Raw genomic sequence first — 40,470 nt, forward strand, 5'->3', positions numbered from 1 at the left:
GTAATCTCCGATATCCCGACCGCCATCCACATAAACCAGTAGGACCAGGCGGTGAGATAGCCGAAAAATGGGCTCATATAGCGGTGTGCGTAAACGGCGAACGATCCGGTTACCGGTTCGAGGAACAGCATTTCGCCCATCGAACGCATGATGAAGAAGACAAAGAGCCCGGCGATAATATACGCCAGCAGAACCGAAGGTCCGGCCCACTTCAGCGTACTGGCCGCGCCCATAAATAACCCGACGCCAATTGTCCCACCAAGAGCGATTAGCTCAATGTGCCGCGCCTCCAGTCCCCGCTGAAGTTCCGCTTTTTTCTCAGTCATATAGCCTCTTGTGTTTGCCCTGCTCCGGGTTTAAGCGCATCCCAACAGGGATGTGTCTATGCCGGTTATTTTTATTGAATAAATAGCCCTGCCTGCGCGACGGTAAACTGACCGTCGCGTTTTAAGCATGCGAATGGTTAATGAATTTGAGGGAAATGGCAAATAAAGTATCAGGCGAGTGAAGACATTACACAGAATACCCAGGTAAACCCGCCCGCTTGCAGTGGAATGTCACAGCTTATCGGTGTAATGCCAGCGTAAATAGCGCAGCAGGCGCGCCTGCCTTTTTATGCGGCTCGGCTGCGAAACCAGGCGATAGAACCACTCCAGACCCAGGTCCTGCCAGAACTTCGGCGCCCGCTGAACGTGGCCGGTAAAAACATCGTAGGTGCCGCCCACGCCCATATACAGCGCCTGCGGATAAACGTCCCGACAGTCGCGCATCAGGATCTCCTGACGCGGCGAGCCCATCGCCACCGTGACGATCTTCGCCCCGCTATCGCGGATACGCTCAAATAGCGCCTGACGCTGGTCAGCGGCAAAATAGCCATCCTGGCTTCCAACGATATTCACGTTCCAGCGCTGGCGAAGCTGCTGCTCCGTCTGCGCCAGCACCTCGGGCTTGCCGCCGATCAGAAATACCGGCGTTCCCTGAGCGCCTGCGCGCGCCATCAGGGCTTCCCATAAATCGGCTCCGGCGACGCGCGAGACCTGAGCCTGAGGGTATTTTTTACGTAATGAACGTACTACGCTGATGCCATCAGCGTATTTGAATTCTGCCGCTTCAATCAGCGCCCGGACCTCGGGGCTGTCTTCTACCGCCAGCATCTTCTCTGCATTAATCGCCACCAGCGTTCCCGTGCGGATCTCACCATCGGCGTACAAATAATCCAGAGCGTGTTGCATATCGCGCCAACCAATGAGTTGTAGCCCTCTCAGCAGGTACAACGGCGCGGATGTGGTCTCAGTCATGTACACCCTTATCAGACTTGAGGTTGCGTCAGCGGTTTGGCCCGCCGGTGAATCAGCCCCACGCTATCCAGGAACCAGTACAGCAGTTTTGCCGCCAGCAGGCAGATCCCAAAGATAACGAGGAAAAAAACCACGCGAGAGCCAAATGAATCCAGCCCTTCACGCGCCAGCACGATCATGTTGAAGATAGCGCCAAAACAGAAACTGTGCAGAATCGCCGCTTTATAGCGGTTCGTTTCCCGGTTGCCAAGCTCGTACAGCCAGTCAAACCATTTAATAATCAGCCCAACCGCCACCGCGCCCAGCGGGATGAACCAGACGCCGCCCATCACCACCAGCGAGCCAATCAGGGTCGGCGAAATCGCCAGACCAGAATGATTATTCAATACTTCCCAGGTGAAATAGTTCGCGGTATTGAGCACCATTGTCGGACGACCGTGCCACAACCAGCTGGGGATAAAGACGTAAAAATCCCGGATGATTGGCGCCAGCCCCTGGAACTCAATCTTGTCGTAATTTTGCAGCAGCAGGGCCAGATTCTCCCACGGCGAGAAGGTGTCGCGGGTCAGATAGAGGAAAGTATAAAACGCCTCATCGCCGCTGACGTTCATGCCATAGCGCTTCAGGGCCAGCCAGAACATACCGACGATGCCCAGCACGCCCGCCGCCGCCAGCATCCACAGGCTAATCCAGCCGCGAATGATGCCGATAAACAGGAAGATGGCAAACGCGATAATGATATTCGCCCGGGTGCCGCCAACGATGGCGTAGGTCAGCAGGCCAAAGGCGACGGTGCTGACAAGGAAGAATATCCACGCTTTATAATCCTGACGCAGAAAATAGACCACCAGCATTGCCGGGATGAAAAAGTAGAAGAAGCGCTTTAGCGCCACGCCGGAGACTTCGCTGGAGAAGATCTGGCTGTAGGAGTTGAGCTTGAATAACAGGAAGCCGTTATGCGCAAAGAAGATGCCGACGCAAAGCAGCGCCAGCCCCAGCAAAATGCCCCAGGTGAGGTGGGTCTCCACGCGATTCATCGTAAACAGCGGACGATGCGGATGACCGTGCGTCGCCGACCGTAGCCGCGTTTTATAAGTCACGTAATAAACCGCATAAAAGCAGACGGAAACCAGCAGGGTTTGCAGCAGAATTTCCGGCGGGGCGACCGCGACGTCAAAGCGGAACACCAGAATACTGGTCAGCGGGAAGCCAAAGAAAAACGTCAGCAGATACAGCAGCGAGAAAAAGACGTTGAAGTTGAAGCGTACGCGACGAAATTCAAAGTACGTGGCGGTGGCGATAAATAGCGTCGACAGCAGCCAGACCAGCAGCAGCCCGCTAAATTGCATTAATGTCATGCGTCCACCCCCGCAGCAATTCGCAACGCTCGTCGCCAGCCCGTCAGGTAATTCGGCCGGAAGAAGGCGATTTGATTTTTATCCACGCCAGCCAGCTGGCGCTGCGCTTCACGCACAACGCTCACGTCCAGCGTATCGCTGGTAAAGAGTACCGGAATATGCTGCTCCGACATATCCTGCCAGAAGGGATTCTCCCGGTTCAGTACGCAGGGGATCCCCGCCTGAATCAGCAGGCACAGCGTGCCGATACCCTGCTGGCGGGCAAACAGGAAGTAGCCAAGATCGCAGCGGCGCAGCAGGGCAAGGTAGTCATCAAACGCCAGCTTGTCGCTCAATACCTGGAAATGCTGCGGGCTGAACAGCGCCGCGCCGGCCGCGCGGACTTCGTTGATGTAGTCGCCATTATTTGCCGGATAACCCATCGGCACGACAACGTTAACCGTATCGCCAAACTGCTGGCGAATCGCACGCAGCGCCGCAATATGCTCGTTGCTACGGTCGCCGGAATTACCCACCAGGATAGTCAGCGTGTCGCCGCGCGGCGCGCTATCGGCGAGCGAATTCAGCGCCGGATCCATGCGGGTCGGAAAGTAGAGCAGCTCTCCCGCTACGCCAGAATGGCGGGCGGCGAACCAGCTCAGATCGCCCCGGGTCGCAAACACACGACCTACCCGGCCCTGCGCCAGGCGCCGCAGGGGATAAAACAGGCGAAACTTCAGGCTGGCGGAGTTCTCGTACAGATCCGCTCCCCAGATATGCCAGTTAAACTGCGCCGGGCGGATCCCGCCGCTGAGCAACGCCAGCCACAGGCCGGTATTAAACTGGCCGTGAAAGAAAAAGCGCTGCTGCCGGTTCGCCTTTGCCAGCGCGATAACCGCCTTTGCCAGCGACTTTTTCCCCGGATAGCAGCGAATGGAGAGTGCGGGATAAGCGGCGCAAATTTCTGTCGCATCACCGACGACCATAAACAGGCGAGCCTGTTCGTCATCCACGGCCAGCTCATCATTAAAGAACCGCAGCACGGTCTGGTTGTGGTGCGGGATATCCGATCCCAGTACATGTATCAGTGCTGTCATGCCCGTTTACGCCAAAGTAAAAACACGCCGCTGCAGAGGGCGAAATAAACAATATAGGTAGCCATATACGCCTGCGCCGCGCCGATTGCGCCGTGCGCCGGGATAAGCCAGTGCGAGAATGCGGTCAACAGCGTGAACTGGCTGATTTCCGTCAGAATATAAAAACGCAGCGAGGCTTTGGCGATCACCAGATAGCCATAAACATAAGCCCCGACCTTTAACACATCGCCCACCAGCTGCCAGGCAAACAGATCGCGCATCGCCGTAAAGCGGTCGGAAAAAAGTAGCCAGATAGCGAAATCACGCAGCAGCCACACCGTTAAGCTCGCTGCCGCCACCGCCGGGAGGACAAATTTTAACGATTTGCCAATCTCGCGGGTGATATCCGCTTTCGCCGTCAGACGGGACAGCGTCGGTAAAAGATAAACGCTAAATGACGCGGTAATAAACTGCAAATAGGCGTCGGAGATGCTGCTCACCCCTTGCCAGATCCCCACCGCGTCCCAGCCATAGTGGGCCGCCAGCAGGTTACGCATCATCACGTAGGCGACCGGCAGCGTCACCGAGGTAATCAGCGCCATCAGGGTAAATTTCGACAGCTGCCCCGCCAGGCCGTTGTCCCAGCGCGGGCGCAGCGCGCTTAGCGGAATATTGCCGCGACGCCACAGTACGATAGCAGCCGGCACCACCACCAGCGCCGGCACCAGCGCCAGCCCCAGCAATGCGCCCTGATAGCCGCCAAAACGGTAGCAGGCATAGTACGCCGCCACGCCAATCAGGCTCCCGGCGATAAGCGACAGCGCATTACCCGCCGCATCGCGAAAGCCTTTCATCAGCGCTAACAGGAAATTCGCCCAGGCAATCCCCATCTGCACCAGCGCCACCAGCCGTACCAGATTCTGGTAATGTTGATGACCGAATAGCCCCTGGCTTATTGGCGCGGCCGCCAGCAGGAAGATCAGCGCCAGCAGGGTGGAGAAACCGAGTACCATCGCTGAAGCGGTGCCAACGACGTTGTTCAACTGCCGGCGATCGTCATGATGCTGCGCCACCAGCTTCGTGACGCCGTTGAATATCCCGGCCCCCGCCAGCACGCCAAGCACGGTCACCAGCTGGCGGAAGTTACCCGCCTGCCCCACGCCAGCCGGGCCGAACGACACGGCCAGCAGTTTTACCACCAGCAGACCGGCGCCGATTTTGACCAGCGTGGACGCCGCGGTCCACAGAGACGCTTTTGCCAGCGACATATCAGGAGAAATAGCTCAGCAGCGAGTTAATCACCGTGCGCTGGTTAACGTTCGACAAATTGTAGAATAACGGCAGGCGCAGCAGGCGTTCGCTCTCCTGGGTCGTGTAGCGATCCGTCCCGTGGAACTCGCCGAAGTTCTCCCCGGCCGGGCAGCTGTGCAGCGGGATATAGTGGAATACCGCCAGAATTTCCGCCTCTTTCAGCCAGGCGATCAGCTTGCTGCGATCGTCAATATCGCGCAGCTTGATATAGAACATATGCGCATTTTGCCCGCAGTCGGCAGGCACGATGGGCAGATCGATACGCCCGGCGCGCGCCAGCGGCAGCAGGGCGTCGTAGTAGTTCTGCCACAGCGCCAGACGCTGCTGGTTAATCCGCTCCGCCGCTTCCAGCTGCGCCCACAGATAGGCCGCCTGTAAATCGGACATCAGGTAGCTGGAGCCGATATCGCGCCAGGTATATTTATCCACCAGGCCACGGAAAAATTGGCTGCGGTTGGTGCCTTTTTCACGAATGATCTCCGCGCGCTCTATCAGCGTGCGATCGTTAATCAGCGTTGCGCCGCCTTCACCGCCCGCGGTGTAGTTTTTGGTTTCATGGAAGCTGAAGCAGCCAATATGGCCGATAGTGCCGAGCGCCCGGCCTTTATAGGTCGACATCACGCCCTGAGCGGCATCCTCCACCACAAACAGATTATGCTTGCTGGCGATAGCCATAATGGTGTCCATCTCGCAGGCCACGCCGGCGTAGTGGACCGGTACAATCGCGCGGGTTTTCTCGGTGATGGCCGCTTCAATCAGCGTTTCATCGATATTCATGGTATCGCGACGAATATCAACGAAGACGATTTTCGCGCCGCGCAGCACAAAGGCGTTGGCGGTGGAGACGAAGGTATAGCTCGGCATAATCACTTCATCGCCCGGCTGAATATCCAGCAGCAGCGCCGCCATTTCCAGCGAAGCGGTGCAGGATGGCGTCAGCAGCGCTTTCGCGGTGCCGAAACGCTGCTCCATCCACTGCTGGCAGCGGCGGGTAAAACCGCCATCGCCGCACAGCTTGCCGCTCCCCATCGCGGACTGCATATAATCAAGCTCGGTACCCACCACCGGCGGCGCGTTAAATGGCATCATCATGTCACCTGTATAACCAGTACGCGGTGCTTTCGACATTGGCACCGCTAAGAATGTAACGTTTAAGCGCGGCGGTGTTGCCCATCTGGGTCGCCACCCGCAGCGTCGTCAGCTCGCGCAGCGCGGCCCAGCGCTGCGCCGCCTGCATTAATTCCGCTCCGGCGCCGCGTCCGGCCAGCAGGCCAATCCTCGCCTCGCGCTCGCTGAGCTGGCGCAGGGAGACAAACGCGCGAATATCGCCGTCAGGGGCGCGAAGCACCAGACACTGGTGATCGAAGGTTCCGCGCACCGCATTTTCAATCCACTGGGCATAGAAACGACCGCTGGCATCGTCGGAATACCACGGGGCGCGAAAACGGCTCTGCGCAAAGGCCAGCGCCGCCAGTTCGCGCAGCCGGGGGATATCCACCTCAGTCGCCGGCTCGGCGCCGATATCATCAGAAGCCGCGGGCGAAAGCGCAAGATCGACCTCGCCCTCCACCAGCCGGAAGCCTAATGCCTGCAGCGCATCCAGGCGCGCGGCATCATCCGCCGCGACTTTCGCCTGCACCCGCGACCATCCCGCCAGCGCTTGCACCGTCAGCGGCGGCGCATCGTCGCCAAAGCGGAGAATGGCGCTATTGACGCCGAAGAAGCGGTTTTCCCACTCAAGGGGCTCAATACTGGCGCGGGCGAACATAAAATAGATCTGTTAAGTTTTGGTCACGATGAAAGCGCGCGAAGCTGCGAACACTTTCATCTTTTACCAGACGCCCTCTCACCGCCACACCCCTTTGGTATCGACGATAAACTGCTGGCTAACGCTATCCCCGCCAACCGCTTTAAATTCTTTATGATCGACCAGCATCACCAGCACATCGGCGCTCGCCAGCGCCTCGTCCAACGACGCCAGAGCGCACAGTCCGTCGAGCTTTTTCGGCAGCTGATGAATATTTGGCTCAACGACCAGGGTTTCGCCGCCGTGCCAGCGGGCGATCTGCGCGGCAATGGCCATGGCCGGGCTTTCGCGCAGGTCATCAATATTCGGCTTAAACGCGAGGCCAAAACAGGCGATTTTTAGCTCACTGGCGCGTTTGTTGCTGGCGGCGAGGCAGTCGGCGACCCGCGCTTTGACCTGATCGATCACCCATTCTGGTTTGTGGTCGTTGACTTCACGCGCGGTCCGGATAAGCCGCGCCTGCTGCGGGTTTTGCGCCACGATAAACCACGGGTCGACCGCGATGCAGTGGCCGCCAACGCCCGGCCCCGGCTGGAGGATATTGACGCGCGGATGACGATTCGCCAGACGAATCAGTTCCCAGACGTTGATCCCCTGATCGGCGCAAATTAGCGAAAGTTCATTGGCAAAAGCGATATTAACGTCGCGAAAGCTGTTTTCAGTCAGCTTGCACATCTCGGCGGTGCGCGAGTTGGTCACCACGCATTCGCCTTCGAGGAAAATTTTATACAGCTCGCTGGCGCGGGCTGAGCAAACCGGCGACATACCGCCAATCACGCGATCGTTTTTAATCAGCTCAACCATCACCTGCCCCGGCAACACGCGCTCCGGACAGTAGGCGATATTGACGTCCGCCGCTTCGCCAACCTGCTGCGGGAAGCTCAGATCGGGGCGCATTTCCGCCAGCCAGCCCGCCATCTGCTCGGTTGAACCCACCGGCGAGGTGGACTCAAGGATAACCAGCGACCCTTTCTTCAGCGTCGGTGCGATAGATTTCGCCGCCGACTCGACGAAAACCATATCCGGTTCATGCAGGTCTTTAAACGGCGTCGGCACCGCAATCAGGTAAGCGTCGGCTTCTACCGGCGCGATAGTGGCGCTCAGGTAGCCCTGCTCGACCGCCGTTTTGACGACGCTCGCCAGATCCGGCTCCACGATATGAATTTCACCACGGTTAATGGTCTCCACGGCGTGTTGATTGATATCAACGCCGACCACCCGCTTTTGCCGGGAGGCGAACGCGGCAGCGGTTGGCAGGCCAATATATCCAAGGCCAATCACTGAAATGGTAGAAAAATTCATAGCGTTACCTGATTATTTTTAAGTGCAGACAAAATACGATGACACGCATGTCCATCGCCATACGGGTTATGCGCCCGGCTCATGGCCTGATACGCGGACTCATCTTGCAGCAGGCGCGTGACCTCATTGACGATGCGCTGGCTATCGGTACCCACCAGGCACACGGTGCCCGCGCTGACCGCCTCCGGGCGCTCGGTCATTTCACGCATCACCAGCACCGGTTTCCCGAGCGAGGGCGCCTCTTCCTGGATACCGCCGGAATCGGTCAGGATCAACCACGCGCGGTTCATCAGCCAGACAAACGGCAAATAATCCTGCGGCTCAATAAGTATGACGTTCTCAACGTGGCCGAGAATGCGCTTCACCGGTTCGCTGACGTTCGGATTCAAATGCACCGGATAGACGATCTGTACGTCCGGATTGTTCGCGGCGATCTCCGCCAGCGCATGGCAGATTTGCTCGAAACCGCGGCCAAAGCTTTCCCGACGGTGTCCGGTGACCAGAATCATCTTCTTGCCGTTGGCGAGGAAGGGATAACGCTGAGTCAGCTCGTTGTGCAGGGCTTCATCGCTCAACACCCGGTCGCGCACCCAGAATAGCGCGTCAATAACCGTATTACCGGTTACCGTGATCCGATTGTCGGCGATGTTTTCCCGCAGCAGGTTCTGCCTTGAGGTTTCCGTCGGCGCAAAGTGGTACGTCGCCAGATGCCCGGTCAACGTACGGTTCCCCTCTTCCGGCCACGGCGAGCTCAGATCGCCCGTGCGCAGCCCGGCTTCCACGTGTCCTACCGGGATCCGCTGATAGAAAGCGGCCAGACTTGCCGCCATCGTCGTGGTGGTATCGCCATGCACCAGCACCACGTCTGGTTTAAACGACTCGAGCACCGGCTTTAAACCTTCAAGGATGCGACAGGTAATCTCCGTCAATCCCTGACCCGGCTGCATAATGTTAAGGTCGTATTCCGGAACAATAGAAAAAAGTTTCAACACCTGATCGAGCATCTCCCGATGCTGCGCGGTCACGCAAACTTTCGCCTCAAAATGAGGATCCTTTGCCAGCGCATGAACCAGAGGCGCCATCTTGATAGCTTCTGGTCTCGTGCCAAATACCGTTAGTACTTTCACATCGATTCTCTTCGATTAGGTGATAAAGGCTGAATGTCCTTCACCACAGGCCGCATTCACTGGACACGGCGACGCGATAACGCAACGCCTGCGCCGATGAGCGCGCCCACAATCCCCCACATCACCATCAGAAACACGCGGCGCGGGCTATCGCGTTTTACCGGTTCTTCAGGCGTTCGCAAATACCTGTAAGTCTGAAAACGCGGGTCCAGGGTCGGCCCCACGTTCAACGTCGTTAACATGGCGCGGCTTTGGTCATAATCAAGATCGTACTGCGGCCCCACCGCCTGCAGATTTTCCAGCCGGGCCTGCAGCATTGGACGCCCCAGTAAAAACAGCTCGGAATCCGGCAGCTGGTCTGGTGGAATATCGGTTTCGCTGCGGGAGATGTTGTGCTGCTGCGCGACTTTCAGCGCCTGTTCCACGCTGTGCATGCGGCGATTGAAAATCTCTCGCGCCACCTCTTCCTGGCGCTTCACCTGCGCTTTCATCTGTACGGTACGCGCGGCCCAGGCGCCTTTGAGCTCATCATTCAGATGCCCTGCCGCACGCTGGCTGGCGAAAGCCACATACTGGCGCAGCAGATTGTTGGCATCAGGCGCGGTTTCTGCCGTCAGCTTCACGCTATCGTTGATGCTTTTTAGCGCATCGCCGGGCATGAACTGGATATCGTTAATCAGGTCATCCAACAGCGCGGCATCGGCGCGAGCGTTACCCGACTGGCGCTGCTTGTAGTAGTCCGTTTGCAACCAGAAGTCGCGGCGGGTATCCCACGACGCCTGCTGCATGATGAACTCTTTATATGCTTCGTCCATGACCGAAGGCTGATCGACAGAGACGAGATTGGCCTTGATATCGAGATTGCGTAAGAACTGCTGTTGTGAATAGTATCCCCCCAGCATGTTCACCGTCGGTCGGTCGGTAATCGCCGTCGCGCTCCACTCCTGACGAGCAAAAAAGGTATAAACCAGAACAATCAGTGCAAAGAGCACTGCGATACCTGCTATCCAGCTTTTTCCGGCCCATAAGGCGCGAAACAGCCCGCGAATATCCAGCTCGTTCTCAACGTTCACTGTTTGTGCTCCCGGTAATGGTTGAGTCATCACGTCCCCAGATTGACTTGGTTAATTTGGATTATTGCCGCTGTGTCGCCGTATTCTGCGTCTAATGCGCTTAACCATGCGCGCCACTTTCCAGGCGCGTTTAATGCAGTAGCCATAAAGAAAGAAGGCTAACAAAAAGAGTATTAACATCACCCATTCAGGAACAATGCGGGTGTATTCCGCCACCACGCCAACCAGGGCCAGCAGCGCGGCGGCCAGGGTGATCAGCACAAACGCCTGACGGGAAGTAAACCCGGCGCGCATGATTAAATGATGAATATGCTGACGGTCCGGGGAGAATGGGCTCATCCCTTTGCGCAGGCGACGGTACATAATCGCCACCATATCCATCAACGGAATAGCGATAATCCACAGCGCCGTGACCGGGCTGATAGGATGCGTTTTTCCCTGCGTGGTCTCCAGCAGGATCCAGATGATAGTGAAGCCAATCATGGTGCTGCCGGCATCACCCATAAAGACCTTATAGCGACGACCAAGCGCACCGAGGTTAAGTAAAATATAGGGCAAAATGGCGGCGATCATCGCAAAACACCACATCGCCAGGCTGTACTGGCCATCAAACCACAGGATAATGCCCGTTGCCGCGAAAGAGACTGACGACAGACCGCCAAGCAGCCCATCGATACCATCAACCATATTGAAGGCATTGATCGCCGCCCAGACGGCGAATAGCGTGAGGAAGAAGCCAAAAGGGCCGAGCACCAGCTCCCATGAGCCGAATATAAAACCGAGGCTACTAAGATGAAGATTACCCACCATCATCATAATGACGGCGATAGCGGCTTGAATAACCGCGCGAATTTTTACGCTGATATCAAAGCGGTCGTCCAGCGCACCGACCAGCACGAGCACCCCGGCACATCCCAGGTATAACCGAGCGTGGGGAATGTAATAATCGGCGATAGCAAACGTAAAACAAATACCTGCGAAAACTGAAATACCACCGACTAACGGAATCAAACCCTGATGCCGTTTGCGATAGTTAGGTTTATCCACCAGCCCAACTCTTTTTGCCGCCTTGCGAGCGATAAATATAAACAGGGTGGTGAATAAGAAAATACTGATTAATTCAGTAATAGCAGTGAGTAAATTCACAACGCATGTGCTCTCAGCATAGTTAATCCGGGAAGTATAACGATGATGCCTCAACTCCAGAAGGGGCAAAGCAGAACATTACAAATTTATTGTAGAAATTTTAGACTGTTAAAGCCGTCTCTGCCTGCCATCATCCTGCGCATATCATACGTTAAGACCCATTTTGTTTTCCCTTCCTGGATCATACAAACCCGGAAAACAAAACGCCACGCAATAGCGTGGCGTTCTCTGGCGTTTTTAGCTTACGAGCGCTTCATCATGTCGAAGAAGTCATCGTTAGTTTTAGTCATCGCCAGTTTATTGATGAGGAATTCCATCGCGTCGATCTCACCCATCGGGTGAATGATTTTACGCAGGATCCACATCTTCTGCAGCTCTTCCTGAGTGGTGAGCAGCTCTTCTTTACGGGTACCGGAACGGTTGTAGTCAATAGCCGGGAAGACGCGTTTTTCTGCGATCTTACGAGAGAGGTGAAGCTCCATGTTACCGGTGCCTTTAAACTCTTCGTAGATAACTTCGTCCATTTTAGAACCAGTATCGATCAGCGCCGTAGCGATAATCGTCAGGCTGCCGCCCTCTTCCACGTTACGCGCGGCACCGAAGAAACGCTTCGGACGATGCAGGGCGTTGGCGTCCACACCACCGGTCAACACTTTACCGGAAGCCGGGACGACGGTGTTGTAGGCACGCGCCAGACGGGTAATGGAGTCGAGCAGGATGATAACGTCTTTCTTATGCTCAACCAGACGCTTCGCTTTCTCGATAACCATCTCGGCAACCTGAACGTGGCGAGATGCCGGCTCGTCAAAGGTAGAAGCGACAACTTCACCTTTAACCAGACGCTGCATCTCGGTCACTTCTTCCGGACGTTCGTCGATCAGCAGTACCATCAGAACGCAATCAGGATGGTTGTACGCAATGCTCTGCGCGATGTTCTGCAGCAGCATGGTTTTACCGGCCTTCGGCGGCGCAACAATCAGACCACGCTGGCCGCGGCCGATCGGCGATGCCAGATCCAGGACGCGAGCGGTTAAGTCTTCCGTTGAGCCGTTACCACGCTCCATACGCAGACGTGAATTTGCGTGCAGAGGGGTTAAGTTCTCGAACAGAATCTTGTTACGCGCGTTTTCCGGCTTATCGTAGTTAACTTCGTTAACTTTCAACAACGCAAAGTAACGCTCACCCTCTTTAGGAGGACGAATCTTACCGGAAATGGTGTCACCAGTGCGGAGGTTGAAGCGGCGGATTTGGCTGGGGGATACGTAGATGTCGTCGGGACCGGCGAGGTAGGAGCTGTCTGCTGAACGGAGGAAACCAAATCCATCCTGCAGTATCTCCAGTACGCCATCGCCAAAGATATCCTCGCCACTCTTCGAATGCTGCTTGAGGATGGCAAAAATAATATCCTGCTTACGCATACGGGCCAGGTTTTCCAGCCCCATATTTTCGCCGAGAGTAATCAGCTCAGAAACCGGCGTATTCTTTAATTCGGTAAGATTCATAATGGTGTGGGTTCTTAAACTCGGGGTAATTCTCGAACTTAATGTTGTGAATGGTATGGCAGGAACATCCATGCCTGTTAACGGCCTTCATCTCGTGTCTGTACGTTGCCTGGTCACAGGAAAGAACGCAGAACTGAAACGACTAAACGGAATGAGTGATAAGCCCGGATTATAAGCCTCACGCGCATTTTTGCGGGACGCTTTGGGTAAAACAAGATTCAAACAAAGGTATGTTTAAAACGAAGTCTGAGATTAACTTAGCACGACTCTCGCCGGGCGTCCAGAGATCCGCAAAAAATTGGACGCTGGACGCCGGGAGAACAAGCCGCTTACGCCAGGTTGGCGTCGAGGAACTCTTTCAGCTGTCCTTTGGACAGCGCGCCAACTTTGGTCGCTGCCACTTCGCCATTTTTGAACAGCAGCAGGGTCGGGATGCCGCGAATGCCGTATTTCGGCGCAGTACCCGGGTTCTGATCGATGTTCAGTTTCGCAATGGTCAGTTTGCCCTGATACTCTTCAGCGATCTCATCCAGAATCGGGGCGATCATTTTGCACGGACCACACCACTCTGCCCAGAAATCGACGAGGGTTAGCCCGTCAGCCTTGAGTACGTCCGTGTCAAAACTGTCGTCAGTCAGGTGAATAATTTTATCGCTCATATTTAACTCCACAGGAATAAGCCTGGTGTGTTGGTGTCGCGGCCATCAACGACGTGTCGATGCTACGTTATGCACGCTGTTCTTCAGAATGCCTCTTTTATCTCTCTGCATCACAATGCCCATCATGAACTTTGCCCCGCAAAAGATAAAGCAACCAGCGTTCAAACCGGCTTATCGCAGATTTGTCACCCTCGCCTCGCTTAGTAGTCTAAGCTTTCGAAGATTCGTTCAGTTGCCGCAGACGCACCTTGAATAATTTCATACATAGCCAACGAAAGGTTGACGTTATTTCACCGGATACGCTTTCTTAATGCAATAGTTAGCTGATATTCTACCACACTATGAGCAAAACACATTTAACAGAACAGAAGTTTTCCGACTTCGCCCTGCACCCGGCAATGATTGAAGCCCTTGAAAAGAAAGGGTTTCATAATTGTACACCCATTCAGGCACTCGCCCTCCCGCTTACGCTGGAAGGTCGCGATGTCGCCGGGCAGGCGCAAACCGGTACCGGTAAAACGATGGCGTTTCTGACGTCAACGTTTCATTATCTTCTCACTCACCCGGCGATCGCTGACCGCCAGGTCAACCAGCCGCGCGCGCTGATCATGGCGCCGACGCGTGAACTGGCGGTTCAGATCCACGCTGACGCCGAACCGCTGGCGCAGGCTACCGGTCTGAAACTCGGCCTGGCTTACGGCGGCGACGGCTACGATAAGCAGCTGAAAGTGCTGGAAAGCGGCGTGGATATTCTGATCGGTACCACCGGTCGCCTTATCGACTACGCCAAACAGAACCATATTAACCTCGGCGCCATTCAGGTTGTCGTGCTTGACGAAGCCGATCGCATGTACGATCTCGGCTTTATTAAAGATATCCGTTGGCTGTTCCGCCGTATGCCGCCAGCGAATCAGCGCCTGAACATGCTGTTCTCTGCCACCCTTTCTTATCGCGTCCGTGAACTGGCGTTCGAACAAATGAACAACGCCGAGTACGTCGAAGTTGAGCCTGAGCAGAAAACGGGCCACCGTATTAAAGAAGAGCTGTTCTATCCTTCCAACGAAGAAAAAATGCGCCTGCTGCAGACGCTGCTGGAAGAAGAGTGGCCGGATCGCGCGATTATTTTCGCCAACACCAAACATCGATGTGAAGATATCTGGGGTCACCTGGCGGCGGACGGCCATCGCGTTGGTCTGTTAACCGGCGACGTTGCGCAGAAAAAACGCCTGCGCATTCTCGATGAATTTACCCGCGGCGATATCGACATTCTGGTCGCAACCGACGTTGCCGCCCGCGGTCTGCATATTCCGGCCGTTACGCACGTCTTTAACTACGACCTGCCGGACGATTGCGAAGACTACGTTCACCGTATTGGCCGTACCGGCCGCGCTGGCGCCAGCGGTCACTCCATCAGCCTGGCCTGTGAAGAGTACGCGCTGAATCTGCCGGCAATTGAAACCTATATCGGTCATTCAATTCCGGTCAGCAAATACAATTCGGACGCGCTGATGACTGAACTGCCCAGACCTCTACGTCTTACGCGCCCGCGCCCAGGCAACGGCCCGCGTCGTAACGGTCCGCCACGTAATCGTCGTCGTTCAGGTTAAAGCACTATGCCATACACAAAATCATTCAAGTTGCATCAAGGCCGCAGGAAAGCGAATCGCGGCGAGCTAACGCTGGTAAGTGATTCGGGTAAGAGAACGCAGCCAACACAGAGGCAACTTGAAGGATGAAGTGTATGAGCTCCACCTCGCTCTATGCCGCTATCGATCTTGGCTCCAATAGCTTTCATATGTTGGTTGTACGCGAGGTTGCCGGAAGCATCCAGACCCTGAGTCGTATCAAACGCAAAGTCCGTCTGGCCGCTGGACTCAGCGGCGACAATACGCTCTCGGCGGAAGCCATGGAGCGCGGCTGGCAATGTTTACGCCTGTTTGCCGAGCGTTTGCAGGATATCCCCCCGACGCAAATCCGCGTGGTCGCCACAGCGACGCTGCGCCTGGCGGTTAACGCCGGTGAGTTTCTGGAGAAAGCGCGGGAAATCCTCGGCTGCGCGGTTCAGGTTATCAGCGGTGAAGAGGAAGCGCGCCTGATTTATCAGGGCGTTGCGCATACAACAGGCGGCGCAGATCAGCGTCTGGTCGTGGATATTGGCGGCGCCAGCACCGAACTGGTTACCGGTACCGGTGCGCAAACCACCTCGCTTTTCAGCCTGTCCATGGGCTGCGTGACCTGGCTGGAACGCTACTTTGCCGATCGCAGCCTGACCAAAGAGAACTTTGACCAGGCCGAAACCGCCGCGCGTGAAGTTTTGCGTCCCGTCGCCGATGTGCTGCGCTATCACGGCTGGAAAGTGTGCGTCGGGGCGTCCGGTACGGTTCAGGCGTTACAGGAAATCATGATGGCGCAGGGGATGGATGAACGCATCACCTTAGCCAAGCTACAGCAGCTCAAACAGCGCGCCATTCAGTGCGGTCGTCTGGAAGAGCTGGAGATCGAAGGCCTGACGCTTGAACGGGCGCTCGTCTTTCCCAGCGGGCTGGCGATTCTTATGGCCATCTTCAGCGAGCTGAATATTCAGTGTATGACGCTCGCCGGCGGCGCGCTGCGTGAAGGTCTGGTCTACGGCATGCTGCACCTGTCGATCGATCAGGATATTCGCAGTCGTACCTTACGCAATATTCAGCGCCGGTTTCTGGTTGATACTGAACAGGCACAGCGCGTTGCCCAACTGGCCGCCCATTTCGTTCATCAGGTGGAAAACAGCTGGGAAATTGAGCCGCTATGCTTCGATTTGCTGCAAAGTGCCTGCCAGCTGCATGAAATTGGTCTGAGCGTGGAGTACAAGCAGGCCCCCCTGCACGCCGCCTGGCTGGTGCGCAATCTTGACCTGCCCGGCTTTACCCCCGCACAAAAGAAGCTGCTGGCGACGCTGCTGTTAAACCAAACCAACGCCGTCGACCTTTCATCCATTCATCAACAAAACGCGGTGCCTCCGAGAGTCGCGGAGCATATGTGCCGTCTGCTGCGTCTGGCGATTCTGTTTGCCAGCCGCCGACGCGACGATCTGCTGCCGATGCTTACGCTGGCTGCCGAAGATGAAAATTTGACGTTAACGCTGCCGCAGGGCTGGCTGGAGAATCATCCGCTGGGCCGGGAAATGGTCGAACAGGAGTGCCAGTGGCAGAGCTACGTTCACTGGCCGCTGCGGCTTAACGAGCAGTAGTCGGCTACGATCCGCTCTCGCATAAAGCGATGGCGGGTTTTATACACCGGCCATGCCAAAGCGCTTATTGCAGCTTCACTCTGAAATCAAAATTAAAGTAATTGCTCAGGCAGAATGCGGTTCCGTACTCAAGCACCTCTCCCTGAGCATTGCGGCTTTTCAGCGTAATTTTCATCAATGGCACGCCTTGCGGCAGGTCGAGCAAATTCAGCTCTTCCGCCGAAGGAATATGCACCGTCAGTGAGTAATCCTGAAGATCGGGATAAATATCATTTTCCGCCCAGTGCGCGTACAGCGAACCTTCAAGTAGATCCGGGCGGGGTAAGAAACGCTCGGGGATAAACATGGTTTCGAGAGACACCGGGAGGGCATCGACCAGACGGACGCGTTTGATTTTCGCCACCCGATCGCCGACCGCGATCTCCAGCTCACGGGCCAGAAAATCATCCGCCGCCAGCTTTTCCCTCACCAGCCATCGGTTGGACACCGTGCCTGAATTTTGTAGCTGGGCAGAAAATCCGCCGCTGGCAAGGTTATAGCTTACCGGCAGATTCACCTCGGTCCCTTTTCCGTGGCGTTTAATAACCAGCCCGGCCTCCAGCAGCGCATCAAGCGCCTTCACGACCGTCACGCGCGATAGCTCAAGCGTCTGCGACATTTTGCGTTCGGAAGGCAGGATGCTGCCGTGCGTCAGCAACCGCTCGGTCATTGCCGCTTCAATAGCTTGTTTAAGTTGAATATAAAGCGGCGCGGGAGCCTCTGCATTCAGACGCCCTTTTATATACTCAAGCAGCGATTGCGGCATAATGTCGTAGTCTTCCGGAATTCAGTGGCAGTGGATTTATCATAGTGGATCCATACTGGAATCAATAGCCCCCTCATAACGTCTCCCCACCCTTTTTTAGCTTCTCACTTTTCTTTCAGAATGCGTCTTCGATCACAGCATGGCCACAAAGGACTTTAACTGGACTTAATCTGGATCTACTTTTAGTATAACTTTTATTCATTTCTTCCAGGGAGCCGATGATGTCTGCTATTCACCCTACCTATACCACCGAAAACCGCATCCTCGGCTGCCTTTATGGGCAAGCCATTGGTGATGCGATGGGTATGCCTTCCGAACTGTGGCCTAAGCGCCGAATTATCAACCATTTTGGCTGGATTGAGCGCTTCCTCCCCGGACCGAAAGAGAATATTGCGGCCTGCGAATTTCGCGCCGCTGAGTTCACCGATGATACCCATCAGTGCATCGCACTCATGGATGCCCTGAATGAAACCAACGGCGTGACCGATCCACTGGTCATCGCCAGGCATATTCTGCTGTGGGCCAGACGCTGTCAGGCCTTTGAAAAAAATATTCTTGGCCCGACCTCGAAGGCTTCCCTGATCGCGCTTGAACAGGGGCAGCCGCTGGAGGAGATCGCGGCCAACGGCGTAACCAACGGCGCGGCAATGCGCGTGGCGCCGATGGGCTGTCTACTGCCCACCGGGGACAGAACGTTTTTCATTGAGCAAGTGCGGCTATCCTGCCTGCCGACGCATAAATCAGATATCGCTATCGCCGGCGCGGTGGTCATTGCCTGGGCGATCGGCCGCGCCATTGAAGGGGCCGAATGGCCGTTAATTAAAACGGAGCTGGCGTCGCTCGCCAATGAGACGCAGCGCCATTATGAGTCCACTTTTAGTCCACTACTGGGAAACCGTATCCACCTGGCGCTGGAAACGATCGCCGGGGAGACTGACCATCTGACGGGTATTGAACGGATTTATGAGGACATCGGCGCCGGTATGGATATTATCGAGTCCGTCCCCGCAGCGATTGCTCTGGTTGAGCTGGCAAAAACGCAGCCTATGAAATGCGCTATGCTGGCAGCCAATTTAGGCGGCGACACCGACACCATTGGCGCGATGGCCACCGCCATCTGCGGCGCGCTTCATGGCATAGAGGCTTTTCCTGAAGAACATATACAACGGATTAAGCAGGCCAACAGCATCGACTTCGCGCCTTACGCACAGCGGCTTGCAGGCTACCGCTTCGCATAATTCACAGAGGGTATCACTATGGACAGCAAAGCTTCATACGATGGAAATATCCAGGCGGCAGATCCCGGAATGGCAGAATTAGGGATCGGTCTGGTCCCCCCGGTCCACCAGACCCAGAAACCGGTCCAGCTGTTTTTCGTCTGGTGCGCCGCGAATATTGGCATTCTTGGCGTCGTTTACGGCGCGGTGATAGTGTCGTTCGGCCTCTCATTCTGGCAGGCGATTCTGGCCGCCGTGGCGGGCGTCGCCTCCTTTGCGCTGGTCGGCATCACCAGCATCGCCGGGAAAATTGGTCGTACGACGACGCTAACCCTCTCCCGCGTCATTTTTGGCAAACGCGGTAATATCGCCCCCACCAGCTTCTGTTGGGTGAATTTGATGGGCTGGGAAGCGGTCAATATCATTACCGGCACGCTCACCCTTATCGCGCTGTTTGCCGCCATGGGTTTTGAAGAGAGTCTGACCACCACCGCGCTGTCGCTTTTCTTGTTTGGCGGGCTGACCGTACTGGTCAGCGTGCTCGGGCAAAACGCCGTGCTGATGATGCAAAAATGGATCACCCGGATCTTTGGCGCCATGACGCTGCTGGTGGTGATCTATTTACTCTTCACCGCGGACTGGCAGGCCATCCTCGCGCTGCCTTCAGGCAGCTGGCTGACCGGCTTTCTGCCTGCCGTGTCTATTATTGCCGCAGGCACCGGCATCAGCTGGGCTATCGCCGGCGCCGACTATAGTCGCGATCAGCGCCCTGACTCCGGGGAAAAGCCTATTTTTCTCGCCGTGGTCAGCGGCGCCGCCCTCCCGCTGCTGTTGCTGATGCTCACCGGAATACTGCTTACCGCGCAGATCCCCGATCTGGCCTCCAGCGAGAACCCCATTTCAGCGATCGGTAAACTGCTGCCTTCGTGGATGGCAATCCCCTATCTGGCCGCGGCTACCGCCGGGGTCGTGACCATCGCCGTGTTGAGCCTCTATTCCGCCAGCCTTAACCTGTTAAGCATGGGGATTAAGCTACAGCAGCGTTCCGCCGTGGCCCTCGACGCCGTGCTGGTGCTGGGGATTGCCCTCTACGTGCTGTTTGTCTCGAAAGATTTTCTCGGGCCGTTCATCGCGTTTTTGATTTTCTGCGGCGTATTTCTGGCCGCCTGGGCCGCCATCTTTATGGTCGATTTTTATCGGCTGCGCCGCCGTGCCGGATATCCTGAAGCTGATTTATTCAGGGAGAGCGGCGCAAACCGTACCGCGCTGGGCTGCTGGATTGTCGGTGCGCTGGCAGGATTGATGGTCTCTAAAACCGGTTTTATCGACGGACCTTTCGCGGTCGGTATTTTCGCGGACTCCAGCCTCGGGTTATTCGTCTCTTTTATTCTGAGCCTGGCGCTGTATCTCGCCTTCGGAACGAGAAAGGGGGCCTGCCGTGACAATCAGCGCTGACCTGCTATCGCCTCAGCGGCCGATCGTGGTTATCGGCGCCGCTTTTGGCGACATTATTCTCCATCTCGATGCGCTGCCGCAAAGCGGTAGCGATGTCTCCGCCCGCGACGGCGGACGGCAGATTGGCGGCTGTGCGTTCAACGTCGCCCGCGCGCTCTCGCGCCTCGAACTGTTTCCCATTAACGCCATACCGGTAGGCAATGGCGATTGGGGGCAGGCCGTTGCGCAAAAAATGGCGCTGGAAAACTTGCCCGTCCTCTTGCGCCATCCCACCCACGATAACGGCTGGTGTCTGGCTCTTGTCGAAGCCAGCAAAGAGCGGACGTTTATCACCATTGAGGGCTGCGAACAGCACTGGACTGATGAACTATTAGCGCAAATACCGCTGCCGAAGGAGGCGATTATTTACGTCTCGGGATACGAACTGGCCAGCGAAGCGCTGCGCCAGTGGATCCTTGCCCAGACGGAAGATAAAACGCTGTTCGTCGATTTTGGCCCGCGTCTGTGCGACCTGGATATTCACTTTATCCAGGCGCTGCTGCGCAAACGCCCCCTGCTCACCCTGAATCGCGATGAACTCAGCGTGCTGTGCGCGCTTTTATACGATTTGGATAGCGCGACCCTTGATGCCGCCTCACGGCTCGCCAGCGACTGGCATATTCGGGCGATCTGTCGGTTTGATAAGGATGGCGCATGGGTGGTTGAACCTGACGCAGCACCGCAGCATATTCCGGCCTGCCGCGTGAAGGTCCACGACACGATTGCCGCAGGAGACAGCCACTGTGCCGGTACGATCGCCGGGCTGGCCTGCGGGATGGATCTGCAGCCGGCAACGCGGCTGGGCAATGAAGTGGCGGCCATTGTCGTCAGTCAACCCGGTTCAGACGGCGCGCCCGGTCGCAAAGCGCTACGTCAGTTCCAGATTCAACAGCAAAACAGCCGCTAGCCGCTATTTACGCGCTTTCGCCAGCATCGCCCGGATGTTGGCGACGTTCGCCTGGCCTTTATGCATGCGCTCTTCCGGCGAAATCACTTTGCGCTCCTGCTCCCAAATCAGGTCGTCCTGCGGCAGTTCCAGCAGGAAACGGCTCGGCTCCGGCCGCACCAGCTCGCCGTACTGACGGCGCTCTTTGCACAGGGTAAAAGTCAGCTCTTTCTGCGCACGGGTGATACCCACGTAGGCAAGACGGCGCTCTTCATCGACGTTGTCTTCATCAATGCTGCTCTGGTGCGGCAGCAGCCCCTCTTCCATACCAACCAGGTAGACGTAGGGGAACTCCAGCCCCTTTGACGCGTGAAGCGTCATCAGCTGCACCTGATCCGTCTCCTCATCCGACTCGCCGCGCTCCATCATATCGCGCAGGGTAAAGCGGGTAACGACCTGAGTGAGCGTCATCGGTTCATCGATCTCGCTGCCTTCGAGCATTTCGGTCATCCACGTGAACAGCGTATTGACGTTTTTCATCCGCATTTCGGCGGCTTTCGGGCTGGGCGAGGTCTCATAGAGCCAGGATTCATAATCCACGCCGCGGATCAGATCGCGGACGGCGGCAATCGGTTCACGCTCTGAAAGCTGCTGGATCTCCCGCAGCCAGTGGGTAAAGCGGGTCAAAGACTCATAGCCGCGTCCGTTCAGGGTCTGGGTCAGGCCCATATCGAAGCTGGCGGTAAACATGCTTTTATTGCGCCCCATCGCCCATTCACCCAGCTTTTTCAGCGTCGCCGAACCAATTTCACGCTTTGGCGTATTGACGATGCGCATGAAAGCGCTGTCATCATCGGGATTAGTCAGCACGCGCAGATAGGCCAGCAGGTCTTTAATTTCCGGGCGGGAAAAGAACGACGTGCCGCCGGAAATTTTGTACGGGATGCGGTTCTGCATCAGCATCTTTTCAAAAACCCGCGACTGATGGTTGCCGCGATACAGAATCGCGTAGTCCTTATAGGCAGTTTTATTAATAAAGTGATGCGCGATCAGTTCACCGGCAACGCGCTCCGCCTCATGGTCTTCGTTATTGGCAGAGAGCACCTTCAGCTCTACGCCATAGCCCAGTTCGGAAAACAGACGCTTCTCGAAAACGTGTGGGTTATTGGCAATCAGGATGTTAGCCGCCTTCAGGATGCGCCCGGAAGAACGGTAGTTTTGCTCCAGCTTGATCACCTGCAGCGCCGGGAAATCCTGGCTTAGCAGGACCAGGTTCTGCGGCCGCGCGCCGCGCCAGGAGTAGATCGACTGATCGTCATCGCCGACCACGGTAAAGCGCGCCCGCTGTCCCACCAGCAGTTTCACCAGCTCGTACTGGCTGGTGTTGGTGTCCTGGTATTCATCCACCAGCAGATAGCGAATCTTATTCTGCCAGCGCTCCCGCACCTCTTCGTTGCGCTGCAGCAGCAGCGTTGGCAGCAGGATCAGATCGTCAAAGTCTAGTACGTTGCAGGCTTTCATGTGCGCGTCGTACAGCCCGTAGCAGTGAGCAAAGATCCGATCCCGCTCCCCTTTCGCCCCAGCGGCGGCCTGAGCAGGGGTTTGCAGATCGTTTTTCCAGTTGGAGATCGTCGAGATCAGCTGCTGAAGCACCACTTTATCGTCTTCGATCAGCCCTTCGGTGAGCTCTTTTAACAGCGCCACCTGGTCGGTATCGTCGAACAGCGAGAAGTTTGATTTCATCCCTAACGCGGCGTATTCGCGTTTGATGATATCCAGCCCCAGCGTGTGGAAGGTGGAAATCATCAGGCCGCGCGCCTCTTTGCGTCCCAGCGTTTGCCCGACGCGCTCTTTCATTTCGCGCGCCGCCTTGTTGGTAAAGGTGACCGCCGCGATATGACGCGCCTGATAGCCGCAGCCGCGGATCAGGTGGGCGATTTTATTGGTAATCACGCGGGTCTTACCGGAACCGGCACCCGCCAGCACCAGGCACGGTCCGGTAACGAATTCGACGGCTTGTTGTTGGCCAGGATTTAAACGCATGGGAGTCTTTTGCTCAATCTTCGAACGGGGTGGGGATTGTAGCAGAAAGAGGGGCACAGAGAGCAACAGGCTGCCCATTCAGGCAGCCTGGAAATCGGTCAATCAGGATGCGGCCGCGGCAAGCGGCGTATAGCCGTTACGCTGTGCGCTCTTGATCCAGCTGTATGAACCCATTACCGCGATCGCCGTCAGCAGGACATACTCAAGCGACATGGCGTAAACGCCCTGTACCGCGTAGATAACCACGCTAATCACGTCGATAACCACCCACAGCAGCCAGTTTTCGACGAATTTACGCGTCATCAGCACCATGGCGGCAATCGACAACACCAGCATGGTGGAATCCCAGAACGGGAAGGCGTCGGGCTGGAGGTCGGGCATCGCGACCTGCATACCGAACGTTTGCAGCAGAGCAATCATGATACGAGTGAGCGTCGCGAACACCGGATCGATAAACAGCGTCATCAGCACAATCGCCACCGCGCAGACGCCGCCCAGCGCCAGCGTTTGCTGACGGGAAAGCCAGCGTACCTTGAGCGCGGCCTCCTGCGCCTCGTTTTGCCGGCTCCACGCGTACCAGCCGTAAATATTGGCAGCGAAGAAAAAGACCTGCAGCAGCAGGCTGGCATAGAGCTGGATCTGGAAAAAGATCGCCGCAAACAGCGTGACGTTAATCAGGCCAAACAGATAGTTGATGATTTTTTCCCGGCTGGCGCACCAGATGCACAGCAGGCCGAATACGGTACCGATAGCCTCAATCCACGATAGCGCATAGCCGCCTTCGCCGAGAGGAATGTTGACCATCACATTGTTAATGCTAAAAAAGTCCATCACAAACCTCCTTGCTGGCTAGCGGAATAAATGGCGCGCAGCGCCAGGGTAATTTGCCGTTCTTCGCCCTGCTGGCACAGCGCCTCCTGCTGGACATAATCATTGATGCTGCTATCCAGGCAACCGTTGTGGGCAACAACCACGTTGAGTAATGATGCCGTACGTAGGCCGCGCAGCGCGCCGATAGTCATCAGAGCGGCGCTCTCCATATCCGCACCCAGAACGCCTCGCGCCGACCACTGCGCATCCAGTTCCGCCTCACGATCGGTATAGAAACTGTCGTGGCTGCGCACCAGCCCGCACGCGGCGGGGATGTTCATTTGCCGCGCCTGCGCCACCAGTTCCCAGGTCAGCAGCGGGTCGGCGCAGGCCGGATAGCCCGCCGGCGCATAGGTTCGGCTGGTACCATCATCCATCACCGCAGCGTGAGCGATAATCACATCGCCGAGCGCAAGATTATCCTGCAATGCGCCGCAGCTGCCGATACGAATCAGGGTTGTTACGCCAATCTGGCGCAGCTCTTCAATGGCGATCGCCGTGGAGGGTCCGCCGATGCCGGTGGAGAGCACCAAAATCTCGATGCCCTGATACCAGCCGCGCGCGGCGCGAAACTCCCGGTTCTGACCGAGCAGCTGTGGATTATCAAGAAAATTGACGATGCGGTCGACCCTCTGCGGGTCGCCCGGCAGCAGCGCGTACCGCGCGCCGGTCATCTCTTTGCTTAACTGGATATGGGGTTGCAGCGACATTCTCCCGCCTCCTTACTCTTGCGGTTATCCGATATCAGCCTCCTGCTTCAGTTTTTCAGGAGCTAACAACACAATGCGTTCACCATCGGTATCAATAATCTGTAGCGCTTTCAGGTCATGCAAAATACGGTTAATGCTGCGGGTCGTCGCCGCGAACTCCTGACTAAGATTCTGCTTATCCAGCAAGATTTCATTCGCGCCATCCTGTTGATAACGCAGCCATAGCGCCTGACACACCCGCTGATGCAGCGAGTAGAGATTGTCGCTGCTGGCCTTTTTCGATAGCTGATAATATTGCTGGCTAAAGAAGCGCAGCATCCGCTGGTTAAAGTGGTTATCCAGCGCCAGCCAGCGGCAGAAATGTTCCTGCGACAGGCTCAGGAGCTGCACATGGTCCACCGCCACCACCGAGCAGATGTAATGACGCGACTCAAAGATCTCGAGTTCGCCCACCATGTCGCCTTTACGGTAGCGGGCCTGGCGGTAGCGGCGCCCGTCTTCAGCCTCATAGAAAACGTCTACCTCACCGGCGATAATCAGCGAAAAACGCTGGCACACTTCCCCCTGTCGGCAGATAAAATCACCGCGCGGAATGTCTTCGAAGCGCCAGCGCCGCATGATCTCCAGAGGACAATATTTCAGTAATTCATAGAGCAGCGGATCGCGCACAATCTCGCTCAGCCCGGAAAGCCAGCCGACTGAAAATTCAGGTTTTTTCATTGTATCCATGTTATCTCGCTCCACGACGATAAGGACAGGACGGCTGTCCCCGGCCAGAGGGAAAACGCCGAAGAAAAGTGTTGCCCATCTCCCGCTTCCGTCTATCAGGCGAGACACCTGTCCCGCGATGGCGAAGAGTATAGGTCCGCGACCAAAGCGGATGGTAAAGTAACGGGATATCTTTGAGACATGAGAGCAAAATAATGGCAAAGAGCGCAGCAGCCCTGCATATCCTGGTAAAAGAAGAGAAGCTGGCGCAAGAGATCCTCGCCAAACTGGAACGTGGCGTGAGCTTCGATCATCTGGCAAAGCGCTATTCAAAGTGCCCATCCGGACGCAACGGCGGCGATCTCGGGGAGTTTAATCAAGGCGTTATGGTCGGGCCGTTCGATAAGGCGGTCTTCAGCTGCCCGCTGCTCAAGCCTTACGGACCGGTCAAAACCAAATTCGGCTACCACATCATTAAGGTGCTGTATCGCCGCTAGCCCATGCTACTATTGCGCCCTGATTCATCTCCTATTCCATCAAGGTACGATCATGGCAAAAACGGCAGCAGCACTGCATATCCTGGTTAAAGAAGAGCAGCTGGCACTGGATCTTCTGGAGCAAATTAAAAACGGCGCCGATTTCGGTAAACTGGCGAAGAAGCACTCGATCTGCCCGTCAGGCAAACGCGGTGGCGATTTAGGTGAATTCCGCCAGGGCCAGATGGTGCCGGCGTTTGATAAAGTCGTCTTCTCCTGCCCGGTGCTGGAGCCGACCGGCCCGCTGCACACCCAGTTTGGTTATCACATCATCAAGGTGCTGTACCGCAATTAAAAAAACCGGTGTCTTATTGAACTGACCCCATAATGTTGGACGGTTTATATCAAGCGGTGGAGTGACCACGCTCTGGTAGACAGTTTCTGTCCTCACGGCGAGGCCTTTTCGAAGGCCTCCGGGCTGACGCCACCGAGGTGGCTGTGGCGTCGGTTACGGTTGTAGAACACTTCAATGTAATCGAAAATATCCGCCCGGGCCATGTCCCGGGTTTTATATATCCGCTTCCTGATGCGCTCTTTTTTGAGTGAACTGAAGAACGACTCTGCCACTGCATTATCCCAGCAGTTGCCACGACGGCTCATGCTCGGTACCAGATTATTGGCCCGGCAGAACCGCTGCCAGTCATCACTGCCATACTGACTGCCCTGATCGCTGTGCACAATGACGTTTTCTTCAGGTTTACGTCGCCAGACCGCCATCAGCAGCGCATCCAGTGCCAGCTCGCGTGACAGTATTGGCTTCATCGACCAGCCCACCACATTACGGGCAAAAAGATCGATAACCACTGCCAGGTACAGCCAGCCCTGCCAGGTGCGGATGTAGGTGATGTCGGTGACCCACACCTGATTGGGCTTCACTACAGTAAATTCACGCCGCACGCGATTGGGCGCTATCAGTGACGGTCGTCCTCGGGTTCCGCGTGGCACTTTATAACCATGTATAGCCTGGATCCTGTTTTTCCTCATGATTTTGGCAACCCGGTTTCTGCTGCACACTTCGCCAATTTCGCGAAGGTCGCCATGAACCCTGCGATAACCGTAAACTCCACCACTCAGCGTATAGGAGTCGCGGATGAGTTCCAGCAGTCGCTGGTTATCCTTTTCTCCGGCGGATACAGGGTGATGGAGCCAGACATAAAATCCGGCACGGGCAACCTTAAGGACCCGACACATCGTAACAATCGACCAGATTTCACGGTGATCGTTGATAAAGCGATACTTCAGTCGGGCTCCCTTGCAAAGTACCGCGCTGCCTTTTTCAGAATATCCCGCTCTTCCTCAGTGCGTTTAAGCTGTGCTTTCAGCCTGAGAATTTCTGTTCTGGCATCAAGTAAATCCTGTGCCTGTTGTCCACTGTTGTCAGGCTTAACAGCCCGGAGCCATTTATAAAGGCTGTGCGCCGACACGCCGAGCCGTTCAGATACTTCAGCGATGGAATAGCCCCGCTCGGTGATCTGGCGGACAGCCTCTTCCTTAAATTCAGGGGTAAAACGTGGTGTGCCCATAGACTCCTCCTATGCTCAAACTATAGGGCAGATTTGTCTACGGGCTCGGGGGCACTCCACCTTACTTCGTTGGGAGTCCAACTTTTTGGGTGCAGTTCATCTTATTGCACCGGTTTTTTATCTCACAGCTTTCCCCTAAGGATTTCAGCTTGCAGGAAGGCGGCAAGTGAGTACAGCCCCAGGAGCATAGATAACTATGTGACTGGGGTGTACGAACGCAGCCAACGCATCTGCAAGTTGAAAGACGACGGGGAATTAGCCCGCTACCGCAATGCGTTTCATGTCGGTCATATAGCCGCGCAGTTTCTTACCAACCTGCTCGATAGCGTGGCTGCGAATGGCTTCGTTCACGTCGCGCAGCTGAGCGTTGTCTACCGCGCCTTCGGCAATCGCTTTGCCCAGGTCGCCGGTCTGCAGGGTGGTCATGAACTCTTTCAGCAGCGGTACGCAAGCGTAAGAGAACAGGTAGTTACCGTATTCAGCGGTATCGGAGATAACCACGTTCATTTCGTACAGACGCTTACGAGCGATGGTGTTGGCGATCAGCGGCAGCTCGTGCAGTGATTCGTAGTAAGCGGACTCTTCGATGATGCCGGAATCCACCATGGTTTCAAACGCCAGCTCAACGCCCGCTTTCACCATTGCGATCATCAGAACGCCTTTATCGAAGTACTCCTGCTCGCCAATTTTACCTTCAAACTGCGGTGCGGTTTCGAACGCGGTTTTGCCGGTCTCTTCACGCCAGGTCAGCAGTTTTTTATCGTCGTTGGCCCAGTCAGCCATCATGCCGGAGGAGAATTCACCGGAGATGATGTCATCCATATGCTTCTGGAACAGCGGCGCCATAATCTCTTTCAGCTGTTCGGACAGCGCGTAAGCACGCAGCTTAGCCGGGTTAGACAGACGATCCATCATCAGAGTGATACCGCCCTGCTTCAGCGCTTCGGTGATGGTTTCCCAGCCGAACTGAATCAGTTTTTCGGCGTATGCCGGGTCGGTACCCTCTTCCACCAGCTTATCGAAGCACAGCAGAGAACCGGCCTGCAGCATACCGCAGAGGATGGTCTGCTCGCCCATCAGGTCGGATTTCACTTCGGCAACGAAGGACGATTCCAGCACGCCCGCACGGTGACCGCCGGTCGCCGCAGCCCAGGCTTTAGCAATGGCCATACCTTCGCCTTTCGGATCGTTTTCCGGGTGAACCGCGATCAGGGTCGGAACGCCGAAACCGCGTTTGTACTCTTCACGTACTTCGGTACCCGGGCACTTCGGCGCCACCATCACGACGGTGATATCTTTACGGATCTGCTCGCCAACTTCCACGATGTTGAAGCCGTGAGAGTAGCCCAGCGCCGCGCCGTCTTTCATCAGCGGCTGAACGGAACGTACAACGTCAGAGTGCTGTTTGTCCGGCGTCAGGTTAACCACCAGATCGGCCTGCGGGATCAGCTCTTCGTAGGTACCCACCTTGAAGCCGTTTTCGGTTGCTTTGCGCCATGATGCGCGCTTTTCGGCAATCGCTTCTTTACGCAGCGCGTAGGAGATATCCAGACCGGAGTCGCGCATGTTCAGACCCTGGTTCAGGCCCTGAGCGCCACAGCCGACGATGACCACTTTTTTACCCTGAAGGTAGCTTGCGCCATCGGCGAATTCGTCGCGCCCCATAAAGCGACATTTGCCCAGCTGCGCCAGCTGCTGGCGCAGGTTCAGTGTATTAAAGTAGTTAGCCATGGTGATACCTCGTGATGTTGTGTGTCTTATTTTGTTCGGTTCGCCTTTCAGCGAGAATGTACCCACATTACAACAGGAAATTTATTGCGGAAATTGATATATTCACAACGTCACGTTGCAATTTCTGCAATGTAAAATCGTGGAGTGCCGCCGGTGGATTTACGCGATCTGAAAACCTTCCTGCATCTGGCTGAAAGCCGCCATTTTGGCCGCAGCGCGCGGGCGATGCACGTCAGCCCCTCCACGCTTTCCCGACAAATTCAGCGCCTGGAGGAAGACCTCGGGCAGCCGCTGTTTGTCCGTGATAACCGCACGGTAACGCTTACCGAAGCGGGAGAAGAGCTACGAACGTTTGCCCAGCAGACGCTGTTGCAGTATCAGCAGCTGCGCCACACTATCGATCAGCAAGGTCCGTCGCTGTCGGGCGAACTGCATATCTTCTGTTCGGTGACGGCCGCTTATAGCCATCTGCCGCCGATTCTCGATCGGTTCCGCGCCGAGCATCCCTCGGTGGAAATAAAGCTCACCACCGGCGATGCCGCTGATGCGATGGAAAAAGTGGTGACGGGTGAGGCCGATCTGGCGATTGCCGGGAAACCGGAAACGCTGCCCGGCGCGGTGGCTTTTTCCATGCTGGAGAATCTGGCGGTGGTGCTGATCGCCCCGGCGCTGCCTTGTCCGGTTCGTAACCAGGTCTCAGTGGAGAAGCCTGACTGGGCAACGGTACCCTTTATTATGGCCGACCAGGGCCCCGTGCGTCGCCGCATTGAGCTATGGTTTCGCCGCCATAAAATCAGTAATCCGTCAATTTACGCCACGGTGGGCGGGCATGAAGCCATGGTCTCCATGGTGGCGCTCGGCTGCGGCGTCGCGCTGCTGCCGGAGGTGGTGCTGGAAAACAGCCCTGAGCCAGTGCGCAATCGCGTGATGATTCTGGAGCGTAGCGACGAGAAAACCCCGTTTGAGCTGGGCGTCTGCGCGCCAAAAAAGCGGCTGCATGAGCCGCTGATTAATGCGTTCTGGAATTTGCTGCCTGGCCACTAATGCCGGGCCTGCTCAGGCCTACAGCCCGACCGCAGGCCTGACAAGCACAGCGCTTCTTAACCGGCGAGGAAGAACCTGAACGCTGGATTATTGCTCTCATCGTGGCAATCGTAGCCCAGCTCATGCAAGCGGGTTTCGAAGTCAGGCTCGTGATCGCCCAGTTCGAATGCCGCCAGCACGCGGCCGTAATCGGTACCGTGACTGCGATAGTGGAACAGAGAGATGTTCCAGTGGGTGCCCAGCGTATGCAGGAACTTCAGCAGCGCGCCGGGTGATTCCGGAAACTCGAAGCTGAATAAACGCTCCTGCAGCGGCTGCGACGGACGCCCGCCCACCATATAGCGCACGTGAAGCTTGGCCATTTCATCGTCAGAGAGATCCACTACGCTGTAGCCACCGTCGTGCAGCAGGTTGAGGATCTCTTTCCGCTCTTCCAGCCCCCGGCTCAGGCGCACGCCGACAAAAATGCAGGCATTTTTCGCATCCGCGAAGCGGTAGTTGAACTCGGTCACCGAACGGCCGCCCAGCAGCTGGCAGAACTTGAGGAAGCTGCCCTTCTCTTCCGGAATGGTGACCGCCAGCAGCGCTTCGCGCTGTTCCCCCAGTTCGCAGCGTTCGGAAACGTAGCGCAGGCCGTGGAAGTTGACGTTCGCGCCGGAAAGCACGTGCGCCAGGCGTTCGCCGCGAATATTATGCTGAGCGATATATTTTTTCATCCCCGCCAGCGCCAGCGCCCCGGAAGGTTCTGCTACCGCACGCACATCTTCAAACAGGTCTTTCATCGCCGCGCAGATGGCATCGCTATCGACGGTAACGATGTCGTCGAGATACTCCTGGCACAGACGGAAAGTCTCATCGCCGATGCGTTTCACCGCCACGCCTTCGGCAAAAAGCCCAACGCGGGGTAAATCGACCGGATGACCCGCATCCAGCGCGGCTTTCAGACAGGCAGAATCCTCGGCCTCAACCGCAATGACTTTGATCTGCGGCATCAGCTGTTTGATCAGCACCGCCACGCCGGCCGCGAGACCGCCGCCGCCGACCGGGACAAATACGCGATCGATATGGGCATCCTGCTGCAGCAGCTCCAGCGCCAGCGTCCCCTGCCCGGCAATCACCATCGGATGGTCGAAGGGCGGAACCCAGGTGAACCCCTGCTGCTGCGCCAGTTCGATGGCTTTGGCCTTGGCTTCATCGAAATTCGCGCCGTGCAGCAGCACTTCGCCGCCGAAGCCGCGCACCGCATCAACTTTGATATCCGCGGTGGCGGTTGGCATAACGATGAGCGCCTTCACGCCCAGGCGAGATGCCGAGAAAGCCACGCCCTGCGCATGATTACCCGCCGAAGCGGTAATCACGCCATGCGATTTTTGCTCTTCCGTCAGGCCCGCCATCATCGCGTAGGCTCCGCGCAGCTTAAAGCTGTGCACCGGCTGACGATCTTCACGCTTCACCAGCACAACGTTATCGAGGCGCGACGAGAGCTTTTCCATTTTTTGCAGCGGCGTGATCTGCGCGGCTTCGTATACCGGCGCGCGCAGTACCGCTCTGAGGTATTCCGCCCCCTCGGGGGCGGCGGAGAGGGGTTGAGACTCGGCCATCATTAACCCCCAAGTTTCGATTTATCGCGCACCGCGCCTTTGTCGGCGCTGGTTGCCAGGCTGGCATAGGCGCGAAGGGCAAAGGAAACCTGACGCTCGCGATCTTTCGGCGTCCATGCTTTATCACCGCGCGCTTCCTGAGCTTCGCGGCGCGCCGCAATCTCGGCATCGCTCAGCTGCAGCTGAATGCCGCGGTTCGGGATATCGATAGCAATCATGTCGCCATCTTCAATGATCGCGATATTGCCACCGCTGGCCGCTTCCGGAGAAACGTGACCAATAGAGAGACCCGAGGTACCGCCGGAGAAGCGTCCGTCGGTAATCAGCGCACAGGCTTTACCCAAGCCCATTGATTTCAGGAAGGTCGTCGGGTAGAGCATCTCCTGCATCCCCGGCCCGCCTTTCGGCCCTTCATAGCGGATGACGACTACGTCACCGGCGACCACCTTGCCGCCGAGGATCGCATCCACAGCCGCGTCCTGGCTTTCGTATACCTTCGCCGGGCCGGTAAACTTGAGGATACTGTCGTCAACGCCGGCGGTTTTCACGATACAGCCGTTCTCGGCAAAGTTGCCGTACAGAACCGCCAGACCACCGTCCTTGCTGTAAGCATGTTCCAGCGAGCGGATACAGCCTTCTGCGCGATCGTCATCCAGGGTGTCCCAACGGCAGTTCTGAGAGAAAGCCTGCGTTGTGCGGATACCCGCAGGGCCAGCGCGGAACATCTTCTTAACCGCTTCATCCCGCGTGACGGTGATATCGTACTGCTCCAGCGTCTGCGGCAGGGACAAACCAAGCACGTTTTTCACATCGCGGTTCAGCAGCCCGGCACGATCCAGTTCACCTAAAATACCCAATACGCCGCCCGCGCGATGCACGTCTTCCATATGATATTTCTGCGTACTTGGCGCGACCTTACACAGCTGCGGCACTTTGCGGGAAAGTTTATCGATATCGCTCATGGTGAAGTCGATTTCCGCTTCCTGCGCCGCCGCCAGCAGATGCAGTACGGTATTGGTGGAACCGCCCATGGCGATATCCAGCGTCATGGCGTTTTCAAACGCCGCCTTATTGGCGATATTACGCGGCAGCGCAGAGGCATCGTCCTGCTCGTAATAGCGTTTAGTCAGCTCAACAATACGTGAGCCCGCATTGAGGAACAGCTGTTTACGATCGGCGTGAGTCGCCAGCAGCGAGCCGTTGCCCGGCTGCGACAGGCCCAGCGCTTCGGTCAGGCAGTTCATGGAGTTCGCGGTGAACATTCCCGAACAAGAGCCGCACGTCGGGCAGGCGGAACGCTCAACCTGATTACTCTGATCGTCGGAGACTTTCGGGTCAGCGCCCTGAATCATCGCGTCAACGAGGTCGAGTTTAATGATTTGATCGGACAGTTTGGTTTTCCCGGCTTCCATCGGGCCACCGGAAACAAAAATGACCGGAATATTCAGGCGCAGAGACGCCATTAACATCCCCGGGGTGATTTTGTCGCAGTTGGAGATACAGACCATCGCATCAGCACAGTGGGCGTTAACCATATACTCAACCGAGTCGGCGATCAGTTCGCGGGATGGCAGTGAATAAAGCATACCCCCGTGGCCCATCGCGATCCCATCATCCACCGCAATGGTGTTGAATTCTTTGGCGACGCCGCCAGCGGCCTCGATTTGCTCAGCAACCAGTTTGCCGAGATCGCGCAGGTGAACGTGGCCCGGCACGAACTGGGTGAAAGAGTTCACCACGGCGATAATCGGCTTACCGAAATCATCGTCGGTCATTCCAGTGGCGCGCCACAGCGCGCGGGCACCCGCCATATTACGGCCGTGAGTGGTTGTGGCGGAACGGTACTTAGGCATGCTTTAGTTACTCCCAGTTTCGGTGAAATGGGGCGTTGCGTGTCGCCCCATTTTTTTATGCTTATTGATTAACCTGATCCAACCAGCCCCATTTATCCTCGGTTTCACCGGTGAAGAGGCCAAAGAATGCTTGCTGAATGCGCTTGGTGATCGGGCCGCAGCGGCCTTCACCCACCTGAATACCATCAACGCTGCGTACCGGCGTGATCTCTGCGGCAGTACCGGACATAAACACTTCGTCGGCCAGGTACAGGGACTCGCGGGACAATACCTGCTCGCGGACTTCCAGGCCGAGATCTTTCGCCAGCTTGATGATAGCGTCGCGGGTGATGCCAGGCAGCGCGGAAGAGGTGAACGGCGGGGTAAACAGCACGCCATCCTTCACTTCAAACAGGTTTTCACCGGCGCCTTCAGAGATGTAGCCGTTCACGTCCAGCGCGATACCTTCCTGATAGCCATGGCGACGCGCTTCGCTGCCGACCAGCAGCGAAGAGAGATAGTTACCGCCGGCTTTAGCCGCGGTCGGAATAGTGTTTGGCGCCGCGCGATTCCAGGAAGAAACCATCGCATCGATCCCCTGATCCAGCGCTTCGGCGCCCAGGTAGGCGCCCCACGGGAACGCCGCGATGATCACGTCAGTGTTATAGCCCGGAGGCGGGTTGACGCCCATGCCCACGTCGCCGACGAAGACTAACGGGCGGATATAGGCGCTGGTCAGACTGTTTTTACGAATGACTTCACGGCAGGCTTCCATCAGCTCATCAACGCTCTGAGAAACCGGGAAACGATAGATTTTTGCTGAGTCATGCAAACGCTGCATATGTTCACGGTGACGGAACACCACCGGTCCCTTGTGAGAGTCGTAGCAACGGATGCCTTCAAATACGGAAGTCCCGTAGTGCAGCGCATGGGACATCACGTGAACCTTCGCCTCGCCCCACGGAACCATCTCACCATTGAACCAAATGTAATCAGCTTTTTTCGTCGTCATTGTTCTTCCTTTGCGCTCAGGCGCGAATTTGTTGTGATGTAGGTTGCTGGATCTCGACGCAGGCGACGTCCACCAGTTTGCTTAATTGACTAAACAGTAATTCGACGGGCCGCTGGCTGGCAACGGTCAGTTCAATATTAATATTCCGGGCATCGGCGGCGGTTGCCATATTCATCGCGCAAATCTGGAACCCGCGATGGCGCACGACGCGCAGCACGCGTTCTAACGTTTCTGGATTAGAGCGAGCCTGCAAGGCGACCTGATGTTGCATCATGATAATTTCTCCAGCATTTCTGCATTACTGGCACCGGGCGGCACCAACGGCCAGACGTTCTCAAGTTCGTCGATTGAGACATGAAGCAGGTAAGGCCCCTGGCTCGAAAGCATGGTGTCGAGTGCCGCTTCAACCTGGTCTTTACGGGTGATGTGTTGACCAGGGATGCCGAAGGCGCTGGCCAGAGTAAGGAAATCGGGGTTATCGGTAAGGGTGGTTTCGCTATAACGTTCCTGAAAAAACAGCTGTTGCCATTGTCGAACCATTCCTAAACGCTGGTTGTCCAGTAAGACTATCTTCAGCGGCAGCTGCTTGCGTTTTACGGTGCCCAGCTCCTGCACGTTCATCATGAAGGAGCCGTCACCGGAGATACAGATAACCGTATCGTCTGGACGGGCCACCTGCGCGCCTACCGCTGCGGGCAAGCCGAAACCCATAGTGCCTAATCCGCTGGAAGTGATGAAATTCTCCGGGCGCGTATAGGTCATATGCTGCGCTGACCACATCTGATGCTGGCCCACATCGGTTGTCACGACGCAGTCTGCGGGTTTGCGATCGGAAAGCTGCTTCAGTAGCAGCGGGGCATAGATAGCGTCTCCCGGATGGTCGTAGCGCCAGGCATGCCCAGCGCGCAGCTGCGCATTACGTTGGCACCAGGCGTCGATAGACAGCGGCTGCTGGAGCGCGGGCAGCATCACATTCAAATCGCCGGTCAGGCCGATATGTGCCTGACGGAGCTTGTTCAGTTCAGCCGGATCGATATCCATATGGATAACTTTAGCGTGCGGGGCAAACGTATTCAGCTTGCCGGTGACGCGATCGTCAAAACGGGCGCCTACCGCGATCAGCAGGTCACATTCCTGTACTGCAAGGTTGGCCGCTTTAGTACCGTGCATCCCCAGCATGCCCAGATAGTAGGGATAATCCGCCGCTACCGCACCCAGCCCTTTCAGGGTAGACGTCACGGGCATTTGCGTAACGGCAAGAAATTCGCGCAGCGCCGGTACCGCCTGCGCCATCCCCACGCCGCCGCCAACGTATAACATCGGCTTCTGCGACTGGGTCAGCATCTGCAAAGCGTATTCGATATCCGCATATGGAAAATCAACGTCGTCGGCTACCATGGAAAAATGCGGATCGAGATCGCCCTGAGCCAGCTGGATATCCTTTGGGATATCGACCAGCACGGGACCGGGACGCCCGGAGTTTGCTACGTGGAAAGCTTCGGCAATGATGCGCGGCAGTTCTTCCAGCGACTGCACCAGGAAACTATGCTTGGTGCATGCCAGCGATAAACCGAGGACATCAACTTCCTGGAATGCGTCGGTGCCAATGAACGGGGCCGCAACCTGGCCGGTGATAGCAACAACGGGAACGGAATCAAGCAGCGCGTCGGCGAGGCCGGTGATCAGGTTGGTTGCGCCAGGCCCCGAAGTGGCGATACACACCCCGGTTTTGCCGGTAGCCCTGGCATAGCCAATAGCCGCCATAGCCGCACCCTGTTCATGCCGGCACAGTAGGTGTTCCACGCCGCCGTCATACAATGCATCGTAAACCGGCATAATTGCTCCACCCGGATAGCCAAAAACGGTATCGACTCCCTGTGCTCGCAAAGCATGTACCACCCACCGCGCCCCATTCATAGTTACTTCCCCGTCGTAGATCGAGAGAAACAGAATTTTATGCTACCAGCCATCGTCTGCTCCTCTTTTCTGTTTTTAAGTTATAAAAAAACCCCCGGACCTTTCGGTGCGGGGGTCTTAGTTCGTTAAGGCTTGTTTTTTAAGCCTTTCCTCGTCCAAGTGCAGCCCCGCACGGTGGGATAATAATCACCACCACGCTAATCACGACCAGGCTAATCACTCGTAGAAGGGCTGTCATTTTATGTTCTTTCTGGCTTCATGTTCGAAGGAATACCTAAAGAGGTACCACAGACTTCGCGTTAAACACAAGATTTTTTTATGACCTCATTTCTTACCTTGCTAACCATTTAAGAAAAAACAATTGTTTTTAATGGGAAAAATATGAAATGAAAATATTTCAATTTGTGGCGTACTCCACAGCTCTTTCTCATCTTGTTGCCTGATGACAGCATTTTACGAGCCGGCATCCATCACCAGTGCAAAGCGGAAATTGCCGGAAAATTGGCTGGGAGCAAGCATGCAGAATTTAATATTGCCGAATTACTCAACAGCAAATCCCCGACATAATCCCGGTTCTCAGGAGGTGTTATGTCACTCGCCATTGTTTACACCCGCGCCGCTCTCGGGATCGGTGCCCCGCTTATCACGGTTGAAGTTCATATCAGCAACGGGCTCCCAGGCCTGACAATGGTAGGACTGCCTGAAACAACGGTTAGAGAAGCGCGTGACCGGGTACGTAGTGCGATTATCAACAGCGGTTACGCTTATCCGGCGAAAAAAATCACCATCAATCTGGCCCCGGCCGATCTACCAAAAGAAGGGGGAAGATATGATTTACCTATCGCTCTCGCGCTTCTGGTGGCCTCAGAGCAGCTAAAGGCCCCCAGGCTAAATCAATATGAGTTTGTCGGCGAGCTGGCGCTTACAGGCGCTCTGCGTGGCGTTCCTGGGGCCATATCCAGCGCCATGGAAGCCATAAAAGCGGGGCGGAAGATTGTTATCTCTAATGAGAATTCTCCAGAGGTGGGGTTAATCGGCGGCAGTGACTGCCTTATCGCCACCGATCTCCAGGAAGTCTGCGCTTTTCTCGAAGGTCGACATACCCTGGCTAACCCCCTTCCAGAAGGGGAATATTCGGATGAAACATCGGTTGATCTGCGTGATGTTATTGGCCAGCGGCAGGGGAAACGAGCGCTGGAAATCATCGCTGCAGGTGGTCACAACCTGCTGATGATAGGCCCGCCCGGCACAGGAAAAACGATGCTCGCCAGTCGATTACCGGGACTACTGCCGCCGCTGAGTAATCAGGAAGCGCTGGAAAGCGCGGCAATACTTAGCCTGGTCGATTCCAGGCATGCCATGAAAAATTGGCGCCGCAGGCCCTTTCGTGCCCCGCATCATAGCGCCTCCCTGGCGGCCATGGTGGGCGGAGGCTCAATTCCGGCACCGGGAGAGATCTCCCTTGCCCATAACGGAGTCCTGTTCCTGGATGAGCTGCCTGAATTCGAACGCAGGGTGCTGGATGCGTTACGCGAACCCATTGAGTCAGGGGTTATCCATATCTCACGCACGCGCGCCAAAATCGATTATCCAGCCCGTTTCCAGCTTATTGCAGCGATGAATCCCAGCCCGACAGGACACTATCAGGGCCAGCATAATCGCGCTTCACCGGAACAGACGCTACGCTACCTGGGTCGTTTATCCGGCCCGTTTCTTGACCGATTCGATCTCTCCCTGGAGATCCCGCTTCCGCCGCCGGGGGTGCTCAGCCAGGGAACAAACGAAGAGGAAAGTAGCGCCTGCGTACGCCAACGTGTTCTGGCCGCACGCGAAAGGCAGCTATCGCGGCAGAAAAAACTTAACGCGCATCTGGGAAATGATGAGATGAAAATCTGCTGCCGGCTTCATAAAGATGACGCTGTCTGGCTGGAGCAGACGCTAATACAGCTCGGTCTTTCAATCCGCGCCTGGCAGCGCCTGATTAAAGTTTCCCGAACTATTGCCGATATTGAGGCAGTCGAACGCATCGAACGTCATCATTTGCAGGAGGCTCTCGGCTATCGGGCAATAGACAGAATGTTGAGCCATCTACAAAAAATGATGGCGTAAAAAAAGGGCTTACGCCCTTTTTCTTAATCATCGCTTTCTGTGTAATCTTCCGTACCTTCCACCTGCGGCTTGCCGCCGGACAGGGTATGGAAACGCTTCGGACGCTTAATGCGCGCCATGTACTTAATCCAGACGCGTTCTGCTTCCGTTGCGGGCTCACGTTCACCACGGCATACCGAAACAAACTGTTTTTCATCGTCGGTGACAGGCTCGCGTTTACCTAGTTCGAGTTCATTAAAGGCATAACCATGACGTTCCAGCAGTTGCGCCTCTTTGATGGTGAAATCTCCATGACGGGAAAACCCGCGCGGATAATTTTTATTGTCGAAAAAACGATTAGTTGTCGTAAAGCTTTCCGCCATCCTACACGCTCCTGATTCTTTGGCCGAGCTAATTATGGCGCGGAGTATTAGTTACGCTTGACAGAGCGTCAAACAAAACATTTAAATCATCACGACAAATAATTTTGCGGAGAAGAGTGTGGATACGGAATTGCTCAAGACTTTCCTTGAGGTGAGCAGAACTCGCCACTTTGGCCGAGCCGCAGAGGCGCTTTATCTGACGCAGTCAGCAGTTAGCTTTCGTATTCGTCAGCTGGAGAACCAGCTGGGGGTAAATCTTTTTACCCGTCATCGTAATAATATCCGTCTGACCTCAGCCGGAGAGAAACTGCTACCCTACGCCGAAACCCTGATGAATACCTGGCAAGCTGCGCGCAAGGAGGTCGCGAATTCTTCCCGCCATAATGAATTTTCGATCGGTGCCAGCGCTTCTCTGTGGGAATGCCTGCTTAATGGATGGCTGGGAAAGCTCTATACAGAGCCCTATAACCTACAGTTTGAGGCGCGGATTGCGCAGCGGCAATCGCTGGTCAAACAGCTGCACGAACGTCAGCTTGATCTCCTGATCACGACAGAATCGCCGAAGATGGATGAACTAAGCAGCCAGTTGCTGGGTAATTTTACCCTGGCGCTTTATTGTGCCTCTCCGGCTAAATACACAAATGAATTGAATTATTTACGCCTGGAATGGGGGCCCGATTTCCAACAAAACGAAGCGGGATTGATCGGAAATGATGATATTCCTCTGCTGACCACCAGTTCTGCCGAGTTAGCTTACCAACAGCTCAGCGCGCTTAAGGGCTGTACATGGCTGCCCGTGCTCTGGGCACAGGGGAAAAATAATCTGCATACGGTGACCGACAGTGCGACGCTTTCAAGGCCTCTCTATGCGATTTGGCTACAGAACAGCGATAAACAAGCGCAGATTCGGGAGATCCTGAAGCACAATATATTGGGATAAACGCACTCCTCCAGGGATGGAGGACGATCGGCGGGAAATTTAAAGCAAAAAAAATCCTTTGCCTGAGCAAAGGATTATATATGGCAGGGGCGGAGAGACTCGAACTCGCGACACCCGGTTTTGGAGACCGGTGCTCTACCAACTGAGCTACGCCCCTAAAGTTTCTTATCATTAAGCCTGCTTAATCAGCAGGCTTAATTTTTTAATAAGTGGCGGAACGGACGGGACTCGAACCCGCGACCCCCTGCGTGACAGGCAGGTAT

At 56.0% G+C, this 40,470-nt stretch carries 37 protein-coding genes and 1 tRNA gene (1 of these 38 cut by a window edge); 10 read left to right on the forward strand and 28 right to left on the reverse strand.

Translation table 11 applies throughout. The features are described 5' to 3' along the window. From ABLV30_RS19215 to trxA, 13 genes are all read right to left on the reverse strand, one after another. A protein-coding gene (locus ABLV30_RS19215; RefSeq protein ID WP_014227461.1) for an amino acid permease crosses the window boundary here: on the reverse strand, positions 1 to 326 show its beginning. 1,060 nt of this gene lie to the left of the window's left edge; only the first 326 of its 1,386 coding nucleotides appear in the window; the start codon lies at positions 324 to 326; its stop codon lies beyond the left edge, outside the window. A gap of 231 nt (positions 327 to 557) precedes the next feature. Next, a complete protein-coding gene (gene wecG / locus ABLV30_RS19220; protein ID WP_014227460.1) occupies positions 558 to 1,298 on the reverse strand; it encodes a lipopolysaccharide N-acetylmannosaminouronosyltransferase in 741 nt (246 codons plus the stop codon). Between the two features lie 11 nt (positions 1,299 to 1,309). Then, positions 1,310 to 2,656: an ECA oligosaccharide polymerase gene (gene wzyE, locus ABLV30_RS19225; RefSeq protein ID WP_265802070.1), complete on the reverse strand. Its 1,347-nt coding sequence runs from the start codon at positions 2,654 to 2,656 to the stop codon at positions 1,310 to 1,312. Continuing rightward, positions 2,653 to 3,732 (reverse strand): TDP-N-acetylfucosamine:lipid II N-acetylfucosaminyltransferase, encoded by a 1,080-nt coding sequence (locus ABLV30_RS19230; RefSeq protein WP_048263614.1) that lies wholly within the window; start codon positions 3,730 to 3,732, stop codon positions 2,653 to 2,655. The genes wzyE and ABLV30_RS19230 overlap by 4 nt, the downstream gene beginning before the upstream one ends. Beyond that, the gene (wzxE, locus tag ABLV30_RS19235; RefSeq protein ID WP_014227457.1) at positions 3,729 to 4,979 is read right to left on the reverse strand and encodes a lipid III flippase WzxE; all 1,251 of its coding nucleotides are present in this window, start codon (positions 4,977 to 4,979) and stop codon (positions 3,729 to 3,731) included. The genes ABLV30_RS19230 and wzxE overlap by 4 nt, the downstream gene beginning before the upstream one ends. Before the next feature lies 1 nt (position 4,980). Continuing rightward, the gene (rffA, locus tag ABLV30_RS19240) at positions 4,981 to 6,111 is read right to left on the reverse strand and encodes a dTDP-4-amino-4,6-dideoxygalactose transaminase (RefSeq protein ID WP_265802091.1); all 1,131 of its coding nucleotides are present in this window, start codon (positions 6,109 to 6,111) and stop codon (positions 4,981 to 4,983) included. A gap of 4 nt (positions 6,112 to 6,115) precedes the next feature. Next, positions 6,116 to 6,790 carry a dTDP-4-amino-4,6-dideoxy-D-galactose acyltransferase gene (gene rffC, locus ABLV30_RS19245; RefSeq protein ID WP_025108413.1) on the reverse strand — a complete coding sequence of 225 codons (675 nt, stop codon included), beginning with the start codon at positions 6,788 to 6,790 and terminating at the stop codon, positions 6,116 to 6,118. 78 nt (positions 6,791 to 6,868) lie between these two features. Further along, positions 6,869 to 8,131 carry a UDP-N-acetyl-D-mannosamine dehydrogenase gene (wecC, locus tag ABLV30_RS19250; protein WP_265802067.1) on the reverse strand — a complete coding sequence of 421 codons (1,263 nt, stop codon included), beginning with the start codon at positions 8,129 to 8,131 and terminating at the stop codon, positions 6,869 to 6,871. Then, the gene (wecB, locus tag ABLV30_RS19255; RefSeq protein ID WP_004097518.1) at positions 8,128 to 9,258 is read right to left on the reverse strand and encodes a UDP-N-acetylglucosamine 2-epimerase (non-hydrolyzing); all 1,131 of its coding nucleotides are present in this window, start codon (positions 9,256 to 9,258) and stop codon (positions 8,128 to 8,130) included. Before wecB ends, wecC begins: the two co-directional genes overlap by 4 nt. A 56-nt stretch (positions 9,259 to 9,314) precedes the next feature. Beyond that, positions 9,315 to 10,361, reverse strand: a complete 1,047-nt coding sequence (gene wzzE / locus ABLV30_RS19260; protein WP_014227454.1) for an ECA polysaccharide chain length modulation protein — start codon at positions 10,359 to 10,361, stop codon at positions 9,315 to 9,317. A 21-nt stretch (positions 10,362 to 10,382) separates the two neighbouring features. After that, positions 10,383 to 11,477: a UDP-N-acetylglucosamine--undecaprenyl-phosphate N-acetylglucosaminephosphotransferase gene (wecA, locus tag ABLV30_RS19265; protein ID WP_004097511.1), complete on the reverse strand. Its 1,095-nt coding sequence runs from the start codon at positions 11,475 to 11,477 to the stop codon at positions 10,383 to 10,385. 242 nt (positions 11,478 to 11,719) lie between these two features. Beyond that, positions 11,720 to 12,979, reverse strand: coding sequence for a transcription termination factor Rho (gene rho, locus ABLV30_RS19270; protein ID WP_002883293.1), 1,260 nt, complete (start codon positions 12,977 to 12,979; stop codon positions 11,720 to 11,722). 329 nt (positions 12,980 to 13,308) lie between these two features. After that, a complete protein-coding gene (trxA, locus tag ABLV30_RS19275) occupies positions 13,309 to 13,638 on the reverse strand; it encodes a thioredoxin TrxA (protein ID WP_004097507.1) in 330 nt (109 codons plus the stop codon). A gap of 341 nt (positions 13,639 to 13,979) precedes the next feature. Here trxA and rhlB point away from each other — a divergent pair, with 341 nt between their 5' ends. Continuing rightward, entirely contained in the window at positions 13,980 to 15,245 is a 1,266-nt protein-coding gene (gene rhlB, locus ABLV30_RS19280; RefSeq protein WP_265802066.1) for an ATP-dependent RNA helicase RhlB, read from the forward strand. Between the two features lie 125 nt (positions 15,246 to 15,370). Beyond that, the gene (gppA, locus tag ABLV30_RS19285) at positions 15,371 to 16,867 is read left to right on the forward strand and encodes a guanosine-5'-triphosphate,3'-diphosphate diphosphatase (RefSeq protein WP_160743202.1); all 1,497 of its coding nucleotides are present in this window, start codon (positions 15,371 to 15,373) and stop codon (positions 16,865 to 16,867) included. A 64-nt stretch (positions 16,868 to 16,931) separates the two neighbouring features. On the opposite strand, the gene ABLV30_RS19290 is transcribed toward gppA, so the two are convergent. Then, entirely contained in the window at positions 16,932 to 17,672 is a 741-nt protein-coding gene (locus ABLV30_RS19290) for a GntR family transcriptional regulator (RefSeq protein ID WP_032720758.1), read from the reverse strand. A 221-nt stretch (positions 17,673 to 17,893) separates the two neighbouring features. Here ABLV30_RS19290 and ABLV30_RS19295 point away from each other — a divergent pair, with 221 nt between their 5' ends. Genes ABLV30_RS19295 through ABLV30_RS19305 form a run of 3 tightly spaced genes read left to right on the forward strand, consistent with a single transcriptional unit; the run spans position 17,894 to position 21,290 of the window. After that, entirely contained in the window at positions 17,894 to 18,910 is a 1,017-nt protein-coding gene (locus ABLV30_RS19295; RefSeq protein WP_014227452.1) for an ADP-ribosylglycohydrolase family protein, read from the forward strand. 18 nt (positions 18,911 to 18,928) lie between these two features. After that, complete coding sequence (locus tag ABLV30_RS19300; RefSeq protein WP_348865643.1) at positions 18,929 to 20,344, forward strand: cytosine permease; 1,416 nt, start codon at positions 18,929 to 18,931, stop codon at positions 20,342 to 20,344. Next, positions 20,328 to 21,290, forward strand: a complete 963-nt coding sequence (locus tag ABLV30_RS19305; RefSeq protein WP_265802064.1) for a PfkB family carbohydrate kinase — start codon at positions 20,328 to 20,330, stop codon at positions 21,288 to 21,290. Before ABLV30_RS19300 ends, ABLV30_RS19305 begins: the two co-directional genes overlap by 17 nt. Positions 21,291 to 21,293: 3 nt before the next feature. On the opposite strand, the gene rep is transcribed toward ABLV30_RS19305, so the two are convergent. The 4 genes from rep to ABLV30_RS19325 form a co-directional block, all read right to left on the reverse strand. Further along, positions 21,294 to 23,312, reverse strand: a complete 2,019-nt coding sequence (rep, locus tag ABLV30_RS19310) for a DNA helicase Rep (RefSeq protein WP_014227450.1) — start codon at positions 23,310 to 23,312, stop codon at positions 21,294 to 21,296. Between the two features lie 102 nt (positions 23,313 to 23,414). Continuing rightward, on the reverse strand, positions 23,415 to 24,143 hold the full coding sequence (pnuC, locus tag ABLV30_RS19315; protein WP_004097491.1) for a nicotinamide riboside transporter PnuC: 729 nt from the start codon (positions 24,141 to 24,143) through the stop codon (positions 23,415 to 23,417). Further along, on the reverse strand, positions 24,143 to 24,892 hold the full coding sequence (locus tag ABLV30_RS19320; RefSeq protein ID WP_004097486.1) for a nucleoside phosphorylase: 750 nt from the start codon (positions 24,890 to 24,892) through the stop codon (positions 24,143 to 24,145). Before ABLV30_RS19320 ends, pnuC begins: the two co-directional genes overlap by 1 nt. Before the next feature lie 24 nt (positions 24,893 to 24,916). Then, the gene (locus tag ABLV30_RS19325; RefSeq protein WP_004097483.1) at positions 24,917 to 25,621 is read right to left on the reverse strand and encodes a Crp/Fnr family transcriptional regulator; all 705 of its coding nucleotides are present in this window, start codon (positions 25,619 to 25,621) and stop codon (positions 24,917 to 24,919) included. A 194-nt stretch (positions 25,622 to 25,815) separates the two neighbouring features. On the opposite strand from ABLV30_RS19325, the gene ppiC (ABLV30_RS19330) reads away from it, so the two are divergent. Both ppiC (ABLV30_RS19330) and ppiC (ABLV30_RS19335) read left to right on the forward strand, forming a co-directional pair. Continuing rightward, positions 25,816 to 26,097, forward strand: a complete 282-nt coding sequence (gene ppiC, locus ABLV30_RS19330; protein WP_004127352.1) for a peptidylprolyl isomerase PpiC — start codon at positions 25,816 to 25,818, stop codon at positions 26,095 to 26,097. A gap of 52 nt (positions 26,098 to 26,149) precedes the next feature. Beyond that, complete coding sequence (gene ppiC / locus ABLV30_RS19335) at positions 26,150 to 26,431, forward strand: peptidylprolyl isomerase PpiC (RefSeq protein WP_004097481.1); 282 nt, start codon at positions 26,150 to 26,152, stop codon at positions 26,429 to 26,431. A 92-nt stretch (positions 26,432 to 26,523) separates the two neighbouring features. Here ppiC (ABLV30_RS19335) and ABLV30_RS19340 read toward each other — a convergent pair. Continuing rightward, positions 26,524 to 27,659, reverse strand: a protein-coding gene (locus ABLV30_RS19340) for an IS3-like element ISEc15 family transposase (protein WP_206743746.1) whose coding sequence is annotated in 2 segments (ribosomal slippage) — positions 26,524 to 27,413 and positions 27,413 to 27,659 — 1,137 coding nt in all. Because the reading frame shifts where the segments join, the coding sequence is not laid out codon by codon here. A 255-nt stretch (positions 27,660 to 27,914) separates the two neighbouring features. Continuing rightward, positions 27,915 to 29,390 (reverse strand): ketol-acid reductoisomerase, encoded by a 1,476-nt coding sequence (gene ilvC, locus ABLV30_RS19345; RefSeq protein ID WP_003018001.1) that lies wholly within the window; start codon positions 29,388 to 29,390, stop codon positions 27,915 to 27,917. A gap of 153 nt (positions 29,391 to 29,543) precedes the next feature. On the opposite strand from ilvC, the gene ilvY reads away from it, so the two are divergent. Further along, positions 29,544 to 30,434, forward strand: a complete 891-nt coding sequence (ilvY, locus tag ABLV30_RS19350; protein WP_004097479.1) for an HTH-type transcriptional activator IlvY — start codon at positions 29,544 to 29,546, stop codon at positions 30,432 to 30,434. A gap of 56 nt (positions 30,435 to 30,490) precedes the next feature. Here ilvY and ilvA read toward each other — a convergent pair whose 3' ends face one another. From ilvA to ilvL, 6 genes are all read right to left on the reverse strand, one after another. Beyond that, positions 30,491 to 32,035, reverse strand: a complete 1,545-nt coding sequence (gene ilvA, locus ABLV30_RS19355; protein WP_014227448.1) for a threonine ammonia-lyase, biosynthetic — start codon at positions 32,033 to 32,035, stop codon at positions 30,491 to 30,493. Positions 32,036 to 32,037: 2 nt separating this feature from the next. Further along, positions 32,038 to 33,888 carry a dihydroxy-acid dehydratase gene (gene ilvD, locus ABLV30_RS19360; RefSeq protein WP_064406523.1) on the reverse strand — a complete coding sequence of 617 codons (1,851 nt, stop codon included), beginning with the start codon at positions 33,886 to 33,888 and terminating at the stop codon, positions 32,038 to 32,040. A 61-nt stretch (positions 33,889 to 33,949) separates the two neighbouring features. Further along, positions 33,950 to 34,879, reverse strand: coding sequence for a branched-chain amino acid transaminase (locus ABLV30_RS19365; protein ID WP_004097473.1), 930 nt, complete (start codon positions 34,877 to 34,879; stop codon positions 33,950 to 33,952). Positions 34,880 to 34,895: 16 nt separating this feature from the next. Further along, complete coding sequence (ilvM, locus tag ABLV30_RS19370; protein ID WP_004097471.1) at positions 34,896 to 35,153, reverse strand: acetolactate synthase 2 small subunit; 258 nt, start codon at positions 35,151 to 35,153, stop codon at positions 34,896 to 34,898. Beyond that, the gene (ilvG, locus tag ABLV30_RS19375; protein WP_265802059.1) at positions 35,150 to 36,796 is read right to left on the reverse strand and encodes an acetolactate synthase 2 catalytic subunit; all 1,647 of its coding nucleotides are present in this window, start codon (positions 36,794 to 36,796) and stop codon (positions 35,150 to 35,152) included. The genes ilvM and ilvG overlap by 4 nt, the downstream gene beginning before the upstream one ends. Before the next feature lie 139 nt (positions 36,797 to 36,935). Further along, the gene (ilvL, locus tag ABLV30_RS19380) at positions 36,936 to 37,034 is read right to left on the reverse strand and encodes an ilv operon leader peptide (protein ID WP_001311244.1); all 99 of its coding nucleotides are present in this window, start codon (positions 37,032 to 37,034) and stop codon (positions 36,936 to 36,938) included. Between the two features lie 350 nt (positions 37,035 to 37,384). Between ilvL and ABLV30_RS19385 the strand changes: the two genes are divergently transcribed. Further along, positions 37,385 to 38,905: a YifB family Mg chelatase-like AAA ATPase gene (locus ABLV30_RS19385; RefSeq protein ID WP_025108421.1), complete on the forward strand. Its 1,521-nt coding sequence runs from the start codon at positions 37,385 to 37,387 to the stop codon at positions 38,903 to 38,905. Positions 38,906 to 38,928: 23 nt separating this feature from the next. Here ABLV30_RS19385 and ABLV30_RS19390 read toward each other — a convergent pair whose 3' ends face one another. Next, entirely contained in the window at positions 38,929 to 39,267 is a 339-nt protein-coding gene (locus tag ABLV30_RS19390) for a DUF413 domain-containing protein (RefSeq protein WP_004097464.1), read from the reverse strand. 118 nt (positions 39,268 to 39,385) lie between these two features. On the opposite strand from ABLV30_RS19390, the gene hdfR reads away from it, so the two are divergent. Beyond that, positions 39,386 to 40,207: an HTH-type transcriptional regulator HdfR gene (gene hdfR / locus ABLV30_RS19395; RefSeq protein ID WP_265802057.1), complete on the forward strand. Its 822-nt coding sequence runs from the start codon at positions 39,386 to 39,388 to the stop codon at positions 40,205 to 40,207. 81 nt (positions 40,208 to 40,288) lie between these two features. Here the strand turns inward: hdfR and ABLV30_RS19400 are convergent. Then, positions 40,289 to 40,364: transfer RNA gene (locus tag ABLV30_RS19400), tRNA-Trp, on the reverse strand. Positions 40,365 to 40,470: the final 106 nt, after the last annotated feature.

The sequence above is a fragment of the Klebsiella sp. CN_Kp113 genome (genome assembly GCF_040064585.1).
Classification (GTDB): Bacteria; Pseudomonadota; Gammaproteobacteria; order Enterobacterales; family Enterobacteriaceae; genus Klebsiella; species Klebsiella michiganensis.

Excerpts from the sequence above, each read along its gene's own strand:
- wecG (WP_014227460.1), bottom strand. The coding sequence starts at position 1,298 with ATGACTGAGACCACATCCGCGCCGTTGTACCTGCTGAGAGGGCTACAA.
- ilvA (WP_014227448.1), bottom strand. The coding sequence starts at position 32,035 with ATGGCCGAGTCTCAACCCCTCTCCGCCGCCCCCGAGGGGGCGGAATAC.
- ABLV30_RS19295 (WP_014227452.1), top strand. The coding sequence starts at position 17,894 with ATGTCTGCTATTCACCCTACCTATACCACCGAAAACCGCATCCTCGGC.
- rep (WP_014227450.1), bottom strand. The coding sequence starts at position 23,312 with ATGCGTTTAAATCCTGGCCAACAACAAGCCGTCGAATTCGTTACCGGA.
- wzyE (WP_265802070.1), bottom strand. The coding sequence starts at position 2,656 with ATGACATTAATGCAATTTAGCGGGCTGCTGCTGGTCTGGCTGCTGTCG.
- wecC (WP_265802067.1), bottom strand. The coding sequence starts at position 8,131 with ATGAATTTTTCTACCATTTCAGTGATTGGCCTTGGATATATTGGCCTG.
- ilvC (WP_003018001.1), bottom strand. The coding sequence starts at position 29,390 with ATGGCTAACTACTTTAATACACTGAACCTGCGCCAGCAGCTGGCGCAG.
- wzzE (WP_014227454.1), bottom strand. The coding sequence starts at position 10,361 with ATGACTCAACCATTACCGGGAGCACAAACAGTGAACGTTGAGAACGAG.
- ilvM (WP_004097471.1), bottom strand. The coding sequence starts at position 35,153 with ATGATGCAACATCAGGTCGCCTTGCAGGCTCGCTCTAATCCAGAAACG.
- rho (WP_002883293.1), bottom strand. The coding sequence starts at position 12,979 with ATGAATCTTACCGAATTAAAGAATACGCCGGTTTCTGAGCTGATTACT.
- ABLV30_RS19320 (WP_004097486.1), bottom strand. The coding sequence starts at position 24,892 with ATGTCGCTGCAACCCCATATCCAGTTAAGCAAAGAGATGACCGGCGCG.
- trxA (WP_004097507.1), bottom strand. The coding sequence starts at position 13,638 with ATGAGCGATAAAATTATTCACCTGACTGACGACAGTTTTGACACGGAC.
- ABLV30_RS19390 (WP_004097464.1), bottom strand. The coding sequence starts at position 39,267 with ATGGCGGAAAGCTTTACGACAACTAATCGTTTTTTCGACAATAAAAAT.
- gppA (WP_160743202.1), top strand. The coding sequence starts at position 15,371 with ATGAAGTGTATGAGCTCCACCTCGCTCTATGCCGCTATCGATCTTGGC.
- ilvG (WP_265802059.1), bottom strand. The coding sequence starts at position 36,796 with ATGAATGGGGCGCGGTGGGTGGTACATGCTTTGCGAGCACAGGGAGTC.
- ABLV30_RS19290 (WP_032720758.1), bottom strand. The coding sequence starts at position 17,672 with ATGCCGCAATCGCTGCTTGAGTATATAAAAGGGCGTCTGAATGCAGAG.
- rffA (WP_265802091.1), bottom strand. The coding sequence starts at position 6,111 with ATGATGCCATTTAACGCGCCGCCGGTGGTGGGTACCGAGCTTGATTAT.
- ABLV30_RS19385 (WP_025108421.1), top strand. The coding sequence starts at position 37,385 with ATGTCACTCGCCATTGTTTACACCCGCGCCGCTCTCGGGATCGGTGCC.
- ppiC (WP_004097481.1), top strand. The coding sequence starts at position 26,150 with ATGGCAAAAACGGCAGCAGCACTGCATATCCTGGTTAAAGAAGAGCAG.
- ilvD (WP_064406523.1), bottom strand. The coding sequence starts at position 33,888 with ATGCCTAAGTACCGTTCCGCCACAACCACTCACGGCCGTAATATGGCG.
- ppiC (WP_004127352.1), top strand. The coding sequence starts at position 25,816 with ATGGCAAAGAGCGCAGCAGCCCTGCATATCCTGGTAAAAGAAGAGAAG.
- ABLV30_RS19300 (WP_348865643.1), top strand. The coding sequence starts at position 18,929 with ATGGACAGCAAAGCTTCATACGATGGAAATATCCAGGCGGCAGATCCC.
- rhlB (WP_265802066.1), top strand. The coding sequence starts at position 13,980 with ATGAGCAAAACACATTTAACAGAACAGAAGTTTTCCGACTTCGCCCTG.
- rffC (WP_025108413.1), bottom strand. The coding sequence starts at position 6,790 with ATGTTCGCCCGCGCCAGTATTGAGCCCCTTGAGTGGGAAAACCGCTTC.
- pnuC (WP_004097491.1), bottom strand. The coding sequence starts at position 24,143 with ATGGACTTTTTTAGCATTAACAATGTGATGGTCAACATTCCTCTCGGC.
- ilvL (WP_001311244.1), bottom strand. The coding sequence starts at position 37,034 with ATGACAGCCCTTCTACGAGTGATTAGCCTGGTCGTGATTAGCGTGGTG.
- ABLV30_RS19365 (WP_004097473.1), bottom strand. The coding sequence starts at position 34,879 with ATGACGACGAAAAAAGCTGATTACATTTGGTTCAATGGTGAGATGGTT.
- wzxE (WP_014227457.1), bottom strand. The coding sequence starts at position 4,979 with ATGTCGCTGGCAAAAGCGTCTCTGTGGACCGCGGCGTCCACGCTGGTC.
- ABLV30_RS19230 (WP_048263614.1), bottom strand. The coding sequence starts at position 3,732 with ATGACAGCACTGATACATGTACTGGGATCGGATATCCCGCACCACAAC.
- ABLV30_RS19325 (WP_004097483.1), bottom strand. The coding sequence starts at position 25,621 with ATGGATACAATGAAAAAACCTGAATTTTCAGTCGGCTGGCTTTCCGGG.